The organism is Tahibacter sp. (assembly GCF_035481375.1).
Classification (GTDB): domain Bacteria; phylum Pseudomonadota; class Gammaproteobacteria; order Xanthomonadales; family Rhodanobacteraceae; genus Tahibacter.
Map to the genome: position 1 here is coordinate 1 of NZ_DATIGT010000206.1, position 57117 is coordinate 57117.

Below are 57117 nucleotides of genomic sequence, written 5' to 3' on the forward strand. Positions count from 1 at the left end.
GGTCAGATGCGCGAGCCAGTCGATCGTCCGCGGCACGAAGCCGAGCACCAGTGTCGCCGCGGCAACGACGAGCCACCACAGCGCGTAGGGGCCATGCAGGTGATCGCGACGCACGAGATAGAGAATGCTGCCGGCCAGCGCGAGTCCGAGCAGCGCAGCCGTGATCTGCGCGGTCATGGTGTTGCCGCCTCGGACCGCGTACGACGTTCGCGTGCACCGATGCGTGCGATGCCGAGCACGGTCGTGGCGATCATGTAGCGCGCGACGGTGAACCAGGACGAGAAGATCCGCGACGCACCGCTGCGGCGGGCCGACATGATCGTCGGCGTTTCGGCGATGCGCAGCGCCTTGCGCCGCAACAGCATCAATACGCCAATGTCCTGGTAGTCGATAAGGCTGGCCTCGCGCGAAGCCAGTGCCCGGATAGCGCGGTGCCCGTAGACGCGAAGTCCTGACGTGAAGTCGGTGACCTGGAGCCCGGTGATCAGGCGGAAGTACGCCCAGGCGACGCGCTTGGCGGCGCTCAGACGTTGCGGGCAGGTTCCAATCGTGACATCGGCGCCGCCGGCCATGTGTGCCTGCAGCAGTTGCGGCAGCTGGTCCGGGTGATGCTGGCCGTCCGCATCGAGCGTGACCACGCGTTCATAGTGATTGCGCAGCGCATAGCGCATGCCGGCCTGCGCCGCGCCCCAGGCGCCGAGCTGGAACGGCAGGGTGACGACGGTGGCCCCGGCGGCCGCCGCGGCGGCTGCCGTGTCGTCGGTACTGGCGTCGTTGATGACGAGCACCGCGCAGTTCAGGGCGTCCATGACGCCGCGCACGACCTCGCCGACGGTGTCCTGCTCGTTGCGGGCAGGAATCGCGGCCAGACAACTGCGTGAGCCAATCTGTTGATTTGACACGGGACTCCGGCACGCGCGAAAAGCCGATTGTCCCAACCGGACTCGATCGACGTCAACGCGAAAAAAAATCGTCCGGAGTGTCCGGTGTCGCGACCCGGCTGCGTTACTAGCTTCCGAGTACCCGTGGCGGGTGCCGAATCGGTTCGCCGGAACGGGTGGAATCGCACACAATTTCCGTCGCTAAAGCGTTGACGGCATTGGATTGTGCTGATTACACTCCTTTTCTGTCGGGCCCCATGAACTTATGCATGGGCAGGGAGCGCGCTTCCGCCCGATCCAACTTGGGAGAAATCTATGAAAGCCAATGTCATGACGAAGACGCTGTCGCTGGCGGTGTTGGGTCTGGCGGGTATGTCGTTTGCTGGCGGTGCGATGGCGCAGGGTTGCACGGCGACCTGGGGTGCCAACCAGACGCCGCCGGGCGTGTGGTCGACCGCGCTGCAGACGCAGGCCGCCGCTAGCATCGTCACGCCGGGTCTTGCCGGCACGAACTGCGCGATTCAGGTTGCACTGAATCAGAATTCGTCGGCGTCCGCCAAGGCCGGCGCCGTCGATCAGACGCCGAACGCCGAACAGCGCTACCGCGCGCGGTTTGTCCTCAGCACCGCGATCGCGCTGACCCAGCTGAATCGCTCGGCGCTGATCTTCAACGTCGTCGGTCCGACCGCTGCCCCGGGTGGCACGCAGAACGCGCTGCAGATCTTCATGATCGGCACGGGTTCGGCTCGCGGTCTCCGTTTCCTCGTCGGTGACACGGCTGCGGCCGGTCAGTATCGCCAGGTCGACGTCGCTCTGCCGAACCAGGCTGGCGAAAACCGCGTCGAAATCGATCTGACTTTCGGCGCCAGCAACGGTCAGCTTCGCTACTGGGTGAGCAATCAGTCCACCGCAACGACCGACGGCGCGCCGACCGGCACCGTGACCGGCCTTGCGAACAATGCATGGGGCGGTGTCGATCAGGCCGTTCTCGGTCTGGCGGGTGCGAACAATCAGTGGCGCACGAACTTCACGGCGACCGACTTCATCAAGTTCGATGAATTCGATTCGCGTCGTCAGTCGTTCATCGGCCAATAATCACAGCAAAAAACGGAGTGACCCTGAACATGAACTTCAAGAAGACGATGATTGCGCTCGCCGCCCAGATGCTTATGGTTGGCGGCGCATATGCGCAGACCTGTTCTCCAAACGCGGGTACCCTCATCGATTCGCCGCCGTCGACCATCACGGTCGACACCTGCGCGTCGTCGAACCAGCTGCTGTCGGCGTGTAATGGCCTGGACGCGATCGGCGCTTCGCCGGACACGATCTACTCGGTGCAGATCGGCGCCACCGCAACGGGCGGCATCGCTGCCACCCCGACCGGCTACGATCTGAAACTGGCGCTGCTGCAGGGTGCGTGCGCGGCCGGTTCGACCTGTATCCGCGACGCCGACAACGGCGGTGCCGGCCAGGCTGAGAACTTCAGCGTTGCGGGTCTTGCTGCAGGTACGTACTTCGTCCTGCTGACGTCGTTCGGCGGTTCGCCGGACTGCGGCTCGACCAACATCGTCGTGACGCCGACCCTGCCGGTCACGCTGCAGAACTTCTCGGTCAACTGATCGTCCAAAGTTTTGGGTTTCATGAAGCCCGTCCCGAAAGGGGCGGGCTTTTTTTCTTTGGAGAACTGCTGTGATCCGTCGATTGTTTTTTGCCGCTTGTGGGATCTTCTCCTGCGCTGGCGTTGCGCAGGCGCTGACGGTAGAGCCTGGAGATGCCGGGCCGGTCTATCAGTTTCAGAAAGTGCGCTCATCGTTCACGATCGTCAATGACGCCAACGTCGAAATTCGGGGGCTTGTCGTCAAACCGCTGCGTCCCACAGACTCGGTTTTGTCGGCGCCACAAACCGTGGCAGCCGGCGGCAACGTGGTCATCGATGTGGAGGTCGACAGTCAGAACGACTTTGGCTCAAGAGGCCACACCTTCAAGATCGACTATGAGGGCGCGAAGTCGCCGATACTTGGGCGAGTATCGCTCTTTGCACTCAGCGTCCTGAGCGACCCGACACGTGTGCTGGATTTTGAATCGGTCAAGGCCGGTGAATCTCCCAAAATCAACTACACGCTCTCGACCGACGATCCTGCTGTGCGCGTCGTGTCGGTCAAGGAAGCGCCAGACTTCGTCGATGTGAAAATCAACAAGGACGGTCGCGGCATAGTCGTACACCATCGCGCCAAGACGACTTGGGGCAAGTTGACCGGCCTCGTCAAAATCCAGTTGGACTCGGGCTCGCAAAAGGAAGCCTGGATTCCCGTCCATACTGAAGTGCGCGGTGAAGTACTTCCGGCGACGACGAATTTCAGCCTTGGCGTTGCCCGCATCGGGCAATTGAACGAATACATCCTGCAGTATCGCAGCGAAGGAAAGTCATTCACGCTGGACAAGGTCGCGCTTGAAGGACTGACCGGGAAGGTAACCGTGCAAGATTGCGTCGGCGGGGAGAAGTTCTGTCAACAGGTTCGCATGGTTGTCGATGATCATCAGCCGAGTGGGCAGCTCAACGGAATTCTGCGTGCCCACGTTGCGGAATTCGACCGCGATATCGTCGTGATGACGGGGGGCTTGCTGATCTCGAAGGACGTCAAGATCAAGAGTCTCGACGAGGCCTTCGCAGAGCAGGCAAAAAAAGGCGATGAAACGAAGCCTGTACCTTCGCTCAATGAAGCGCTGAAATCGATGAGCGTGGCCGAAAAGCCGATCGAGGCAGCAATTCCGCCGGGTGACGGACCCCTGTTGCGCTGGTCCGTCAACAATGAGGAGCTAATATACGGCTACGCCATCTATCGTGCCGATAGCGAGCAAGGGACATTCTCGCTGCAAGGGGATCTCGTCCGGAAATCCGCACTGGCCAAGACGGGCGTTATGTCGAACTATGCGGTGCGCGACAAAGGTGCCGCGGCAGGCAAAGAGTACTGGTATCGAATCGCGACCTTCTACAACGACGGCAAACGCGAGTTTCTGTCGGCGCCTCAGCGTGTCAAGGTGCGCGCCGCGGATGGCGCTGCGCCGCGCTGAGTCTGACGCGTGATCCGGAAGACGGGTTTCCGGCGGAAAGACTTCGGTCGGAAATCCGTACTGCTGATACTGGTATCTCGACAAGTCATTGACGAACTGTCGGAGCAGATCGTAAAAATCCATGCAGTAGTACGAGCTGTTTAGGCGTCGATATCCGCGTGAGCCATTTCTGCATCGAACATTCGGAGACTCGCGATGAACGATGGAAAACTTGCCGCGTTGTGGACATTTGCTTCGTTGGTCAGCGGAGCGGCGTATGCTCAGTCTTGTTCGCCCACAGCCGGAGCTCTGATCGACGGACCACCGATTTCAGTCGACACTTGCGCATCGTCCAATCAGTTGCTGTCTGCGTGCAACGGTCTTGATGCAATTGGAACGTCGCCAGACACGATCTATTCGCTGACCTTGCCGGCCGGCGCGACACCCACGGGCGGTATTCATGCAACCCCTACAGGTTACGATCTGAAGCTCTCGCTGCTGCAGGCTCCGTGTTCCGGCGGCTCGACCTGCATTCGCGATGCGGATAGTGGCGGTGTCGGAGCGCAGGAAAATTTTAGCGTAGCGGGCCTCGTCGGACCGCAATCGTTCTTTCTGTTGCTGACGTCGTTTGGCGGGTCACCGGATTGCGGCGTGACTACAATCACCGTTACGCCGCCAGTGCCCATCACGCTGCAGAAATTCTCGATAGACTGATTGCCCTGGCTAATCAGCGGACTTTTGTATAGGTGGATTTCAATAGTGCAGGAGAGTCGACCGATGGGCTATCTCGGAAAAAAAGCAGTTCTTGCGGCTGGGGCAAGTTTTGTGTTCGTTGCAGTGTCGACGACGCTTCTTCCCGGAACGGCCAACGCACAAAACTGCACGGCCCAGGCCGGCCAAATCGATGGCGGCACGGGAGCCGCCACCGTCGACACCTGCGGTTCTACGAATCAGTTGCTTTCTGCGTGCAATGGTCTTGATGCGATTGGTGCTTCGCCAGACACCATCTATTCGTTGCAGTGGGCTGCTGGTGCCCAAACGATGTCGATTGCCGCGACGCCGACCGGTTACGACCTCAAGTTGGCGTTATTGCAGACTACCTGTTCGGCGGGAGCGACCTGTATTCGCGACTCCGACAACGGCGGTATCGGACAAGCAGAGTCGTTTTCCATGGGTGGATTGCCCGCTGGCGGCTACTACGTGCTTCTGACGTCGTTCGGCGGTTCTCCCGATTGCGGCTCCACCGCGATCACCGTCATGGGATTGCCCGTTACATTGCAGCAATTTTCCGTCGAGTGACAACGTCGAATCGACGTCGTCCAAAGAAAAGCCCGCCAGTGCAGCGGGCTTTTTGTTGCGAAGTCCGACGGCTTACTGCGCCATCTCGGCCTTGTCGATCGTGATCGCAACCTTCGGCACATCGCCCGGCAGCGGGCCTTGCGCAGACGTTTCGACGGCCTTGATCTTGTCGACGACATCCATGCCCGAAACGACTTTGCCGAACACGGCGTAGCCGTAGGTCATGCCGCTCTGGTCGCTGACGTAGTCGAGGCGCTTGTTGTCGACGACGTTGATGAAGAACTGCGCGGTCGCGGAATGCGGGTCGTTGGTGCGCGCCATGGCGACCGTGCCCTTGACGTTCGACAGGCCGTTGTTGGCTTCATTCTGAATCGCCGGACGCGTGCGTTTCTGCGTGAGATCCTTGGTGAAACCGCCGCCCTGGACCATGAATCCGTTGATGACGCGGTGGAACACCGTGCCGTTGTAGAAGCCGTCCTTGACGTATTGCTGGAAGTTCTCGACCGACTTCGGTGCCTTGTCCGGATACAGTTCGATCGTGATGTCGCCCATCGAGGTATGCAGCACGACTTGCGGGTGCGCGGCCTTGGTGGCGTCGGCCGGTGCTTCGGCGACCTTGGCGGCGGCGGCCGGCTTGGCGTCGGTCTTCGCGGCGGGCTTGGGCTGGTTCTGAGCCCCGGCGGCCAGGGGCAGCATCAGGGCGAAGGCGAGCAGGCAGTGCTTCAGCACGGGGGATCTCCTTGAAGACAGTGGAATCGCAATGATACGCGGCAGCAACGCGGGCCGCAGCCACTGTCGCTAGACCCGCTCCGCCGCGCGTAGTTGCAGCTTGAGGCCGAGATCCTTGAGGTGGTCGCGTTCCTGGTCGAGGTCGGCGACGGTCAGCGGATGCTGTTCCAGCCAATTGCGTCCGAGTTTGAGTTCGAGCATGCGGTCGTCGCCGCGCACAGTCAGTGCAGGCAGCCGATCGGCGCTGCGTGCGCGATGCAGCAGCGCCGCGACGCGCAGTAGCGCCGTCACGCGCACGGCCGTGCGACGCACGCGTTCGGGCAACGCGGCCAGCGCTTCGAGATCGGGTTTGCGGCGGTGGCAGCGCAGGATCGTCGCGAGGAATTCCTGCTCCTGCCGTGTGAAACCGGCGAGATCGGAATGGCGAACGAGATACGCGCCGTGCAGATGGTGCTGGCTGTGCGCGATCGCGAGGCCGATCTCGTGGATGCGCGCGGCCCAGCGCAGCCAGTCGAGTGCATCGCCGTCGAGCTGCCAGGGGTCGGCGAGCTGATCGAACAGCAGGTGCGCCGTGGCTTCGACGCGGCGCGCATGCGTGCGATCGACGTCATAGCGCCGTACCAGCGCTTCGATGCTCTCCGTGCGCGGGTCGCGCTGCTCGGCGCGACCGATGAGGTCGTGGAGCAGGCCTTCGCGCATCGCCGTCTCGCAGACATGCATGCGTTGCAGATCGAGCGCGTCGAATGCGGCCTGAAGAATGGCGACACCGCCGGTGATGACGCTCTGGCGTTCTTCGGAAAGCCCCAGCAGACGCAGCTTGTCGATGCTGCCGGCGGTCAGCAGCGCTTCGCGCAACCGTTCGAGGCTCGTGTTCGTGATGCCGGAATCCGACCAGCCGTTGGCCTGTACGATGTTTCCGATCGCGCGGATCGTGCCCGACGAGCCGATGGTTTCGGCCCAGCCGCGCGCTCGGTAGTCGGCGGCAAACTGCTGAAGTTCGACGCCGATTTCAGTCTGCGCCTGGCGCCAGCGCTTGGCCGTGAGCTTGCCGTCTTCGAAGAAGCGCAGCGTGCTGGCGACGCAGCCCATTTGCAGGCTTTCGGTTTCGAGCGCGTCCATCCCCATGCCGATGATGAATTCGGTACTGCCGCCGCCGATGTCGATGCAGAGCCGCCGCTCGCGCGACTCCGGCAGGCTGTGGGCGACGCCGAGATAGATGAGGCGGGCTTCTTCGCGGCCCGACACGATCTCGATTGGGTGGCCCAGCGCGGTTTCGGCCGGAAGCAGGAACGCATGCGGCGCGCTCATGCGCCGCACGGTGTTCGTCGCGACGGCGCGCACGCGGCCGGGCGGCAGTGCGCGCAGGCGCTGGCCGAAGCGTGCGAGACACGCCAACGCGCGATCGCGCCGCTGGCTGTCGAGCGTACCGTCGCGATGGAGGCCGGCCGCCATGCGCACGCTGTCGCGCAGCCGGTCGATGACGCGCAGTTCGCCGTGCTGGTAGCGCGCGACGACCATGTGGAAGCTGTTGGATCCCAGGTCGACGGCCGCGAGCAGTTCGCCGTCCTGGATGGGCTTGTGGCCGTTGGGCACGCGCTGACCTCGGGGCTGGTAGGCCGACGGATTCTGCCACGACGCCGCACGCGGGTGCGGCCGTCGGGACTTACCTCGGGATCACATGCAGAGCCGTGCGATCAGGGCGAGCTGAGCCGAATGCGGCATGTCGTCGCCGGGTTCCGTGCGCACGTAGCTGCCGTCCGCATGCAGCATCCACGCTTGCGTGTTGTCGGCGAGGAAGTTCGCGAGGGACTCGTCGTAGACGCGCTGCGCAAGCGCTGTATCGACGATCGGAAAGCAAGTCTCGATGCGGCGCAACAGGTTGCGCTCCATCCAGTCGGCACTCGCGCAATAGATTTCCGGCTCGCCGTCGTTGGCGAACCAGTAGACGCGGCTGTGTTCGAGGAAACGGCCGATCACCGAGCGCACGCGGATATTGTCGGAAACGCCCGGAATGCCGGGGCGCAGCGCGCAGGCGCCGCGCACGATCAGGTCGATCTGCACGCCGGCGATCGAGGCGGCGTAGAGCTGCTGGATCACGCCGCCCTCGTTGAGCGCATTCATCTTCGCGATGATGCGTGCGGGCCGCCCGGCCTGCGCGTGAGCGATTTCGCGCTCGATCTTCTCGATCAGGCCCTTGTGCAGCGTGAATGGCGACTGCAGCAGCCGCTTGAGCTTGACCGCCGTGCCGAGGCCCGACAGCTGCTGGAACATCTTGTGGACGTCCTCGCCGATGTCGGCGTCGGACGTCATCAGGCCGAAGTCGGTGTATACGCGCGACGTGATCTGATGATAGTTGCCGGTGGACAAGTGCACATAACGGCGCAGCCGCCCCTGTTCGCGGCGCACGATCAGAAGCATCTTCGCGTGCGTCTTGTAGCCGACGACGCCGTAGACGACCTGCACGCCGGCCTCCTGCAGACGGTTCGCGAGGCGGATGTTCGCTTCCTCGTCGAAGCGCGCACGGAGTTCGACGACGACGGTGACGTCCTTGCCGTTGCGCGCCGCGTCGATCAGATGATTGACGAGCGGCGAGTGGTCGCCGACGCGGTACAGCGTCTGCTTGATCGCGAGCACTTCCGGATCCTGGCTAGCCTGACGGACCAGATCCATGACCGCGACGAACGACTCGAACGGGTGGTGCAGCAGCACGTCCTGTTCGCGGATCACGTCGAGCACGTTCTGGCCGCCGGCCAGCGCCGGCGCGATGCGCGGCGTGAATTTCGGAAACTTGAGATCGGGACGCTCGACCTGGTCGTAGATCGCATTGATGCGGTTGATGTTGACCGGACCGGCGCAGCGATACACATCCTGCTCGGTGAGTTCGAAATTCGCCATCAGCATTTCAGTGATGGGCTTCGGGCAGGTCTCGGCGATCTCCAGCCGCACCGGATGCGCGTAGCCGCGTCCGACGAGTTCGTCCGACAGCGCCGTCGCGAGATTCTCGACTTCGTCTTCGTCGACGACGAGCTCCGAGTTGCGCGTGACGCGGAACTGGTACGAGCCTTCGACGCGCATGCCGGGAAACATCTCGTCGATGAACTGCTGCAGCAGGCCGGCGAGGAACACGAAGTCGTAGGGCGATTCGGACACTTCGGCCGGCAGCCGGATGATGCGCGGAAGCGAGCGCGGTGCGCGCACGAGCGCCATGTGGCCTTCGCGCCCGAATGCATCCTTGCCCTTGAGCACGACGGCGAGGTTCAGGCTCTTGTTGAGGATGCGCGGGAACGGGTGCGCCGGATCGAGTCCGAGCGGAGACAGCACAGGAAGGATCTCGTTCTGGAAATAGCCCTGCAGCCAGCGCTTCTGCTTGACCGTCCATTTGTCGCGCGTGACGAAGCGGATGCCTTCGTCGCCCAGCGCAGGCAGCAGCACGTCGTTCCAGAAATCGTATTGCGCGCGCACGAGTTCGAGCGCGCGCGCGCGGATCCGCGTCAGCGTTTCGAGCGGCGACAGGCCGTCGGGACCCGGCATCGGCGTGTTCAGTGCGATCTGCTGCTTCAGCACGGCGACGCGGACTTCGAAGAACTCGTCGAGGTTGCTGTTGGAGATGCACAGATAGCGCAGTCGCTCCATCAGCGGCACGCGCGAGTCCTGGGCCTGGGCCAGCACGCGGAAATTGAACTCGAGCTGGGCCAGCTCGCGATTGAGATACAGCGAAGGGTCGGTGAGGTCGCGTTGCATGGCGCTGTTGAGCAAGGTCATTGCAGTTGCTCCGATTCCAGCGATACGTCGGCCGCCGGCAGTGCGACGAACCCGCGGGCCGCGGCGATTTCCTGTGCTTTCGCGCCGAGCGCGAAGCGGAGGAAGCCGGCGGTCGCCGGGTCCGGCCGACCGTCGTCGGCGCGATTGAAGTACAGGTACAGCGGACGCGTCAGAGGATAGCGCCCGGAGATGACACTTGCCGAATCGGGCATCACCGGCGCTTCGCCGTCGCGCTGCAGCGGCAGCACGCGGACCAGTCCGTTGACGTGGCCGAGCCCGGCATAGCCGATCGCGTCGGGCATCTCCGCAACGGCGGCCACGATCGCCCCCGCGCCCGGAAACTGCACCACATCGGCGCGATAGCTGCCGTTGCATAGTGCGGCGTCATGGAAAAATTCAAAAGTTCCTGATGCGGTATTGCGGCCCAGGCGCAGCAGAGGGCGCTGCGCGAGCGCGACCGCATCGATGCCGAGATCGCTCCAGCGCCGGGCCGGCACGCCGGCGCAGTCCGAACCCTCGGTCCAGATCCGCGCGATATCGGCCAGACGCAGCGAGGGCAGGGCATTGTCCGGATGCACGAACACGGCGACCGCGTCGTAGGCGACGCGGATACGTCCGGGTTCGCGGCCGCGCCGCGCGCGGTATTCGGCGAGCTCTCCCGGATTCATGGCGCGGCTCATCGGGCCGAGATCGGCGGCGCCGGTGGCGAGTGCGGCGGGTGCCGCGGCCGATCCCGGCGTGCGGATCTGAAGCCGTGTGCCGGGATCGACGATGGCATAGGCCTGAGCCCAGGACTGCATGAGCTCACCGAGCGTGTCCGAGCCCACGCTCGTCAGCGAGGACTCGGCTGCCGCCGTGCCGGGGAGAGCGACGAGCAGCAGCGTGATCACGCATCGCAGGGCGTGCCTCATCCGATTTCCTCATGCGCCGGTGCCGCGCAGACACGCTCGGCACCGAAATGACAGGCGAACGTGCTGCCGACGCCGACCTCGCTGTCGATGGTCAGACGCGCCTGATGCAGCTGCAGCACGTGCTTGACGATGGACAGGCCGAGACCGGTTCCGCCGGTGTCGCGCGACCGGCTGCTCGAAACGCGATAGAAGCGCTCGGTGATGCGCGGCAGGTGAGTCGGCGCGATGCCCTGGCCGGTGTCGCTGACGCTGAACACGGCATGGCCGTCACGCAGTTCCCAGGCAATCTCGATGCGTCCGCCGGCGGGGGTGTAGCGCACGGCGTTGCTGACCAGATTGGAAAAAGCGCTGTGCAGTTCCTTCGGCGATCCCTTGAGGTCGGCGTCGGTGCGCACGGCGAGACCGATCGTGTGACGTCCGAGGCTTAACGCTTCGGCTTCGCGCTTGAGCGTCTGCATCATGCCCGGCATCGGCACGCGCTCTTCGGGCAGGCTGTCCTGCGCTTCCAGGCGCGACAGCGTCAACAGGTCTTCGACGATCTGCGTCATACGCCGCGACTGCGTGCGGAGCTCGGCGAGGATCGGTTCGAGCTCGGGCGCCTGTTCGGGTTCGATGAGGTCGAGGTAGCCGTGCACGACGGTCAGCGGCGTGCGCAGTTCGTGCGAGACGTTCGCGACGAAATCGCGTCTCACCTGTTCCAGTTGCATGAGCTTGGACATGTCGCGTGCGACCAGCAGGCGACGGCCCTGCGCGTACGGGATGATGCGCAGGCCGAGCCGCAATGCGTCGTCGGCCGGTGCCGGCACGTCCATCAGCGCTTCGCTCCAGTCGCCGCTTTCGAGCCAGCGCGTCACGCGCGGCGTGCGCACGAGGTTCGAGAAATGTCCGCCGAGGTCCTGCGGATAGCTCAGGCCGAGCAGGCGCGTGGCGGCAGCGTTGAACCAGAGGATTGCGCCGCTGTCGTCGAGGACGACGGTTGCATCGGGCAGGGCTGCTGCGGTCGTGCGGAACGTGCGCAGCAGTTGCACGAGCCGGCGCCGGCGCGCGAGTTCGCGTCGCTGGCGCAGCACGGGGATGCGATACAGCGCGCCCCAGATGCCGGCATCGTCGACATCGACGCGGTACGAGCCGCCTTGCAGCCAGTTCGCATAGCGCTGCAGCCGCCACAGCAGGTAAACGAGCGAGATCGTCGTTCCGGCCAGCAGCCACCAGGCGAGCCCGCCGGCGAGCAGGCCGATGAGGAGCGCCGCCGCCAGCAGGCCGATCGTGCGCCAGAGGCTCGCCGCGAATGCGCGTTCTACGCGTCCGTTCATGCGTGGCGGCCGCGGGCGACGCGCGCGCTCAGGGTGTTACCGAGAAGCGATAGCCGGCTCCGCGTACGGTCTGGACAAGATTTTCCAATTTGTACGGTTCCAGCGTCTTGCGCAGGCGTCGGATGTGCACGTCGACCGTGCGTTCCTCGACATAGACGCTGCCGCCCCAGACCTGGTCGAGCAACTGGCTGCGCGAATAGACGCGTTCGGCATGCGTCATGAAGAAGTGCAGCAGACGATATTCGGTCGGGCCGATCTGCACGGTCTGATCGCCTGCATAGACGCGGTGCGCGGCACCGTCGATGCGCAGGCCGCCGAGTTCGACGACACCATCGCCTTCATCGCCGTGGGTGCGCCGCATGACGGCCTTGATCCGGGCGATGAGTTCGCGTGCGGAGAAGGGTTTTACCACGTAGTCGTCGACGCCGGCGTCGAGTCCGTTGACGCGGTCGGTTTCCTCGCCGCGCGCGGTCAGCATGATGATCGGCACTTCGCGCGTCAGGTCTTCCTTGCGCAGGCGGCGCGCGTATTCGAGACCGCTCATGCCCGGCAGCATCCAGTCGAGCAGGATCATGTCGGGCACGCGCTCGGCGATCGCGGATTGGGCGATGCGCGCGTCGGCTGCATGGACAGGATCCATGCCCGCCTTGCGCAGCGCAAAAGCGACCATGTCACGGATCGCGGTTTCGTCTTCAACAATGAGAATGCGTTTTTGCACGGTTGCACGCGGGTTGCGCCGCGGCGCGACGCTTTCGTGACAGCGGCGTTATTGCAATGCAGGATTGTTACGCCTCAATGACATAGATGCACAAGAGTTTGAATCCTGGCAGGAAAAAGCCGGCGCGAGACGGCCCTGGTCCTGCGGTTTGACGCCGCGGCGCCGGAGTTCGAGCACATACGGCGTCACTTCGGCAATGCGCGCTTCGATGCGCGCGCGCTGGTAATAGTCGAGATCGCGACGGTCGGTCAGCGCGCGCAGCTGGTTCATGGCGTCCTCAAGACGGCCGCTCAGCAGCGCCACGTCGGCGTAGGCCTCCGCGGCGCGGATCTTGTCGCCGCCGAGTTCCGACGCGCGCGCGAACACGCGATAGATTTCGGGGTCGTCGATTTCCTCGGCCATCAGCGGACGCAGCAGGTCCTGCGCGCGGCGTCCGCTGCCGGCCTTGCCGTCTTCGATCAGGGTCTGCGCGTAGGCCAACGCGATCGCGCGGTTCGACGGCGAATTGGCGATGAGGCGTTCGTAGCGGTTCAGCGCGTCGGTACGGCGTCCGGCCTGGGCTTCGGCTTGGGCGAGCGCCAGTTGATAGGGCAGCAGACCCGGCGCCTCGTCTGCAAGCGGCTGCAGCAGGGCGCGCGCCTTTTCGCCCTGGCCCGATCGCCACAGCGCGAGCGCCTGACCGTAATTCGCCGCGGCGGCCGCGACGCTGCCGGGTTCCCGGCGATTTTCCGCGTAGTACGCGATCAACGTACCAGGCTGGTCGGCGCCGAGCACCCGTGCGCGTTCGCGCATCAGCGCGAAATACAGATTCTGGCCGTCGGCCTTGACCACGGTCGTGTCGAGCCTTGGCAGCGGCGAGAGATCGTCCTCGCGTGGCGGGGTCAGCCGGTAGCCGGCGGGGATCGGCGGCAGGCTGCCCGAACGTGCGCGCGCCGCTTTCTGCTCTTCGGTCAGCGCGTCGGCGCGCGCTTTCGCGTCGCTGATGCGGTCGGTGTTGACCGGATGCGTGCGCAACAGGTCGGGAATGCCGCGGTCGCCGGCGCCCGGACGCAGCGCGCGCTCCATGCGCGCAAAGAAGCTGGCCATGTACTGCGGCGCGAAGTCGGCGCGCGCGAGCGTCTGGATGCCGACGCGGTCGGCCTCGATCTCGTCCTTGCGCGTGAAGTTGATCTGCCGCTGCTGGATCAGAGAGGTGCCGGCGACGAGGGCCGCCTCGGCACCGTCGCCGCTGGATCCCTGCGAGGCGAGCATCGCGCCGAGCATGGCCAGCGCGATCGGCAGCGACGCCTTCTGCGAATCCTCGAACGCGCGCAGCAGGTGATCCTGGCTGATGTGCGCGATTTCGTGCGCGAGCACGGCAGCGACTTCGCCCTCGTCGACGGCCGTCGTGATGAGCCCGCTGTTCATGCCGATGTAGCCGCCGGGCGCGGCGAACGCATTGATCGCAGCGTCGCGTACGACGAAGAAGGTATACGACTGCTCGGGCTTGTCGCTGTGCGAAACGAGGCGATAGCCCAGTGCGTTGAGATAGTCGACGAGCAGCGGATCGTCGAGCACGAGGCCATAGGAACGCAGCTCGTGCAACATGCTGGCGCCGTAGGCGCGCTGCTCGGATGGCGACAGGATGGCGGCGGCCGAGCTGCCGATGTCGGGCAGCCGCACGCCGGTTTCGCGCGCGCCGGCAAGGCCGGTCGCGCAGAGACTCAATAAGGCGATGAACCAGGTTCGCATGGCCGGACCGCACGGCATTCGGGAAAGCTGCGACACCTTAACTCACGGGAGGTTCCCGCGGCCAATCGCGTACCCGGCGCATTCATCGGCGGTTTCGTCCGTCGTTGCGTCCGGAAGGCGGCGGTTTTGCTCTTGCCGTCGGCGTTTCCGGCCCCACAATGGCGGCGACGGCGGCGGCGGAATCCCCGGCGCGCCGCTTACGGAGACCTGCGTTGGCCACGATAGAAATGTATACAACGGCGATCTGCCCCTACTGTGTCGCCGCGAAGAACGTGCTGAAGTCCAAAGGGCTCGAATACAGCGAGATCCGCATCGATACCGATGCCGCGCGGCGCGACGAAATGCTGACGCGCAGCGGCGGCCGTCGCACCGTGCCGCAGATCTTCATCAATGGTCATCACGTCGGCGGGCATGACGATCTCGTCGCGGCCGACCGCAGCGGCCGCCTTGCGGAACTGCTCGGGAGCCCGGCATGAGCGAGGATCGCGTGCGGCAGTTCACCGAGTTCCGCAAGCGCATGAACGAGCGCATCCTCGCCGAGGACAATCAGGTCGTACGGCGGTTCTTCGCGCTCGACACGCAGACCTACAAGAGCGGCGCGCTGGACGTGAAGACCAAGGAGATGCTCGGTCTCGTCGCCTCGATGGTGCTGCGCTGCGACGACTGCATCGCCTACCACGTCGCGCAATGCCGCGACGCCGGCGTCAATCGCGACGAGTTCTTCGAAATCTTCAGCGTCGGTCTCGTCGTCGGCGGTTCCATCGTGATTCCGCACCTGCGCCGCGCGGTCGATTTTCTCGACCAGCTCGAAGACGCGCAGACCGACGCGCCGCCGCCACACGATCACGCGGCCGGTTGAGCCTCAGCGCCGGTCGGCGCGGATCAGCTGTACCGGCGTGCGGTCGGGCGCGAAGCCGTCGAGGCGGTTGATGTCGATCGCGTCGAAATCGGCGATGACCGCGCCTTTCGCGTCGGCCAGGCGGCAACGCTGCGGCGGCGCGGCTTTCGGCGCTCCCGGCTCGCGCTCGCAACTGAGCACCGAGCCGTCGTCGCCGTTGAGTCGATAGTTTGCGACGGCGATGAATCCCGTCGCGCTGAGCCTGAGCTGCCGCGCGCTGCGCGGCTGTCCGGGCGTGGCGCCGAGCAGCACCCAGTCGCCCTGCCAGGCCGTGCCGTCGGTGCGTTCCGCGAAGGGCAGATGCGCGAGCGCGATGACCTGCTGGCGCAGCACGGGCTGGTTGTCGCCCTGTTCGTAGCGGCCGAGCCAGGCCGTCGCGCGGCCGTTGCCGTCGAAGTCGAGCGCAAGCACCGCGTTGTCGCCGGCGCGCCGCGCGCCGTCGACGCCGTCGCGCGTCGCGGCGACGAGGTCGATCTCGGTCGTGCGGCCGCGCAGGCGACCGGTTCCGAAATACCAGATCGCGTCGCCGCTGCCGGTGCGGCCGAGTACGGCAGCGGCAATCGTGTCGCCCTGGATCTCAAAACTGAAACCCGTTCCGGCCATCGGATTCGTCGCGTCGCTCTCCGGCAGCGGCCACCAGAGCCCCGAAGCGGGAACGGCGCGAGGTCCCGGTTGCGGCGCGATCAACGCGAAGCCGCGCAGCTGGGAAGGGCCGGTCGCAGTGTTCGCCGTGAGCACGCTGACGCGCAGCGGCGTCGTCGGCCAGCGGCGTCCGAGCTGCGGCGCGAGATCGACATCGATGTCGAACGGCACGCTCGCTCGGGCGCACAGCGGTTTTTTCGAACGCAGCTCGATACGCAGCTCGCTGCCGTCGAGACTGATCGCGTCAACGCTCGGCAGGCATGGGGTCGGCCAGTTGCCCTGCAGACGCAGGCGAGGCCGTGTCGCGGGCGTACCGGCGACCGGTTCGATCACGAGTTCGGGACTGTCGCTGTACGGCGCGAGCAAGGGTTCCGATGCCGGCACCGCAGCCGCGACAGCCATGCCGCCTGCGACGACGACGGCGCGCAGCCCGCGCGCAAAGACGGACGAAGGTCGCATACGGCGAAGGTTGTCCAGGGGAAGGGCATCTCCGATAATGCGGGGTTTTCTTTGTCTCAGACAAGCCGGCACTGGAGTATCCCCATGAGCAAGACTATCGCCGTAATCCGCGGCGACGGCATAGGACCGGAAATCATGAACGCGACGCTGCGCGTTCTCGATGAACTGAAAACCGGATTGAGCTACGAATTCGTCGACGCCGGCATGGCCGCACAGGAACGCTGCGGCGAACTGCTGCCGCAGGCCACGATGGAATCGATCGCGCGCCATCGCGTCGCACTCAAGGGTCCTCTGACCACGCCGATCGGCGGCGGGTTCTCGTCGCTCAACGTCGAGCTGCGCAAGCGCTTCGACCTCTACGCCAACGTTCGTCCGGCGATCACGATTCCGGGCACGAAGGCGCGCTACGAAGGCATCGATCTCATCACCGTTCGTGAGAACACCGAAGGCGCCTACGGTTCGGAAGGCCAGACCTTGTCCGAGGACGGCGACACCGCGCATTCGCAGATCAAGGTCACGCGCCGCGGTTCCGAGCGCATCGTGCGCTACGCGTTCGAGCTGGCGCGCCGCCAGGGACGCAAGAAAGTTACCATCGTGCACAAAGCCAACATCATGAAGACGACCTCGGGGCTGTTCCTCAAGGTCGCGCGCGAGGTGGCCGGCGACTATCCCGAGATCCAGTGCAACGAAATGATCGTCGACAACTGCTGCATGCAGCTCGTCATGAATCCGCAGCAGTTCGACGTCATCGTGACGACGAACCTGTTCGGCGACATCATTTCCGATCTCTGCGCCGGTCTCGTCGGCGGCCTCGGTCTCGCGCCGGGCGCGAACATCGGCACCGAAGCGGCGATCTTCGAGGCCGTGCATGGTTCGGCGCCGGACATCGCCGGCAAGGGTGTCGCCAATCCCTGCGCGCTGCTGCTCGCCGCATGCCAGATGCTCGGCCATCTCGGCCTTGAAGATCAGGCGCAGCGCGTGCGCGCGGCGATTCGCGACGTCGTCGGGCGCAAGGATCGCGTCACGCCGGACCTCGGCGGCAGCGGTACGACCGACACGTTTGCCGATGCACTGATCGAGAGCGTGCGCAACAACTGAGCATCGCCTCGACGGCAGTAAAAAAGGCGTGCCGCAGGGCACGCCTTTTTTTGTCTGCGCGGGGCGCGCTACTGGCCGGGCGGTGCCGACAGCAGCGTGAGAGGCACGTCGTCGCGGCGGAAATCCGCGACGCCCGGAATCAGGATCGCGATGCTGACGCGGTTGACGCCGTCGGCCGGTTCGACGCGCGTGGGCTGCGTGAGCTTCAGCTGTATCGTGCCGACGGCCCGGACCTGCGCCGGTCCCGGCGGCGCCGCGCAGGTGCGGCAGTAGCCCGACGCCACTTCGTTGAGCGTGAGCAGCGGCGTGTTCGCGAGATTCACGTCGCTGAGCGCGGTGATCGCCCAGCGCGAACGTCCCTGCAGGTCCGGGTAGTAGACGACGGCGACGAGCTGGTTCTGGCCGCCGGCGCCCTTGATGCTCAGCAGCTCCATGCCCCAGCCGAGATCGTTCCCGTTGCCGCTGTACCAGTGGCCGGAAAAATCGGGCGCCGTATGCGAACTCGCGAGCACGGCCGGTTCGATGCACCAGGTCGCGTTTTCGTTGCGGATGCTCCACTTCATGACGGCGAGCGCGCCGGCGCCGCTGCGATCGACCACGCGGCAGGCCGGCGACTGGGCCGCCTGATTGAAATCGATGAACAGCTGGCCGGCGGACGTGCGATCGATTTCCGTACGGCGCGTCGCCGCGTTGTAGCGCAGCTTCATCAGCGCGATGCCGTTGCCCTGCTTGGCGCCGATGAACTTGCCGTCGACGAGCCTGCCGAGCGCCAGGTAGTATTCGGGCAGGTTGTCGTTTTCAAATGTGTAGAAAATAACAAAGTACAAATCTCCGGCGACGGCATCGCGGGCGTAGAGCTGGAAATCGAGGCCGTGACCGCCGCGCGTGCGGTCGTACCAGTTGCCCGCGACGGGTATCGAATAGGTCGGTGCCGGCGTGTCGTCGTTGGACCACCCGAGTGCGTTCAGCATCGGCAGCGCGAGACCGAGGCTCCGGTTCGAGAGCCCCGTGTCGTAGGCGTTCATGAGGTCGCCCGGCTGCACCGTGTGCGACAGCGTCGATCCGGGCAGCGTGGTGCACGGGTCGCCGGGTGCCTCGCGTTCGCACGGCGTGAACAGCGACGGGAAATTGCCGGGCACCGCTTCATTGCGCCTGTCGTTGAGCGGCGATGCGGCTGCTTCCATGCCGGCCCAGCGCACGGAGTCGACCGTGATCAGCCCGGTCGCGCGTTCCGCGTCGCTCGTATCGACACCGAGGAACGGCTTGTAGGTTCGCGTCTGCTGATTTACGAGTACGAGCTGGCGGCTGAACGCGTCGTCGTACGCGAGTCCGTTCGACGCGCGTACCCGGGACCCGAGCGGCTGGCTGTCTTCCGGATCGACGTTGACGAGGCTCAGGAAGCCGAGGCCGTGAGTCAGCTCGTGCATCGTCGTGGTCACGAAGTCGATCGAATTCGCCGGTTTGTTCGCACCGGTGAGGCCGTAGTAGAACGGCGCGCCGATGACGTTGGCCGGCGGATCGATGTCGCTGTTGAACGTCGCCGTGATGTCGAACGCGCTCGCGCAGTCGTTGCTGAACGTCGCGCATTGGCTCGCGCCGCTGCGGCGGACCATTTCCGTCACCGCGTACCAGGTGTATTTGTCCGGCAGCCACGGCACGCTGAAATCCGCGCTGTCGTAGACGTAGGCGGTCGGCCCGGCGAATGCGATGCGCGCGCCGTCCGTGCGGTTGCCGCCGAGCGGTTCCCAGCAGGCTTTCACCTTGAGCGCGACCGGCAGCTTCAATTGCGACGCGAGCAGTTGCCCGGCATGTTCGAGGGCGTTGCGGCGCTGCTCGCCGAGCGTCGTCCCGGCATTGCCGTCGACCGGCGTTGCCGGCGTCGTGTCGAACCAGGCGGCCTGCGAGCATCCGTCGCTGCTCGAATAGCCGAAGCCGATGGTTGCCTGAGGCACGGTGCCGCGCAGCGTCGCGGTCAACGAGAGGTTCTGCTGCGCGGCGGTCTGGTTCAGCACTGCGATATACCAGCGGCCGGCGCGCAGCGGGATCGTGCTCGACTTCTGCACGATCACGCGCTCGTCGCCGCTCGGGCTCAGTCCCCAGTAGTGCGCATAGTCGAGAAACAGATCGCCGTCGGGCGCGGCGCCTTCGTTCGCGGTCTGATCGGCGAACGGCGTGCCATAGCGCAGGACGACATCGACGTCGTCCTGGCCGAGGTTGTCGAGATCGATCTGAAGCTGCGCATCGCTCGCGCCGACATCGACGTAGTACGAGGTCGAGAAGCTCGACCCGGGCATCAGGAAGCTGACGGGCTGGCCGTTCTGCAGTCCGATCGTCGGCGCCGCGGCGGCGGCTCCGGTGAAACCCGCGAGCAGCGCGGCGGCAAGTCGGCGCGCCGTCATTGCCGCGGCCCCGCCTGATCGCGCGCGTCGGTATCGCGCAGCCGGGGATTCGGCACTTCGCTGCACTTGATCTGGATGCCGCCGTCCGCCGTCGGGACGGCCTGGGCCTGGCTGACGATCGGTGCCGGAATGGTCTGCGCCAGCGGCGAACGCATGACGGGGCCGTTCTTCGCGTGTGCCGCGTCCTTGGCGCCTGCCAGCGGCAGGAATTCGGGTTGCGTCGCGGCAGTGGCGGGCAGTGCTGTCAGCAGCGCCAACCCGAGGAAAGCGGTGGTTTTCATGGCATGGCTCCTTTGCTCATCGACCGGCGCGACGGCGCCGCCGTGCGGGCACGGCGACGCCGTGGTCGAGTACGTCGATGGTACTGCGGCCGGGGCGATAGGCTGCGTCCAGCGCGGCATGGACGTAGTCGGTCGCCCTCGCGCAGGCGTCGATGAGATCGAAACCCAGCGCGAGATTGGCCGTGATCGCGGCCGCGAGCGTGCAACCCGTGCCATGGCCGTTTCGCGCGAGACGCCGATGAACGAATTCGTGGCGCTTCCCGTCGCAGTAGAGCCGGTCGACGACGTCGGCGCCACGCTGGTGCCCGCCCTTGACGAGGACCGCACCCGCGCCCGCGCCGATCAGGTCGGCCGCGACGCGGTCGATGTCGCCGGAGCGGCGTATCGGCCGGCCCGACAGCGCGGCGGCTTCTGGAAGATTCGGCGTGACGAGCCGTGCGCGCGGGAGAAGCTCTGCGCGCAGCGCGGACACGGCGCTGTCTTCGAGCAGGGAAGCCCCGCTCGTCGCGATCATGACGGGATCCATGACATAGACCGAGCCGGCGTCGCGCATTCCCCGCGCGATCGCGCGGATCGTGCGTGCGTCGGCCAGCATGCCGGTCTTCCAGGCGGCGATCGCGAAATCGTCGCGGACCGCGTCGATCTGGGCGCGGATCATCCGCGGTGGCAACGCGAGCACGGCGGTGACGGCGCGCGTGTTCTGGGCGGTCACGGCGGTCAGCACGCTCGCGCCGTGGACGCCGTGGGCGTGAAAGGTCTTGAGGTCGGCCTGGATGCCGGCGCCGCCGCCGGAGTCGGACCCGGCAACAGTGAGCACGCAGGGGCGGTACGTCGATGTGGGCATCTGTTGTAATCCTGCAACATGAAACACTTGGCGTTGGTCGTTTTCTGCGCAAATGACCGCCAGAACTCGCAAATCGGTAGTGTTGCGTACTTGACGCGGTGTTGCGTTATCGCCAAACTCCGCTCCGACAGTCACCACAAGCCATGGACCAAGCGGCAGGGTCATGCACCGGGCAAACGCAACAGCAGCGTTGAGGAAGTCGATGGGAGCGATCAGTTTTGGCCTGACGCTCCCTTTCTATTTTCTCGCCCCGGCAGCTCTGGCTCAGGTCGGCAGTGACTCGGTCATGCAGCGCTGGCAGGAGTATGCCCGCCAGAGCATCCAGCCCGACTTCGCCTGGGCCGAATCCGATTCCCCGGCTGTCGCGCCGCAATTGCTCGAGCTTGCGACGGCCCGCAATACCCGTTCCACCTACGCCGCGATCGGCAGCAATGCGCTGATCGGCGTTTCCGTCCGCAGCGGCATCGTCGACGACGTGCCGAACAGCCGCCTCGGCGACGACGGCATCGTTCCGCGCCTCATTCCCGAATCGCGTCCCGGCCTGCATCGCTATATCGTCGCGCCGTCGTACGTGCGCGGCTGGGGCGACAGCGGTCGCTGGTCGGTCGCCGCCTTGTTTGCGTACCAGCGTTTCGCGAACGCCACGTTCGGCGCAACGGCGGAAGAGAGCGGCAGCGAGGTCGGATTCACGCAGGGGCCGTCGACGGCTGCCTACGGCCGCGGCGTCCGTGTCGAACTCAGCGAAATGACGGGTCAGCGCCTGCGGTGGACGGCGAGCTATCAGTCGCGCGTCAACATGGATGCGTTCAACAGCTATCGCGGCGTCTACGCCGATCCGGGCGACTTCGACATTCCTGCGAGCGCCGGCCTGAATCTTGGCATCGGTGTCGCGCCGTGGCTCAGCTTCGAACTCGGCCTCGAGCGCGTCATGTACAGCGAAGTGCGTGCGTTCACGAGCCCGACCTTGCCGCGCCGCTTCCTCGCGGCGCTCGGCAGCGGCGCCAGCCCCGTATTCGAGTGGAGCGATCTCGACGTCTACAGCGTGTCGTCGGTCTGGCACGGCGGCGACAACGGCGACGTGGCGCTGCGTTACAGCACGCGTACGCAGCCGGCACCGACCTCGCCGCTGCTCGACCGGCTGCTCGGCGACGTGTCGAACTACAGCCTCGATCTCAGCTACTCGCGCTGGATCGGTCCGAACGGCCAGTTGCGCTTCATCGCGAACTACGCGCCCGCGCAGTATCTGTTCGGCCTGCCGACCAACTACGCCGCGCGCAACGCACTCGCCGGCAACCAGCTCGAATTCGAAGCCGTCTGGGCGACGCGCTTCTGACCTGTTTCACACTCCATGGGCTTTGAAGGGGGCGCAAGCCCCCTTTTTTTCTATGCGTGAGCGGAGAATTGGGAATCGCCGAGCGGGGAGGGCCCTTGCGATTCCCGACTCTCCGTTCCCGATTCCCGGCAGTTACAGCTTCTCCGACGCGTAGTCCGCAAGGCGCGAGCGCTCGCCGCGACGCAGCGTGATGTGCGCGCTGTGCTGCCATTCCTTGAAGCGGTCGACGGCGTAGGTGAGGCCGGACGTCGTTTCGGTCAGGTACGGCGTGTCGATCTGCTCGACGTTGCCGAGGCAGATCATCTTCGTGCCGGGGCCGGCACGAGTCAGCAGCGTTTTCATCTGCTTGGGCGTGAGGTTCTGCGCCTCATCGATGATGACGTAGCGGCTGAGGAAAGTGCGGCCGCGCATGAAGTTCAGCGAACGGATCTTGATGCGCGAGGCGAGCAGGTCGTTCGTGGCCGCGCGCCCCCAGGCGCCGCCTTCGCTCGGGCTCGTCAGCACTTCGAGATTGTCCGTCAGCGCGCCCATCCACGGCGTCATTTTTTCTTCCTCGGTGCCGGGCAGGAAACCGATGTCCTCGCCGACCGAGACCGTCGCGCGCGTCATGATGATTTCGCGATAGCGCTGCTGATCCATGACCTGGGCGAGTCCTGCGGCGAGCGCGAGCAGCGTCTTGCCGGTGCCGGCGGTACCGAGCAGCGTGACGAAATCCACGTCGGGGTCCATCAGCAGGTTCAGTGCAAAATTCTGCTCGCGATTGCGCGCGGTAATGCCCCAGACGTTGTGCGATCCGGTGTAGTCGTCCATGAGCCGCAGACGTGCGCGGCCGTCGCGCACTTCGATCACGCGCAGCTCGAGCATGTCATCGCCGTCGGGAATGTAGAGGCACTGATGCGGAAACCAGTTCTCGTCCTTGCGCAGCTTGATTTCGTAGAACGTGTGATTGCGTTCCTGCCAGGATTTCAGGTCTTTCTGGTGCAGCGTCCAGAAGCCCTCGGCGAGTTCGGTGTGGCCGGAATAGAGCAGGCTGAAATCGTCGAGCGCACGGTCGTTTTCGTAGTCCTCGGCCGTGATGCCGTAGATCGACGCCTTGATCCGCAGGTTGATGTCCTTGGTCACCAGCACGACCGGCACGCGCTGGTAGAGCTCGCGCAGCATCAGTACCGCGGCAAGGATCTGGTTGTCCGCCTTGACCTTGGTTGCGCTCGCTTCCGGCGCGCGCGTCTGGAAATACAGGCGACCGACGGCCTTGCCGCGCTTGAGATTGACTCCCTGCGGCGAGACCAGGTCCAGGCCTTCCTCGATCTTCCGGTCGCCGCCATGCTCGATCAGTTCGTTGATGAAGCGGCTGACCTGGCGCGCGTTGCGCGATACTTCGGATGTTCCTTTTTTTGCATTGTCCAGTTCTTCGAGCACCGTCATCGGAATGAAGACGTCGTGCTCCTCGAAGCGGAACAGCGAGGTCGGGTCGTGCATCAGCACGTTCGTGTCGAGCACGTAGATGCGCTTGCCTCGGGTCATGCGTCAGCCTCGGGCGGGGAGAAGAAGAGGGCACCGGCCGCGGCCGGCATTGCGGAACTGCATTCGTGCGCGGAAGCGTTCACGCGCCCGGGATGCTCCCGAGCACGTCGGCGGCATGGCCTGGCACCTTGACAGGACTCCACCGCTGGCGGATGCGGCCGGTCGGATCGATCAGGAACGTGCTGCGTACGATGCCGAGATAGCGGCGGCCGTACAGCACTTTCTCGTGGATGACGTCGAAGGCTTTGCACCAGGCTTCGTCGGTGTCGGCGATCAGCGCGAAACCGAGCTTCTGTTTCGCGGCGAAATTCGTGTGGATGCGGGCAGTGTCGCGCGACACGCCGACGATGACCGCGTTGCGCCGCCCGAAGTCGGCCTGCAGGTCGCGGAAATCCTGCGCCTCGCTGGTGCAGGCCGGCGTGTTGTCTTTTGGATAGAAATATACGGCCACCCATTTGCCGCGCAGCGAAGCGAGCTTCAGCGGCGTTCCATCGGCGGTCGTACCGGTCAGCGCGGGAGCCTTGTCGCCGGGTTCGAGCATGTTCAGAACTTCATCGGGTCCATGATGGCATCGAGGTTCAGCCCGTCGCAGAACTCGAGGAAGTCGTCGCGCAGTGCGGCGATATGCGTCGTCGACGGAATTCCGATCGTGACCTGCGCCGAGAACATGTCGGCGCCGGTCTGCATCGCTCGGTAGCGCGAGGAGTGCAGCTGTTCGATCGTGATGCCGCGGCGGCCGAAGAACTCGGCGAGCTGGTGCAGTATTCCGGAGCGGTCGGCGGCGATGACTTCGACGACGTAGGGCAGCAGCGTGTTCTGCATGGGCTTGGGGCCCGTGCGGAAATGCGTGATGCGCAGGTTTTCGCCGCGTTCGAGCTTGTTCAGCGCGTTCTCGAGTTTCGCGATCGCGTCCCAGGGACCGACCGCGAGCGCGAGTACCGAGATGTCGGAGCCGAGTGCGGCGACGCGCGCGTCGACGAGGTTGCATCCGCATTCGGAGATACGGCGCGTGACCGCGACGAGCGGTGATTCCGGCTGCGGCGCGAACGCGTTGATGAGCAGGTAGTTCTCGTTCGCCGGCGGGCGTGGCGCGGTTTCGGTCAAGGCGGATTTACCTGCTTGCTTCACAGTCCGTGCGTCGCCTGAAGGTGGTGCCGAATCGCGCCGGCAGTGACCGCAGAATACTTGCCACACCTGGGGGCCGCAAGTAACATGCGCCGCTCTTTGTCCCGAGCCGGGAACCCGCGCTTTGAACCTTTCCGGAAGCATCTGTGCGCTGGCGACTCCGTTTGGTTCCGACGGCACGCTGGATCTCGATGCCTTCGCGCGATTGATCGAACGCCAGATCGCGGGCGGCACGCAGGCCGTCGTCATTGCGGGCTCTACCGGCGAAGCGCACGCGCTCACCGACGGCGAATTCGAAGAACTCGTCAGCTTCGGTGTGCGTCGGATCGCCGGCCGGATTCCTGTTCTCGTCGGAACCGGCGGCGCGAATACCGCGAAAACGATTGCCGTCACGCGCCAGGCGAAAGACCTCGGCGCCGACGCGGCGCTCGTCGTCACGCCTTACTATGTGCGTCCGACGCAGGACGGGCTCTGCGCGCATTACGTTGAAGTCGCCGACGCCGGTCTTCCTGTCGTTCTGTACAACGTCCCCGGGCGCACGGGCTGCGATCTGCTGCCGGTCACCGTGGCGCGGCTCGCAGCGCATCCGAACGTCGTCGGCATCAAGGAAGCCGTTGCCGATGCGCAGCGCATCGAAGATCTCCTCGCGCTGCGCAGCGATACGTTCCGCGTTCTTTCGGGCGACGATTCGACCGCGCTGCGCAGCCTGTTTGCGGGTGCCGACGGCGTGATTTCCGTCGCGAACAATCTCGTGCCGGTACCGTTTCGTGCGCTCTGCGATGCGGCACGCGGCGGCCGGCGCGACGCAGCGGCGGCGCTCGACGCGCAGCTTCAGCCTCTGTTCGACGCGCTTGGGGTGGAATCCAACCCGATTCCGCTGAAATGGGGACTGGCACTGCAGGGAATCGGCAGTTCGCGACCGCGCCTGCCGCTGACCGAGTTGTCCCCGAACCACCAGGATCGCTTGCGCGATCTGCTGATGAACCTGCAAGATGCGGCGGCTTGACGCTGCCGGTCGGCCCTACGTCCAAGACTTATCCAAGGTTTTCCTGTGAACTCGAAGTCCGCGATACGTATTGCGCTGCTCGTTGCGCTGATTCCCCTGGCCGGGGGCTGCAGCCTGTTTAAATCGAAGTCCGAATGGGACAAGGCCGCCGAGGCCCGCCCGCTCGAAATTCCGCCGGACCTCGATGCGCCGCCGAGCCGCGGCGAACTCGTCGTCCCGGCCGCTGGTACACCGCGGGCTTCGGCACGCGCCGCCGGCCCGACCGGCATCGACGGCCTCAACGTTGCTGATACGGTCGACAGCACCTGGCAGCGCGTCGGTACTGCGATCGAGCGCGCCGGCGATCTCGGCAGCATCAGTGCCCGCGACGAGAGTGCGCATACTTATTCGCTGACGGTGACGACGAAGCGCACGCGCGACGAGGGCGGTTTCTTCAAGCGCCTGTTCACGCGCAAGAAGGTCGACACCATTACGGAGACGGTGAATATCGGCGTCAGTGCCGACGGCGGCGGCAGCCGCGTCAGCGTCAGCGGCGGTGCTTCGGCGGTACAGCGCGTCGTTGCGGTGTTGCGAGAGCGGTTGGGCTGAGCCTCTCTGGGCTCAGCGCTCCAGCAGATTCAACTTGCCCGGCTTGCCGTCCCATTCCTTGGCGTCGGCAGGCGGGTCTTTGCGTTCGGTCAGCACCGGCCAGGCCTTGGCCAGTTCCGCATTGAGCGCGATGAAATGTTCTTGGCCCGCGGGAACGTCGTCTTCGGGGTAGATCGCGTTGGCCGGGCACTCGGGCTCGCACAGTGTGCAGTCGATGCACTCGTCGGGATCGATCACGAGAAAGTTCGGGCCGGCATGAAAGCAGTCCACCGGGCATACTTCGACGCAATCGGTGTACTTGCACTTGATGCAGTTTTCGGTGACAACGAAAGGCATGTGGCTACCGAGCCTGCTGAGTAGGAACAAGGGGAGTAAAGTGGCGCTCCCTAGGGGGTTCGAACCCCTGTTCTCGCCGTGAGAGGGCGATGTCCTAGGCCACTAGACGAAGGGAGCGCGTCGAGGATCAAGCGTGCGAAGTATAACGGAATTCATTCGACGGGCAATTCCTCGCGGGTTGCGTCGAAGCGGGGAAAAACCCGCGCAAACCGCTGCTGCAGAGCAGCCGCAGCGTCCGCAGTTGCGCATCATTTCGCGCGATCAGCATGGCATTTCGCGGCGCAATATCAGCAACGGCGCGCTGCGCGTGCTGTATCGGCTGAACGAGGCCGGCTATGAGGCGTTTCTCGTCGGCGGCGCCGTGCGCGACCTGCTGCTCGGCGGACACCCTAAAGATTTTGACATTGCGACAAATGCAACGCCCGAGCAGGTGCGCGGACTGTTCCGCAATTGCCGCCTGATCGGCCGCCGCTTCCGCCTCGCGCACGTCGTGTTCGGCCAGGAGATCGTCGAGGTTGCCACGTTCCGGGGCATCGGCGAGGAAGGCAATGCCGACCGGCATGTCGTGGACGGCCGCATCGTGCGCGACAACGTCTATGGCTCGATCGAGGAAGACGCGATCCGGCGCGATTTCCGCGTCAATGCGCTGTACTACAACATCGCCGACTTCAGCGTGCGCGACTATGTCGGCGGCATGGCCGATCTCGAAAAGAAAGAGCTTCATCTGATCGGCGAGCCCGAGCAGCGGTATCGCGAGGATCCGGTCCGCATGCTGCGCGCCGTGCGCCTCGCGGCGAAACTCGGCTTTCGGATCGACGAGAGCGCGGAGCAGCCTTTCGCGCGGCTCGGTCAGCTGCTCTGCGATGCGGCGCCGGCACGCCTGTTCGACGAGTCGCTGAAACTGTTCCTGTCCGGTCATGGGCTCGCGAGCTTTCGCGAACTCGACCGCAGCGGTCTGCTGCAGTTCGTGTTCCCGTCGGCTGCTGCGGCGCTGCGGCGGCCGCACGGCGACGAGTTCCGCCGCCTCGTCGAACACGGACTCGCCAACACGGATCAGCGCGTGCAGGCCGGCAAATCGGTGACGCCGGCATTCCTGTTTGCACTGCTGCTCTGGGGCGGCGTGCGCGAGCGCGCCGAGCGCGCGATCGCTTCGGGCGCCGACCCGCAGCACGCCTGGGGCAATGCGGCCGACGCCGTCGTCCAGGAGCAGACGGCGCGCGTCGCGATTCCGCGCCGCTTCTCGCTTGTCATGGAAGAGATCTGGGCGCTGCAGCCGCGCTTCGAGCAGCGCGTGAAGAAACGGGTCGTGCGTCTGCTGACGCATCCGCGCTTCCGTGCCGCGTTCGATTTCCTCGCCGTGCGCGGCGAAGCCGATCCGGCGCTTGCGGAACTCGCCCAGTGGTGGGAGCAGGCGCAGTTGACGGATCCGGCCGCGCTCGGCGACATGCTCGCGCAACCGGCTTCGGCCGTGTCCGACACGTCGGCTCCACGGCCCGCCGCCCGCAAGCGCCGCCGCCGGCGTCGGCGCAAGCCGTCGGGCGGCAGCGCGGACGGCGCACCTCCGACCGATTCGTGACGCGCGCATTCATCGGCCTCGGCAGCAACCTCGGCGACTCGCGGCTGGCTGTTGCGCAGGCAGCGCGCCGAATCGGCGCGCTGCCGAACACGCGTCTCGTGCGCAGTTCGAGTCACTACCTCACGCCGCCGTGGGGCCTGCACGAGCAGCCCGCGTTTATTAATTCCGTTGTGGAAATTGATACATCACTCGATCCGCGGGCGCTGCTCGACGAGCTGCTGCGAATCGAGCGCGACGCCGGCCGGGTGCGCGACGGCGCGCGCTGGGGGCCTCGCGCGCTCGATCTCGATATCTTGCTCTATGGCGAGGACATAATCTGCGCCGCCGCCTTGCGTGTGCCTCATCCGTATCTGGCGCAGCGTGCGTTCGTACTCGCGCCGCTCGCGGAAATCGCCTCGGAATGCGTCGTGCCGGGGCAGGGCCGTGTCGCGGACCTGCTTGCGCGCATCGACGCCGGTGAATGCCGCCGGCTCGAATCGCTGCCGGAGACGGAGCCGTCGGCCTAGCGCTCGCGGAGCACGTCCGTCCGGATTCGCATCTTTTCGATGTCGAGCCGATGGGTTGATAATCGACATTTCCCGTGCAGGAGTTCCGCGTGTACGCCAATCCCGCGACCGCGCCATCACGCAACGCCGTCACCGTGCCGCAGCTTCACGCGCGCAAGCGGACCGGCGAGAAAATCGTCATGGTGACGGCCTACGACGCGAGTTTCGCGGCGGCGGTGGATGCGGCGGGCATCGACGTGGTACTCGTCGGCGATTCGCTCGGCATGGTCGTCCAGGGCGAATCGAGCACGCTTCCCGTCACGCTCGATCACATGGTCTATCACAGCGCGGCCGTCGCGCGTGGACTGCACACCGCGCTGCTGATCGCCGACCTGCCGTTCATGAGCTATGCGACGCGCGAGCAGGCGTATGCGAGTTCCGCCAGACTCATCGGCGAAGGCCGCGCGGCGATGGTGAAGCTCGAGGGCGCCGGGTGGGCCTCCGACGTGATTCATGCACTGAGCGAGCGCGACATTCCGGTCTGCGCGCATCTCGGTCTGACGCCGCAGTCGGTGCACAAGCTCGGCGGCTATCGCGTGCAGGGGCGTGACGAAGATCGCGCCGAGCGTCTGCTCGACGACGCGCGCAGCGTCGCCCAGGCCGGTGCCGACCTGCTCGTGCTCGAATGCGTGCCGTCGGCGCTTGCGCAGCGCATCACGGCTGCGATTTCGATTCCGACGATAGGCATCGGTGCCGGCCCACATTGCGACGGCCAGGTGCTCGTGATGTACGACCTGCTCGGACTCACGCCGGGCAAGCGCCCGCGTTTCAGCAAGAATTTTCTCGCCGGCCACGACTCCGTCCAGGCCGCGCTGCATGCCTATGCCGACGCGGTGCGCAGCGGCGCATTTCCGGCTTCCGAACACAGTTACTGATATGGATCGCATTCATTCCGCCGCAGAGCTGCGCGCGACGACGGCTCGCTGGCGCAGCGAAGGCCTGCGCGTCGCGCTCGTCCCGACAATGGGCAACCTGCATGCCGGCCACTATTCGCTGATCCGCGCCGCACGCGAGCGATCCGATCGCGTCGTCGCGAGCGTATTCGTGAATCCGACGCAATTCGGTCCGAACGAGGACTTCGCGCGCTATCCGCGCACGCTCGACGACGACGCGCGCGGGTTGCAAGCCGAAGGCTGCGATCTGCTGTTCGCGCCCGCCGTCGAGACGATGTATCCATTCGGTCTCGAAGTCGCGACGCGCGTCGACGTGAAAGGCGTGACCGAAACGCTGGAGGGGGCTTTCCGGCCCGGCCACTTCGCCGGCGTCGCGACGGTCGTGCTGCGTCTGCTGAATCTCGTGCAGCCGGATGTCGCGCTGTTCGGCCGCAAGGACTATCAGCAGCTGCTGACGATACGACGCCTCGTCGCTGACCTGTGCCTGCCCATCGAGATCGCCGATGTCGCAACGATGCGCGAACCGGACGGCCTCGCGATGAGCTCGCGCAACCAGTACCTGAGTGCACAGGAGCGTCCGCAGGCGGCACAGGTTTATGCGACGTTGTGCCGGATGCGCGACGCGGTACTGGGCGGCGACGCGGCTTCGGCGATCGAGCGCGATGCACGCGACGCGCTGGAATCCGCAGGCTTCCGCGTCGATTACGCCGCGATCCGCCGTGCCGTCGACCTGACCGACCCTGTTCCCGGCGAGCGCTCGGGTCTGGTCGCGCTCATTGCCGCGCGCCTCGGAGCGACACGGCTCATCGACAACCTCGCGATCGGCGGCTGAGGCCGGTTAGTGTGGCGTACTTCACGAAGTGGTAGCGTTTGCGCAAAACCTGTGGTAGTGTCGCCACAGCCACTGGGGTTTTCGCAACGTTATCGTTGTCCTGGTGGCCGCAGGGCGCATTGTTCAGGTAATCGTCACTCCGATTCACCCCTCGCCGGTTTCGGCGGGGGTTTTTTTTGCGTCCGATTCGGCTGTGTCTTCGGCCGTCATTCCCAACTCAATCAGCTAGTTGCATCATCTGTCGTGCGACGGATCGAGCGCGCTGCGCGCCACGGCGCCGGCGCATCGCCCTGTATGGTGTTTTCGCAACGGCCGTCCGGCTGATCCCGCGGGTTTCATTGCCGGGGCGTCGCGGGGGCGTTGCTATACTTCTGTGCTTGTTGTTTTTCGGCAACGGCCAGGTCGTCGCGACGTCGAACGCCATCTCCGATGACAGCCAGGCCGGTCGCGTCGATTCGCGCGTTTCGCGCTTTCCATCGGACTCGCCATGCGCCTGCGGATGCTCAGGGCCAAGTTTTGCCGCGTGGCCGTCACTCACGCCGAACCGCACTACGAAGGTTCCTGCGCGATCGACGGCGACCTTCTCGACGCGTCGGGAATCCGCGAGTACGAACAGGTCCACATCCGCGACGTCGACAATGGCACCGTTTCGCCACCTTTGCCATTCGCGCCGGCGAAGGTTCCGGCGTCATCTCGGTGAACGGCGCGGACGCGCCTTTCCCGAATCCGGGTGATCTCGTCATCCTCTGCGCGTAGGCGCAACCCGGCGAAGCGGAACTCGCCCGGTTCAAGCCAACCTGCGTCTACGTCGATGCAAACAACCGCATGACGCACACGAACCATTCGATTCCGAAACAGGCCGCCTGAAGCCGACGGCGGCGGCGATGTCCGTCGACGCGGCCGTGCTTCGCGTCCCCTGCCGCATCGCGGCGGCGAGCCCGCTGTCCGGACATTGGCTTTTTTTGCTGGGTTTTTCGCGTTTCCGACGGTCGACCGGGTGCGGCTGCGCTGTTTAAGATCGACGCAGCCGATGCCCGCGTGCATCGAAAAGCCCAAGGAACGACATGCTGGCCGGACAGCTCGACATTCTGGCGCGGGAAGCCGCGCGCCTCGCCCCCGTGCATCTGCGCGAATTGCTCGCGGCACCGCAACGGTTCGAACGATTCTCGCGCCGCGCCGGGCCTCTGCTGCTCGACTTTTCGCGACAGAAGCTCGACGACACGGCGCTGCAGGCGCTCGGTACGATTGCGCAGGAATGCGGCTGGCAACAGCGTCGCGACGCGATGTTCCGCGGCGACGTGCTCAATCGTTCCGAACAGCGGCCGGTGTTGCACACGGCGCTGCGCGCCTGCGAGTCGCAGTTGCCGTCGACGGCGCCGCAAGCCGTCGCCGACGAAATCGCGACGACGCTCAAGCGCATGAGCGAACTCGTCGACGCGCTGGAGCGTGACGACACCGGCGCGTTCGGCATTCCGGCGGGCATCACGGACATCGTCAATCTCGGCATCGGCGGTTCGGATCTCGGTCCGCGCCTCGCCGTCGAAGCGTTGAGCGGCTACGCGACGGGCCGCTTCGCCTGCCACTTCCTGCCGAACGTCGACGGCCACGAAACCGCAGCGCTGATGCGCCGGCTCGATCCGCGGCGCACGCTCGTGCTGCTCGTGTCCAAGAGCTTCACGACGCAGGAGACGCTGCTCAACGGCGCTGTCCTGCGCCGCTGGATCGCGCAGGCGTACGGCGGCGACGAATCGCGCGCGGCGGCTCACTTCGTCGCGGTCAGCGCGAATGTCGAAGCGGCGCGCGCGCTCGGCATTCCCGCGGAACGCGTACTGCCGATGTGGGACTTCGTCGGCGGACGCTATTCGGTCTGGTCGGCGGTCGGGCTCGTGCTCGCGATCGCGATCGGCATGCCGAACTTCCGCGCATTCCTGCGCGGCGCGGCGCTCATGGACGATCACTTCCGCACGGCGGAGTGGCACGACAATCTTCCCGTGCTGCTGGCGCTGATCGGCGTCTGGAACCGCAACGGTCTCGGTCATGCCGCGCATGGCGTGATTCCGTATCTCGACGGTCTCGCGGAGCTGCCGGCGTTCCTGCAGCAGCTCGAAATGGAAAGCCTCGGCAAGCGCGTCGGCCAGAACGGCGAGCCGCTGCGTCAGGCGACTGTGCCCGTCGTCTGGGGCAGCGTCGGTACGAATGCGCAGCACGCCTTCTTCCAGGCGCTGCATCAGGGCAGCGACGTCGTGCCGCTCGACCTCATCGGCGCCGTGCGCGCGGCGCATCCGCTCGCGGACAACCACGACGCGCTGCTCGCGAATCTCCTGGCGCAGGGTGCCGCATTCGCGCTCGGCAAGACCACCGAAACCGCGCTCTCCGAAGCCACGTCGGGAACTACGGCGGAACGCGAGGCGCTCGCGGCGCAGCGCACGTTCCCGGGCGACCGTCCGAGTTCGACGCTGCTGCTCGATGCGCTGACGCCCGAGAGCCTCGGCGCGCTGATCGCGCTGTACGAGCACAAGGTGCTCGTACAGGCGCTGCTCTGGGACATCAACGCATTCGATCAGTGGGGCGTCGAACTCGGCAAGGTGCTCGCGAAATCCATCCTGCCGGCGCTGACCGGCGCGCCGGTTCCGGAGTCGTTCGACGCGTCGACGCGCGGTCTCATCGAAACCATCCGTTCGTTACGCTGAGGCCGTATCCGCGGCGTGCTGTTCAAGCGCCCAGCGCACGTGCTCGCGCACGAGTTCCGACGGATGCTGCTCGCGGCTGCGCAGCGCGGCGACGACGCCGGACAAGCCGTGCGCGTTGCCGAGCGCGACGGCGATGTTGCGCAGCCAGCGTTCGTGGCCGATGCGGCGTATCGCCGAGCCCTCGGTGCGCCGAAGGAACTCATCCTCGCTCCAGGCGAACAGGCCGATCAGCGCTGCGCCGTCGAGCCGGTGCCGCGGTGCGAAATCCGCTTCGCCCGTGGGCTGCGCGAATTTGTTCCAGGGGCAGATCAGCTGACAGTCGTCGCAGCCGTAGATGCGGTTGCCGATCGCCGTGCGGAATTCGAGCGGGATGCTGCCGTGCAGTTCGATCGTCAGATACGAAATGCAGCGGCGCGCGTCGACCTGATACGGTGCGACGATGGCCTGGGTAGGGCAGATGTCGATGCAGCGCGTACACGTGCCGCAATGCGCGCTCGCTGCCTCGTCCGGCGGCAGCGGCAGGTCGGTATACAGTTCGCCGAGAAAGAACCACGAACCGGCGTGGCGGTTGATCAGGCAGGTGTGTTTGCCGATCCAGCCGAGGCCGGCATCGCGCGCGAGTGCGCGTTCGAGCACCGGCGCCGAGTCGACGAAGGCGCGATAGCCGAACGGTCCGGTCTCGGCTGCGATGTGGTCGGCGAGCTGCTGCAGCCGGTTGCGCATGAGCTTGTGATAGTCGCGGCCGAGCGCATAGCGCGACACGTAGCCGAGCGATGCGTCGCCGATCACGTCCCAGCCGTGCGCGATGCCGGGCGGCGCATAGTCCATGCGTGCGGAAATCACGCGGATCGTGCCCGGCTGCAGTTCCTGCGGGCGGCTGCGTTTCGTGCCGTGGCGCTGCATGTAGTCCATCTCGCCGTGGCGGCCGGCGTCGAGCCAGTTCAGCAGATGCGTCTCGTCGGCGGCGAGTTCGGTGCCGGCGATGCCGATCTGCTGAAAGCCGAGTTCGGCGCCCCAGCGGCGGATACGATTGGCGAGGTCGATGTAGTTCATGGCGCGCGGCGTGGCGGCGCATTGTAGGCGACTGCGATGCGCGCCGGCGCGTTGCGGCGTTCGGACGCGGTTTCGCGCCTGTCGATTACAACCGCGCCGCCACCAGTCAATAATCCCGCCATGACGATCCCTTCCCGTAGTCTCTACACCGCTGCGCAGATGCGTCGCATCGATGCCGCGGCCGGCGCCACGCAAGGACTCGACGGTCCGGCCCTGATGCAGCGTGCCGCGCGCGCGGCATTCGATGCGCTGTGCCGGCGCTGGCCGCAGGCGCTGCGCATCGCGGTCTGCTGCGGCGCCGGCAAGAACGGCGGCGACGGCTATCTGCTCGCGACGCTCGCGCGCCAGGCGGGCCGCGACGTCAGCGTGATCGCGCTCGCGCCGCCGGCCGATTCGCACGCCGAGGCCGCCGCGGAGTCGTGGCGCGCGGCCGGGGGCTTCGTCCACCCGTTCGCCGGCGAGCACTCGCTGCCGCTGGCCGATGTCTACGTCGACGCGCTGTTCGGTATCGGCCTCAACCGTCCGCTGCAGGGCGCCGCCGTGCAGATTGTCGACGCGCTGAACGCGACTGGCGTTCCGGTGCTCGCGCTCGACATTGCCTCAGGCATATCCGCCGATACCGGCGCGAGTCTCGGCAGCTGCGTGCAGGCCGCGGCAACCGTGAGCTTCATCGGCTGGAAGCGCGGCCAGCACACCGGCGCGGGACTCGACGCCTGCGGCGACTGCGAACTTGCGCCGCTCGATCTGCCGGAAACGATCTTCGAGGAAGAACGCGCCGGCGCTCATCTGCTCGACTGGGATGTCGTGCGGCGCCGCCTGCCGCCGCGCGCACGCAATGTGCACAAAGGTGAATTTGGCCACGTGCTCGCGATCGGCGGCGACCACGGCATGGGTGGTGCGATACGCCTCGCAGGCGAAGCCGCGTTGCGCTGCGGCGCCGGTCTCGTCAGCGTCGCGACGCAGCCGGAACATCTCTCGCCACTGCTCGCGGCACGCCCGGAACTCATGGTCGCGGCCGTTGCGGGGCCGCAGGACCTCGACAGCGTTCTCGCGCGCGCGACGACGCTGGCCCTCGGTCCCGGTCTGGGCCAGCGCTCCTGGGGGCACGCGGTGTGGCATCGCGCGCTCGGCAGCGACAAGCCCGTCGTGCTCGATGCCGACGCATTGAACCTGCTCGCGCGCCATCCGCGCCGCTTTGCCGTGCCGGCCGTGCTGACGCCGCATCCGGCCGAAGCCGCGCGTCTGCTCGCGAGCGACACGGCCAGCGTGCAGGCCAACCGCTACGCCGCGGCGCAGGCCATCGCCGAGCGCTATCACGCCGTGGTCGTGCTCAAGGGCGCCGGCAGCGTGATCGCGGCGCCGGGCAACGGCGTCGCCGTCTGTCCCTGGGGCAACGCGGGCATGGCCAGCGGCGGCATGGGCGACGTGCTGACCGGCGTCGTCGCGGCGCTGCTCGCGCAGGGTCTCGATGCCTGGGACGCGGCCTGTCTCGGCACCGCGGCGCACGCGCGTGCCGGCGACATCGCCGCGCGCGACGGCGCGGGGCTGCTCGCGTCGGATCTGTTCGTGCCGCTGCGGCGCGTGCTCGGGGGTGGTCCGCGTGGCTGAGCCGCTGCACCTCGCCGACGAGGATGCCGTCGCCGGACTTGCCGCGGCGCTCGCGCCGCAGCTGCGCGGCGGCGGCACGATCCACCTGCACGGCGACCTCGGCGCCGGCAAGACCACGTTCGCGCGCGCGCTGCTCGGCGCGCTCGGCGTGACCGGGCGCGTCAAGAGCCCGACCTACAGCCTGGTCGAGTCCTATCGCGTCGATAGCCTGGCTATCCACCATCTCGACCTCTATCGCATCGCCGATGCGGGCGAACTCGAATGGCTCGGGCTCGCGGAATTGCAGGACGGACCGAGCCTTATCCTGATCGAGTGGCCCGAGCGCGGCGGCGACGCCCTGCCGGCACCGGATCTCGTGCTCGAACTCGCCCATGCGCCTTCCGGCCGGCTGCTTTCGGCACGGCCCGTGAGCAGGCGCGGCAGTGCCTGGCTCGCCGCCACAAGCGCCTTTCATTCCGCCGCTTGAAGCGAGTTTCTGACCATCCCCCAAAGAAACTCGGCCAGCTCAGTGTTTTGCAACGAAAAAATGCTTGAAATGCGCAGCCGGCTGGGTTTGAATCCGCAGCCATGTGGGGATCTGCCGTGACATTGCTGCGCGCCGCCGCCGTCCTGGCCGTTTCGGGACTCGCCGCCGCTTCCGCCGGGCAGGCCGCCGAAGTGAAGGCGTTGCGCGTCTGGGCCAGTCCCGACTCCACGCGCGCCGTGTTCGACGTGTCCGGTCCGCTCGAGTACAAGCTGTTCGAACTCGCGAATCCCGACCGCATCGTCCTCGACATCAAGAACTCCACGCTCGCCGAAGGCGTATCCGCGCCGGCGGCCAAGGGGCTGCTCGGCACCGTGCGGCTCGGCAAGCAGGGCAAGGCGGACCTGCGTGTCGTGTTCGACCTGCCGCAGGGCGTGCGGCCGAAGAGCTTCCTGCTGCCGCCCGCGGACAAGTTCGGCCACCGTCTCGTCATCGATCTGTTTCCGAAGACCAAGGCCAGGCGTGAAGTCGTCAAGAGCGTCGACGACGTCGTGCCCGGCGACGGCCGCAAGGTCGTCGTCGCGATCGACGCGGGTCACGGCGGCGACGATCCGGGCGCGATCGGCGCCTCGGGCACGCACGAAAAGTCGATCACGCTGAACGTCGCGCGCGAAGTCGCGAAACTCGTCGACGCGCAGCCCGGCATGAAGGCGCACCTCGTGCGCGACGGCGACTACTTCATTCCGCTGAAAGACCGCTACAAGAAAGCGCGCGAAGCGAAGGCCGACCTGTTCGTCTCGATCCATGCCGACGCCTGTCCCGGCGCCTGCGGCGCGCGCGGCGCGTCGGTCTGGGTGCTGTCGCCGCGCGGCGCGACGAGCGAAGCGGCGCGCTGGCTCGCGGCGAAGGAAAACGGCGCCGACCTCGTCGGCGGCGTCTCGCTCGACGACAAGGACGACACGCTCGCGGCGGTGCTGCTGGATCTCTCGCAGGGCGCGACGATGGAAGCCAGCGCGGCGATCGCGCAGATCGTGCTCAAGGCGCTCGGCCGCATCGGCCCCACGCATCGCGGCTATGTGGAAAAGGCCAACTTTGTCGTGCTGCGCTCGCCGGACGTGCCGTCGATCCTCGTCGAGACCGCGTTCATCACGAATCCGGCCGAGGAAAAGCGGCTGACCGATCCGGAGCATCGCGGCAAGCTCGCGGCCGCCGTCGTCGAAGGCATCAAGACCTATTTCACGCAGACGCCGCCGCCGGGCACCTGGTTCGCGGCCAACAGCACCGGCCGCCGCGGACCGTCCGAACACGTGGTCGCGCGCGGCGAAACGCTGTCGGGCATCGCCGCGCGGCATCGCGTGAGCATCGGCGCGCTGCGCGAGGCGAACCGCATCGCCGCCGACGGCAGCGTGCGCGCCGGCGACGTGCTCGACATTCCGCCGCAGGGTTGATCACGGCAGCGGCGGCGCACCCGTCGGCCACGAAAATCCGTCCGCGAAGATCCGCTCCGGATCGAACTCGAACGCCCCGAGATCGGGACCCGTGCCGACGTAGCCGTCGTTGATGCCCGGCAGTACCGCACCGCGATCGCGTGCTGCGCTGTCGCTGCGCAGGCGGAAGTCGCCGGCGGCCGGCGCGACGAGACTCGGCGCTGCAGCGATGCCGTCGATTTCCTGATTCGTCGCCGCGCTGAACGCCGCGAGCGTGGCGTAGTTCGTGCCCATCCAGTGCGCGAATCGCGTGGTCGACGTCGTGTGCAGCAGATCGTGGTTCCAGTCGAGCGCAACGGCATTCACCTTGGTCAGCACCGTGCGCGTCGCGGCATAGATGTTGTTTCGCGAGCGGATGAACGTCGAGTTGCCCGGCGTCAACAGATAGACCGCATCGGTTTCCGGCGCCGTCGTCTGCACGGTGTTGTGCAGCAGCAGCACCGGGCCGACGGCTTCGGGGTAGCCGCTGTTGATCTTGAGGAGGCTCGACACGTAGTCGTCGACCTGGCTGGTGCGCGTATTGCCGATGTCGTAGGCGACGTTGCGCACGATCCAGGTCGGTCCCGGCGCGGCCGGCGCGACCGCGAACGCCATGTGCGAATCGCGGATCGTGTTCTCGAACAGGCGCACGTTCGCGCAATAGCCTTCGGGCTCGAGCGCGTCGTCGTTGTGACGGCGGAAACGGTTGCGATAGACGTCGACCTCGGTCGTGACCGCGCCGGCCGGCGCACTGCTGCCGCAGGGGCCGATGCCGTTGAACCAGCCTTCGAAGCGGTTGCGCCGGACCACATGGCCGCGGCCGATGTCGTCGGTGAACGCGACGCCGTTGTTCTCGGCGCTGCTGCCCTTGGTCTGGTCCCAGGGCCAGTCGGGTATCGACGTGTCGTAGAGCTCGTTGTCCTCGATGCGATGCCGCGCACCTCCCTTGACCCAGATGCCGGCCGAGCCGATGTCGTGGATCCGGTTCGCGCGCACGATCACGTCGTTCGACTGCCGCAGATAGATGCCCTTGCCGTATTCGGTCGAACCGTAGTGGCGGATCTCCATTCCTTCGATGCGCAGATGGCTGCGGCCGTCGGCGACGAACCCGCTTTCGCGCCGCGCGACATCGATCGCGTGCGCGGCCGGCGAACTGCCGTCGGCCAGTTTCAGATAGAGAAATCCGCCGCTGTAGCAATAGCCGCCGGGTGCGCCTGCGGCGAGTGCCTGGAGTTCGGCGATCGAGTCGTAGCGGAACAGCCGCTTCGCGTCGGCGAGCACCTGCCAGCTCGGCGACGCGTCGGCGCGGCGGAACAGTCCCTGGCTCGCTTCCCAGCTGCTGCCCGCGGCGATGCGTTCGGCGCCGTCGAGGACCGCGCCGGGCTGGCCGCGAAACACGATCGGCTGCGCTGCCGTGCCCGATCGCGGCAGCGACACCTGTTCGCGATAGATGCCCGGCGCGATCGAGACGACATCGCCGGCCTGCGCGATGTTCGCGCCGCGCTGCACGCTCGCGACGGCCTGGCCCGGACTCAGTCCGTCGTTGCCGTCATTGCCGCCGGTCGCGGCCACGTAGACCGTGCGCAAGGTCGGTTCGACGAGCGTGTCCGCTCGCGTCGCGAAGGCTGCAGTCGCACTGGCTGTACCGCCGACGCCGTCGGGGTCGGACACGGTCAGGCGCAGTTCGTAGTTCGTGCCCGGCGCAAGCCCGAACAGGCTGCCGGCGAAGTGCGTCGCGTCGACGCGCAGCAGATCCTGCGCCGCGCGGAACGTCGGCTCGCCGCTGCGGCGCCACTGCAGTGCGACGTTCGCGTTGCGATTCGTGTCGCCGGCGATCGTCGCGACCGCGCCGGCGGTTTCGAGATTGCCGTAGCCCTCGATCGCGCCGAGCGTGACGCTGGTCTGTGCGAATGCCGGCGCTGCCGCGACGCCGAACAGCAGCCCAAATCCGAGCGGTCGCGCGCACGACATGCGTCAATCCCCGTCGCCGCCGACGCGCTGCTCGACCTGCTGCAGCCGCTGCTGCAACGCGTCGACGAGACTCTCGAGCTGTTCGATCCGCGATTCCAGCGCCTGCGCGCTCGAACCCGCTCCGTCGGCGGCGGCGGCTGCGGCGAGCGCGGAGACGTCGACCTCGCCGCAGAGCAGATGCATGTAGCGGTCTTCGCGCTGACCGCCGCTGCGCGGAATGCGCACGACGAGCGCCGGATCACGCTGGCTCAGCCGGTCGAGCGTCGAGCGCACGTCGTCCAGGCTCGGGAAATCGGCGAGCCGGTCGCTGCGCGCGAGCAGCTCCGGCGCGGTCTGCGGCCCGCGCAGCATCAGCAATGCCAGCAGAGCGCGCTGGCGCGGCGTCACGTTGAGCGCCTGATCGAGCCGATGCTCGTAGCGCGACGCGCGCGCCGACATCGAGCCTGCGACGAAGCGCTTGCCTTCGAGCTGGCGCAGCGCGTGGCCGACCGCGCCGGGTTCGAGTTCGAGCACCGGGTCGCGGTTGGACTTCTGGTTGCAGGCCGACACGACCGCGTTCAGCGTCAGCGGATAGACTTCGGGCGTCGTCGCGGCCTTTTCCACGAGACAGCCCAATACGCGCGCTTCGATCGGTTCGAGCAGGACGGCAGCGTTATCGCTCATGCAGGGACTCCGGGAATTCAGGCGAGGATGCGGAAAACCGCGCGGCGATACTGACGAAATGTTCACGCCTGTGCGCGTCGGCTGCGCCATTATTCCGTCAGGAGGTCACGACCATGAAACGGTTTTTCTTCCTCGTGCTGGGCCTGACCGTCAGTCCGACCGCCGCCGCCCTGTCGCTCGACTGCATCATGCTCGACAGTTTCCAGAACGCCGTGCCGGTTCCGGCGAACTGGGCGCCGCTGCTGACCCGGCACAATTGCGCCCGCCGCTCGGTCACGCCCGCCGCCTCGCCGCGGCTGAACCTGCTGTCCTGGGACACGACGATCGCCGCCTCGGCGCAGGCCTACGCGAACAACTGCCAGTACGTGCACAACGCCGCGACACCCTACGGCGAGAACCTTTACGCAGGCGCGGTCTCGCCGGGATTTCCGACCAACGTAGAGGCCGCCGCGGCGACCGACTGGGCCAACGAGCACGCCAGCTACAACTACGCGGCGAATTCCTGCTCGGGCATCTGCGGTCACTACACGCAGATGGTCTGGCGCTCGACGACGCGCGTGGGCTGCGGCATCCGCCAGTGCACCGTCAATTCGCCGTTCCCGCCGCCGTTCACGAACTGGACACTCGTCGTCTGCAATTACGACCCGGCGGGGAATGTGATCGGGCAGAGGCCGTATTGACGAGGAAAGCGTGAGAGGAGCGGGAAACGAGTGAATGCGGAGCGAGGCACCGCGCGTCCATTCGTTTCCCGCTCCTCTCACGCTTTCCTGATGCGAAGGATCACGTATACCGGCACGCTCGCCGCGAGCAACGCCGCGCCCCACTGCAGCGCCTGCGTGCCGGTGCCGACCAGCGCGTAGGCGGCGAACGCCGCGGCCAGCAGCGCGACGATGCCGTAGACCCCGCGCGCGCGTTCGACGCGCAGCAGCGCGAGCGCGCAGACGAGGAACGGCAGCAGCGATGCCGCGGTCGACAGCAGGATCGACCAGGTGAACAGGCTGACGAGGCTCGCGTTGTAGTTTGCGATCACGAGCAGGCTCGACAGCGTCGCGCCGATCAGCAGGCCGGCGCGCGGCGTGCCGTCGGCATCGGTGCGCGCGAACACCGCCGGGAACAGGCCGTCGCGCGCGGTCGCGAGCGGCAGCTGTCCGAGCATCAGCACCCAGCCGTTCAGCGCGCCGAGGCAGGTCACGGCGGCGATCGCCGCGACGACATAGCCCGCGGCGTCGCCGAGCAGCCGGCGCGTCGCGTCGACGAACGGCGCGGCCGAGGTTGCGAGGGAGTCGGCCGGCACGAGATGCAGCACCGCGCTGCAGGCGGCGATCGTCACGGCGATCGCAACGGCCGTGCCGAGCAGCGTCGCGCGCGGCACGGTGCGCTGCGGGTCGCGCACCGCGCCCGCCGGCACGGTCGCGCTCTCGAGCCCGAGGAAAGCCCACAGGGTCAGCGCAGACGTCGTCAGCGCGACGCCGAGCAGGCTCTTGTCGCTCGGATTGAACGGTGCCGCTGCGGCGACCGGCGCCGGTTCGACGAGAAGAAACGCCGCCGCGGCAAACAGCACGAGCGCGCCGACCTTGAGCGCGGTCGTCGCCAGCTGCACGCCCCCGGCCGTGCGCAGTCCTGCAATGTTGAAAAGCGTACAAAGCCACAGAAAGGCGATCGCGCAGATCGCCGCGCGCCCCGGCGTCGCCGTCAGCGGCGGCGCGCAGGCGCCGGCATAGCCGGTCAGCGCGATCGCGATCGCCGGAACGGCGCTCCAGATCGAGATCCAGTAGCACCAGCCGACGACGAAGCCGACTGCATCGCCGAACGCGGCGCGCGCGAACGCATAAGGGCCGCCCGACGCCGCCGGCAGCACGCGGCCGAGACGCGCGAACGTCGCCGCGAGCAGCAGCGCGCCGGCCGTGCTGATGGCCCAGCCCAGCGCGCTCGCCGCGCCGTAGGGCGCCAGTGAGCTCGGCAGCAGGAACAGGCCCGAACCGATCATGTTGCCGACGACGAGCGCGACCGCGGTCCACGGACCGATCGTCGCGGGCGTCGCGCCGGCCCGCCGCGCGTCAGGCGTCACGCCAGGCGCGCCGCATCAGTTCGTGAAAGTGGTGCACGCCGCTCTCGCGCCTCGGGCAGAGGCGTCCGGCGAGGTAGGAACCCGAGGCGAGCCGTTTCTGCACGGCGAGGCAGATGTCGACGTCTTCCTGCTGCACGGCGTCGCTGAAGGTCTGGTCCTGCCGGCGGCGTTCGCGCTCGGCCTCGTCGGGCTGCGCCGGGTAGTAGTAGTCGAAGTCGACGCGGCAGCGATCCGGCGCGAGCGGCACGACGCGGTTGGTCTGCAGCCGGCCCGGCAGGATGTTGAGCATCGTGTTCGGCCAGACGAAGTAATACAGCGCGTCGCCGCTGCCGTAGAAATTGCCGGCGTTCTCCAGCGGGCTCCATTGCAGCGAATGCCAGTCGGCGACTTCGGTGCGATAGCTGCGGTAGTCGAGCAGCCGGTTGAGCGCGGGATGGATGTGCGGGACGTGATAACCCTCGAGATAGTTGTCGACGTAGACCTTCCAGTTGCAGGCGATCTCGTAGCTGTCGCGATGGCTGTACGCGAGCGCGGGCAGATCGTGGCCGGCGATGCGCGCCTCGATGCCGGCGAGCAGCGCGTCGAGTCCGGCGGCCGGTTCCAGCGAGGCGAACACGAGCCCCTGCCAGACCGCGACCGCGACCGGCGGCAGGCGCACGTCGGCGACATCGAAACCGTCCGCCGAATCCATTTCGGCGGCGCTGCGCAGGCGCCCGTCCAGCGTGTAGGTCCAGCCGTGATAGCGGCAGCGCAGCGCGCGCGCGCCGCGGCCGCTGCACCAGGCCAGCGGTCCGGCGCGATGCCGGCAGACGTTGTGGAAGCCGCGCAGCTCGCCGTCGTCGCCGCGCACGAGCACGACCGGCACGCCGGCGATCTCGTCGACGACATGGTCGCCGGGCTCGGCCAGCGCGGCGACCGACGTCACGAGCTGCCAGCTCGGCGCGAACACGCGCCGCGCTTCCTGCGCGGCGGCGTCGGCGTCGGTGTAGAACGGTGCGGGCAGCGCGCTGGCGCTCGCGAGCGGCTGCGGCGACAGCCAGGCGGAATCGGGTCGGAAGGCCATGGAGCACGGCGGAGTCGGCGATGCGCGACTGTAGCGCGTTCGCTCCGGTGCGGCTTGCCGCGATGTTCCTTTCCTTCCATCGCGACACGCGGCACACTCGGACCGGATCGACAGGCGAGGCTCCCAGCAGCGTCACGTCAGGAGCCTCTCGCAGCCAGCAGTGCGGCGAGGAGGGTGAAGGTGCGTTCCACCGATATCCGTGTTCCCGATTACTTCCACAAAGTCGTCGATTGCCAGTGGGCCTGCCCGGCCCACACACCGGTCCCCGAATACATCCGACTGATCGCGGCAGGACGCTACGCCGACGCGTATCTCGTCAACTGGAAATCCAACGTGTTTCCCGGCGTGCTCGGCCGCACCTGCGACCGGCCCTGCGAGCCCGCGTGCCGGCGCGGCCGCGTCGAGGAAAACAACGGCGCCTCGCCGGAACCCGTCGCGATCTGCCGCCTCAAACGCGTCGCCGCCGACAACAAGGGCGACATCGCCGCGCGCCTGCCGCGTGCCGGAAAGCCCAACGGCAAGCGCATCGCCTGCGTCGGCGCCGGGCCGGCCTCGCTGACCGTCGCGCGCGACCTCGCGCCGCTGGGCTATCAGGTCACGGTGTTCGACGGCGAAGCCAAGGCCGGCGGCTTCATCCGCACGCAGATTCCGCGCTTCCGCCTGCCCGAATCCGTCGTCGACGAGGAAACCGGCTACATCCTCGGGCTCGGCGTCGAATTCCGCGGCGGCGAGCGCATAGCGTCTCTGAAGAATCTGCTCGCGCAGGGCTATGACGCAGTGTTCATCGGCTGCGGCGCGCCGCGCGGACGCGATCTCGATCTGCCCGGGCGCAGCGAAGCCGCGGCGAACATCCATATCGGCATCGACTGGCTGGCCTCGGTCTCGTTCGGTCATATCGACGCGATCGGGCGCCGCGTCATCGTGCTCGGCGGCGGCAACACCGCGATGGACTGCTGCCGCTCGGCGCGCCGCCTCGGCGGCAGCGACGTCAAGGTGCTCGTGCGCTCGGGCTACGACGAGATGAAGGCGTCGCCCTGGGAGAAAGAAGACGCCGAGCACGAAGGCATTCCGATCCTCGACTACCATGTGCCCAAGGCGTTCCTGCACGACGACGGCCGGCTCACCGGCATGCAGTTCGAGCGCGTGCGCGCCGAGCGCGACGAGAAAGGCCGGCGCCGCCTCGTGCCGAGCGGCGAGCCCGACGTGATCGTGCCCTGCGACGACGTGCTGATCGCGGTCGGCCAGGAAAATGCGTTTCCGTGGATCGAGCGCGACGCCGGCATCGCGTTCGACGAATGGAACATGCCCGTCGTCGACAAGACCACGTTCCAGTCGAGCCTGCCGCACGTGTTCTTCGGCGGCGACGCGGCGTTCGGTCCGAAGAACATCATCTGGGCCGTCGCGCACGGCCACGACGCCGCCGTGTCGATCGACAAGCTGCTCAACGGCGAGGACGTGCACGAGCGGCCCGCGCCGACGGTCCATCTGCTGTCGCAGAAGATGGGCATCCACGAATGGAGCTACGACAACGACGTTTCGCCGGACGAACGCTACAAGGTGCCCTGGGCGCCGAGCGAACGCACGCTGACCAACATCGCGGTCGAAGTCGAACTCGGTTTCGACCGAGAGACGGCGCTCAAGGAAACGCAGCGCTGCCTCAACTGCGACGTGCAGACGGTGTTCACCGACAAGGTCTGCATCGAATGCGACGCCTGCGTCGACATCTGTCCGATGGACTGCATCAGCTTCACCGTCAACGATGAGGAACCGGCACTGCGCGCGAAACTCACCGCGCCGGCGCTGAACACCGATCAGTCGCTCTACGTGTCGGGCGAACTCAAGACCGGCCGCGTCATGGTCAAGGACGAGGACGTCTGCCTGCATTGCGGCCTCTGTGCGGAACGCTGCCCGACCGGCGCCTGGGACATGCACAAGTACCTCATCGAAATGACGCATGCGGGGCCGGGTTGCCGCAGCAAGGGCGCATGCCGGGAGGCGGCGTAATGGCCTCCGTGCAAGCCGAGAGCTCGAGCAACGCCGCGTCGCCGCTGTCCGCCGTCAATGATTTCGTCATCAAGTTCGCGAACGTCAACGGCTCGGGCTCGGCCTCGGCCAATGAACTTTTCGCGAAATCCATATTGCGCATGGGCGTGCCGGTAAGCCCGCGCAACATCTTTCCGTCGAACATCCAGGGGCTGCCGACCTGGTACGAGGTCCGCGTGAACGAGCGCGGCTGGCTCGGCCGGCGCGGCGGCGTCGATTTCATGGTCGCGATGAATCCGCAGACCTGGGACGGCGACCTCAAGGAGATCGAGCCCGGCGGCTATCTGCTGTACGACTCGACCAAGCCGTTGCCGCGCTCGAAATTCCGCGACGACATCCATGTGATCGGCGTGCCGCTGACGCAGATCTGCAGCGAGCACTACACGGTCGCGCGCGAACGCCAGCTGTTCAAGAACATCATGTACATCGGCGCGCTGTCGGTGCTGCTCGATATCGATCCGGCCGTCATCGAAGCCCTGCTCGGCGAGCAGTATCGCGGCAAGGAAAAGCTGCTCGACGCGAACAGGCAGGCGTTCCATCTGGGCCGCCGCCACGTGCTCGACAACCTGCCGCATCCGATCGGCCTGCGCGTGCGCCGCGCCGACAACGTCGGCGAGCGCATCTTCGTCGACGGCAACACGGCCGCAGCGCTCGGCTGCGTCTACGGCGGCGCGACGGTCTGCGCGTGGTATCCGATCACGCCGTCCTCGTCGCTGGCCGAGGCATTCCAGAAATACTGCATGAAGTACCGTGTCGATGCCGCGACCGGCGCGAACAAGTTCGCGATCGTGCAGGCCGAGGACGAGATCGCATCGATCGGCATGGTCGTCGGCGCCGGCTGGAACGGCGCTCGCGCGTTCACGACGACATCGGGTCCGGGCATCTCGCTGATGAACGAATTCATCGGGCTCGCGTATTTCGCCGAGATTCCGGTGACCATCATCGACGTGCAGCGCGGCGGTCCGTCGACCGGCATGCCGACGCGGACGCAGCAGTCGGATCTCCTGGCCTGCGCCTATGCCTCGCACGGCGACACCAAGCACGTACTGCTGCTGCCCGAGGACCCGGCCGAATGCTTCGATTTCAGCGCCGCGGCGCTGGATCTCGCCGACCGCCTGCAGACGCCGATCTTCGTACTGACCGACCTCGACATCGGCATGAACCAGCGCCTCTGCGCGCCGTTCGCCTGGGACGACACGCGCGTCTACGACCGCGGCAAGGTTATGACCGCCGAAGAGCTCGAAGCGGGCAGGGACTTCGGCCGCTACAAGGACGTCGACGGCGACGGCATTCCGTATCGCACCTACCCGGGCACGCATCCGACCAAGGGTTCCTATTTCACGCGCGGCACTTCGCGCGATCCGTATGCGCGCTATTCCGAGCGCGGCCCGGACTACGTCTACAACATGGAGCGTCTGCTGCATAAGTTCGACACGGCACGCAGCCTCGTGCCGCAGCCGATCGTGCGCAACGCCGCGCGCCGCACGCGCTTCGGCGCGATCTACTACGGCTCGACGAGTCCGGCGATGACCGAGGCGATCGCGCTGCTCGAGCAGGACGGCCTCCTCATCGACACCCTGCGCGCGCGCGCGTTTCCGTTTCCCGATTCGGTGCGCGACTTCATCGATGCGCACGACGCGGTCTATATCGTCGAACAGAACCGCGACGCGCAGCTGCGCAGCCTCGTCGTCAACGAGTTCGGCATCGATCCGGCGCGCGTGCCGGCCGTGCTGCACTACGACGGCACGCCGATCACGGCGCGCTACATCGCACGCGCGATCGGCGAGCGCATGCGCACGGCCGGCGCGCCGCTCGTCGCAGACCTCGGAGCCAACCGCTGATGGAAACCACGATCGTCACGCAGGCGCTGTCGTACGTGATGCCGCTGCTCGTGCTCGCCGCGCTCGCCGTGCTGCTGGCCAAGACCGGCTCGCCGTGGCTGATTGCGGCGCTCGCGTTCGAAGCGCTGTCGCTGCTCTGCCGCATCGCGCTGAATTTCGGCGCGTCGGAACTCCTCCGCTCGGCCCTGTTCATGAACGTCTGGCAGCTGTTCGGCCTGCTGTTCGCCGTCTGCCTGCTCGGCTTCGCCGTGACCTGGCCGTCGCACACACCTGCACGCAAGGCATCGTCATGACCTTCGTCGCCAAACCGAAACTGCATCATCCGACGCTGCCGCAGAACGCGCTGTGCTACACGCGGCGCGACTACGAAGGCAAGATCAGCACGCTCTGCGCCGGCTGCGGCCACGATTCGATTTCCGCGGCGATCATCCAGGCCTGCTGGGAACTGAGCCTCGAACCGCACCGGCTCGCGAAGCTGTCGGGCATCGGCTGCAGCTCGAAGACGCCGGACTATTTCCTCGGCCAGTCGCACGGCTTCAACACGGTACACGGGCGCATGCCGTCCGTGCTGACCGGCGCGAATCTCGCGAACCGCGAGCTGATCTATCTCGGCGTGTCCGGCGACGGCGACTCGGCCTCGATCGGCATCGGCCAGTTCGTGCATGCGATACGCCGCGGCGTGAACATGACCTACATCGTCGAGAACAACGGCGTCTACGGCCTGACCAAGGGCCAGTTCTCGGCGACCGCCGACCAGGGGTCCACGTCCAAGCGCGGCGTCGTCAATGCCGACAGCCCGATCGATCTGATCGGTCTCGCGCTGCAGCTCGGCGCGACCTATGTCGGCCGCAGCTTCAGCGGCGACAAGGCGCAGCTCGTGCCGCTGATCAAGGGCGCGCTCGCGCACGGCGGTGCCGCGTTCCTCGACGTCATCAGTCCCTGCGTCGCGTTCAACAACCACGCCGGCAGCACGAAGAGCTACGAATACGTGCGCGCGCACAACGATGCGGTCAATCGTCTCGACGTGATTCCGCAGCGCGAGGAAATCGCCGTCGACTACGCGGCCGGCGAGACCATCGACGTCGAGCAGCACGACGGCTCGCGCCTGCGCCTGCACAAGCTCGATGCCGACTACGATCCGCGCGACCGCATCGCCGCGATGAACTACATCCAGCAGCACCAGGCGCGCGGCGAAGTCGTGACCGGACTGCTCTACGTCGACGCGGGTGCCGAAGACCTGCACACGCATCTGAATACCGTCGCGACGCCGTTCAACCGGCTCGAGGCGGCGGACCTGTCGCCGGGCGCGGCCGTGCTCGCGAAGATCAACGCGGGCCTGCGCTGAGCGATGCGCGACGACGAACGCGCGATCCGCGCGCTGATCCTCGCCTGGCATGCCGCAACCGCGCGCGGCGACATCGAAGCCGTGCTCGATCTCATGACCGACGACGTCGTGTTCCTCGTGGCCGGTCAGCCGCCGATGCGCGGACGCGAGGCGTTCGCACGCGGCCTGCGTCAGGTGCTGGACACTCACCGCATCGCGTCCGGCGGCGACATTCAGGAAATTGCCGTGAGCGGCGACCTCGTACTGCTGGAACGCACTCGAGGTGACGATCGCACCGCTCGCCGGCGGCGAACCGATGCATCGCAGCGGCAACTGCTGTCGGTGTTCCGCCGCGGCGACGACGGCCGCTGGCGTCTCGCGCGCTATGCGAACGCGCGATGCGAATCTGTTCGGCTCTGCGGAATCCTGAGTGCTGCGATCGCTCCTGCGTCGTCGGCGTTCCGTTTCCGATGCGAAGCGAGGCCATGCGCGCATCCGTGAAGATCAGGTTATTCGGTGTCGAAACGGATCTGCGGGCAGAACTCCACGCTATGCTTGCGAACGTGTCCTGGTCTTAGGGGAGCTTTCGATGCGACACAGGGTATTCAGGTCGGGCGTCTCTCGCCGTGTTGCTGCCGTCATCGCCGCCATGGCGGCGATGGGATTCGGCACGCAGGGCCAGGCCAACCGCGCGGACCTCGATCTCGCGTTCGGTGTCGACGGGGTCGTCGAGCTGCAATTGCCGGGCGGCAGCAGTTTCCTCGACGTCGACGTGCAGCCCGACGGGCGTATCGTCGGCGTCGGTTATGCGGGCAGCGGCGCTTCACGGCAGTGGGCCGTCGTGCGTTTCACCAGCGACGGCAGCCTGGATGCGACGTTCGGCGCCGGCGGTATCGTATTGCTGACGCCGCCGGGAGCGCTGGCACCGACACCTCCCGGCGGCGTATCGGAACCCACGGTCGCCTCGTCGCTGGCGTTCGATGCGGCGGGCAACGTGCTCGTCGTGGGCGGCAATGCGGTCGTGCGCCTGACGCCGAACGGCGCTCTCGACGCGGCGTACGGCAGCGGCGGCGTCTACATTCCGCCGTCGCCGCCGCAGCCTCAGCCCTACGGACTTCCCGGTCCTTTCTTCCGCGACATCGCGCCCGATGGGGCCGGCGGATTTCTTCTGTCCGGCGCCTTCTATCATCTGGAAGGCGCGTACTACTACGCCGGTCATGCCTCGGTGACGCGACTGACCTCCGCAGGCGTTGCCGATACTGGCTTCGGAACCAGTGGCACCGCGCACTTGCCGGGCAACTACGCGCCGCGAACGTTCAGCGCGGCCTTCAAGGCCGTGTCGTTCGGCGGCGGCGTCTATTTCGCCGATTACGAATCGGACCGCACGGATCGCTTCCAGGTCCCCGGCGTCCGCAAGCTCGCGGCCGACGGGTCCTTCGATACCGCGTTCGGCAGCAGCGGTCATGCGATTCCGTTTCGATCCGACGTCGGGGGACCTGCCTATGCGAGCTCGATCGGCCTGCAGTCCGGCTCACGGTTCGTCGTTGCGGGCGTGAGAACCCAGATCCTGCCGCCCCATGTGATTCTGGCGCTCGCGCGCATCACGACAACCGGGCAGATCGACGGGACGTTCGTGCCGTTCACGGTTCAGAACCCGGTGGGCCAGTACGACAGCACGCCTACGCTGCTGATCGACACCGACGACCGCATCGTCGTCGGCGGCTGGCGAGATTCTTCGGGGGCTGCCATCGCGGGGCTGCTGCCCGACGGCGCGCCGGATCCGGACTTCGGCGCGGGCGGCGTCGCCTCGCTCGCGATTCCGCTGGACGGCGCGCCCGGCGTCGCGCTCGCGCGTCAATCCGACGGCAAGTATCTGGTCGCTTCCGGCGGCGATCAGGAGACGGCCGCCGCACGCATGTACGTTGTCCGCCTGCGCGGCTCGGCGTTCATCCCGCCGGAAGTCGCGACGACGCCTCCGGACGGCGCTCTGCTGTCGGCCGGGGGCGGTTTGCCCGGCACTACGCAGTCGCTCGGCGCGATCCGGTTCACCAATCGCGGCAGCGACGCCCTGATCGTCAGCAACTGCGTCGCGAGCAGCGGTTTCAGCGCTGCCGCCGCCTTCCCGCTCTCGATAACGCAGTCGACACCGCAGAGCGTCGCAGTCTCGTGCCGGTTGCCAGCGACGCCATCGACGTCGATCTCCGGCAGTCTCGTCTGCGAGACGAACGACGGCGACGAACCGCAGCTGAGCTTCCCGCTGCAATGCACCTCGGGCCTCGGCGTGCCGGGTGCGAATTCGATCCCGACGCTGGGGCAAGGCATGCAATGGCTGCTCGGCGCGTTGGTGGCGCTGGCCGCTCTGTCGACGATGCGCGGCGCGCGCCGGTACGTGCGCTAGTCTGCGGAACGTCGATACGACGCTCCACGATCAACGCCGCAGCCAGGGCTGTCCGCGCTGCCGCGGCAGTGTCTGTGGGTCTTCGGCCACGCTTGCAGTGAGCAGCGCGGATCGCAGTGTCGACAGTACCTCGAGATGCGGCGTGCGGTAATGCGCGCGCTGGTCTGCGAGGAGCGCGAGCTCCACGTCGTACATGGCCGCGATCTGCGGATGCTGCAGCAATGCGAACACCTGACGCTCGACGCGAAAGCGCGCGAGCGCGGTGTCGTTGAGCAGGTCGCGGCGCGCGATCGTCACGGCGACCTGCCGTTCGATGCCGTCGACGCGCTGCGCGCGATGGACGCTGCCCATGCCGCCTTCGCCGAGCTCGGTGTCGATCCGATAAGGGCCGACGCGCGTGCCGCGGCGCAGAAGCGCGCAACGCCATCAGCGCCGGTGATGCGGTCAGATCTGTCGACGCGGCATCGATCTGCAGCAGATCGCGCAAGTGCCTGCGCGCCGCGTCGTCGAGGTCATTGCGTGCCTCGATTTCGGCGAGGCGTTGTTCGGGCGTGAGATCAACGAGCAAGTCGAATACGCGGCGCAAATAATGAAAAGTGGATGTTTTAATATTGCAGATTGGCGACGCGTGGCTTGGTCCGCGTCAGAGGGCGGAGCACGGCAATCCGCGTGACGACCCGTCACGCACGCAGGCCGCTGCGGCGTCGAACCGTGCGCGTGTCGCGCGATCCGTTGCGTTGCGATCGGCGCGCGCCGGCGACGTCCTTGCGGCAGGGGAATTCGGTTCCGCATCCATCGCTGTCCGTCTTCATGACTTCGTCGGAGAAATGCAAGCTGCGGCATCGGTCGCCGCGACCGCACGGTCCGGAGTCTGGCCGGCATCTGCGCCGGGGCGCCTCTTCTGACGGTCGTTCAGATGGTGCATCGACACGATCGCTGCCCGATCCGCATGGCGTTCTCATCGTCAGGTCGACGACTTCCGCATTCGCCTCTGCATTGATCGGAGCGAGCAGGCGACGGCACGCGAGTTCATCCGGACCGTCGCGCTGCGCGCTGGTCGGGCGTCGACGCGACGAACTGGTCGAACAGGTATCGCAGGCGAAAGTGATGTTCGGTCATACGTGTGATTCGTTGGCGGGGCCGGAGCATGGTTCGGCAAGGAGATCAGCGTCGCGCTCCCTCGTCTGCCGTCGATGGCGCTTGCGCCGAAGCGGCGTGCGCAGCGGCGAAGCCTTCGCAGCTCGACGCGAGCGGCGACGATTCCGTCGCCGCTGACGCAAGATCTGAGATCTCGGTTCTTATCCTGGTTCCGGGTCATTGCCGTGCTTGCGGCGTCCGCGGGAAGGCTCCGGTCTACCCTGCGGGCGCTTTTTTCATTCGGCGTGTTCGCGGAGCGTCGCGCAACACTTGCCCGCATGCCGCCGCAACGGCACGCTTGCACGATTCGCCTGCGGAGCGTCGCGCGTGTCCGATCCGATTCCTCCCGTCATGACCACGGCACAGCGCCTGCGCTCGATCTTCAGCGGGTCGGTCGGCAATCTCGTGGAGTGGTACGACTGGTACGTCTATACCGCGTTCGCGCTGTATTTCGCGCCGGCGTTCTTTCCGGCCGGCGACCAGACCGCACAGTTGCTCAACACCGCGGCGATCTTCGCGGTCGGGTTTCTGATGCGGCCGCTCGGCGGCTGGCTGCTCGGCCAGTATGCCGACCGGCACGGGCGCAAGGCCGCGCTCGTGCTGTCGGTGCTGTTGATGTGCGGCGGTTCGCTGCTGATCGCGCTGACGCCGGGCTATGCGCAGATCGGCGTCGCCGCGCCGGTTCTGTTGTTGTGCGCGCGTCTGCTGCAGGGTCTCAGCGTCGGCGGCGAGTACGGCGCCTCGGCGACCTATCTCAGCGAAATGGCGAGCCGCGAGCACCGCGGTTTCTGGTCGAGCTTCCAGTACGTCACGCTGATCATGGGCCAGTTGCTCGCGCTGGCCGTGCTGATCCTGTTGCAGCGCGTGCTGCTGACCGAGCAGCAACTGCACGACTGGGGCTGGCGCATTCCGTTCGCGATCGGCGCGCTGGCTGCGCTGGTGTCGCTGTATCTGCGGCGCAGCATGCTGGAAACCGAATCGTTCCGAATGCAGGCGAGGGCGTCGTCGCGGCATCGCCTGCGCGAACTGCTGCGTCATCCGCGCGAACTCGCGACCGTGGTCGGCCTCACGCTCGGCGGCACGCTCGCGTTCTATACGTTTACTACGTATATGCAGAAATACCTCGTCGTCAGCGGCGGCATGAGCAAGGACGATGCGACGGCAGTGTCGGCGGCGACGCTGTTCGTGTTCATGCTGCTGCAGCCGCTCGTCGGTGCCCTGTCGGACCGGATCGGCCGGCGCCCGCTGCTGATCGCCTTCGGTGTGCTGGGCACGCTGGGGACGGTGCCGCTGTTCGGCGCGCTCGCAAACGGCGTGACGCCTCTCGAAGCGTTCGGGCTCATCCTGCTCGCGCTGACCGCGATCAGCGGCTACACCGCGATCAACGCCGTGGTCAAGGCCGAGCTGTTTCCGGTCGAAGTGCGTGCGCTCGGCGTCGGGCTGCCGTATGCGCTGACCGTGTCGATATTCGGCGGTACCGCGGAGATGGTCGCGCTCGCGCTGAAGCAGCGCGGCATCGAGGCGGGCTTCTATTGGTACGTGACGGCCTGTATCGCGGTCTCGCTGCTGGTCTACGTGGTCACGGCCGACACGCGGCGCACGTCCCGCATCGATCGCGACCCCGGAGTGGGCCCGGGACCGTGACGGGGACCGCGTTCGGCTTCGTCCGCCTTAGGCGTTCTTGCGGCCATCACGGTAAGCTAACGAAGTTTGAACAATCGGAGGAGTGGGGAGATGGGCAAGTCACGTTTGTGGAAGGCGCTCTGGGCAGCCGGCGCGTTCGGCTGTGTCGCTGCACTGGCGCCGGTCGGCGCGTTCGCGGAGGAAACCACCGAGGCGGCGCAGGACGGCGCGGCCGCCGGCGAGGCGCAGGAACTCGAGGCGATCTCGGTCGTCGGCTCGCGCCGCTACGGCCGCTCGTCCGAAACCGTCACGCCGGTGCCGGTCGACGTCGTGCCGATGGCCGACATCGCCGCCAAGAGCCCGCAGTTCGACGTCGCGCAGGCGCTGCAGTACATCGCGCCGTCGTTCAACTCGACGCGCCAGACCGGCGCGGACAACGCCGATCTCGTCGACTCGGCCATGCTGCGCGGTCTCGGCTCCGATCAGACCCTGGTGCTGCTCAACAACAAGCGCCAGCATCAAGCCGCCATCGTCAATATCTTCGGTGCGCGTAACCGCGGCAACACCGGCACCGACTTCAACACCATTCCCCAGCTCGCGATCGAACGCATCGAGATCCTGCGCGACGGCGCCGCCGCGCAGTACGGCTCGGACGCGATCGCCGGCGTCGTCAACGTCGTGCTGAAGAAGACGCCGGGCTGCGAAGCCGTCGCGGGCTTCGGCCAATATTCCCGCGGCGACGGCGAGAACACGCTCGCTTCCGCCTACTGCGGCTTCGAACTCAACAACGGCGGCGTCATCGCGCTGACCGGCGAATGGCTCAAGCGCGGCCGTTCCGATCGTTCCGAACCGCGCGGCAGCCCGCGCACGATCGGCGACACCAAGATGGACAACCGCACCTTGTTCCTCAATGGCGAAGTGCCGCTCGGCGACGTGGCGCATTTCTACTTCAGCGGCGGCTATCAGGACCGCTATGCCTCGTCCGCCGCATTCGCGCGCGGCGGCATCGGCAGCGACGACATCCCGTCGCGCAACTCCGCGGCGATGTACCCGAACGGCTTCGTGCCGTACATCAACGGCGACATCGAAGACCGCACGCTGATCGCCGGCGTCTGGGGCAATATCGGCGAATGGCGCGCCGACGTGTCGCAGACCTACGGCTACAACGAGCTGCTGAACGACATCAGCAACACGCTCAATGCCTCGATCGCGAACGAAGACCTGCTCGGCGGCGGCCCGGGCCTGAGCCCGAGCAAGTTCGACGCGGGCGGCTACGCGTTCACGCAGTACACGACCAACGTCGACTTCTCGCGCTACCTCGACAACGTGCTCGCCGGCACGAACGTCGCGTTCGGCCTGGAGCGCCGCCGCGAGAACTACGAGATCTTCGCGGGCGAGCAGGGTTCCTGGGACGACTTCGACGGTCCCGGCGGCGGCAACGCCGGCAGTCAGGGCTATCCGGGCTTCCAGCCGGCCGACGAAACCGATTCGAGCCGCACGAGCTGGGCCGCCTACGCCGACTTCGAGTTCAACTGGACCGATCGCTTCATGACCGGCGTCGCGGGCCGCTTCGAGGACTACGACGACTTCGGCAAGACCACGACCGGCAAGCTGACCTCGTCGTTCAAGGCGACCGACACGTTCCTGCTGCGCGGCTCGGCCAGCACCGGCTTCCGCGCGCCGTCGCTGCAGCAGCGCGACTTCCAGTCGACCTATACCGAGTTCGTCGGCGGCGACCCGATCGACATCCTGCTCGCGCGCAACGGCAGCGCCGTCGCGAATGCCGCCGGCATCGAGGCGCTGCGCGAGGAGAAGGCGAAAAGCTTCACGCTCGGCTTCGCCTGGAGTCCGCTCGACAACCTGACCGTGACGCTCGACGGCTACCGCATCGACATCGACGACCGCGTCGTGCTCTCCGGCCAGTTCCCGGCCGACAGCGACGCGATCAGCGACGAACTGCGCGCCTACCTCGAAGCCGAAGGCGTCGGCGCCGCCGCGTTCTTCGTCAACGCGGTCGACACGCGCACGACCGGCATCGACCTGACGATCGCGCACAGCACGGAAGTCGGCGACGGCGAACTGACGACGTATTTCGCGGTGAATCACGGCAAGACCGAGATCACCAAGGTCAACGTGCCGGCCGCGCTCGCCGGCGGCGACGGCGCCGAGATCTTCCTGTCGGACCGCGAACGCCGCTTCATCGAAGACGGCGCGCCGAGCACCAAGGCCACGCTGAGCTTCGACTACGCGATCGGCCAGTGGGACACGATGTTCAAGATCATCCACTTCGGCTCGCAGACGCTCGGCTCGTTCTCGGGTCCGCCGGTGTTCCTGGACTACGGTCCGAAGACCTCGGCCGACGTCGCCGTCAGCTATGCGTTCAACGACAACATCAAGCTGACCGTCGGCGCCGCGAACATCTTCGACGAGTTCCCGGACCGCCAGAACCCCGACGAGACCGACAACGGCCACGTGTTCGACAGCGTGCAGTTCGGTCTCAACGGCACGTCGTACTTCACGCGTCTTGCCGTGAAGTTCTGATCGGCTGAAAGCGTCGTGTGATCGAAAGCCCGCACCGTGAGGTGCGGGTTTTTTTCGTTGCGAACCCGGTCGATACGCGCGGACTGTCTTCCGCTCCCGATTCCCAATTCCCGTTGCGTGCTCCCCGCGCTACGCTTGCCCGCCGGTCCTGCCCACGGAGCCTCCCATGCATCGTCGTTCCCTCGGTGCCGCTGTCGCGGCCTGCCTGCTGTCCGTTACATTCGCGAGTCCGGCCGCCGAGGCGCCGCCGAAGAAGGGCAGGACCATGACCGAGGTGCTCGCCGCGAGCCAGCCGTCGGACTGGCGCCGGCTCGATCCGGACGACACGGTGTATCTCGATTTTTCCGCCGGCCGTGTCGTCATCGAACTTGCGCCTGCATACGCGCCGGCG

The 57117-nt window shown here is 66.6% G+C and carries 52 protein-coding genes, 1 tRNA gene and 1 pseudogene (1 of these 54 only partly in view); 30 read left to right on the forward strand and 24 right to left on the reverse strand.

The features are described from left to right. On the reverse strand, positions 1 to 177 hold a 177-nt coding region (locus VLF18_RS13350), incomplete at its 3' end, for a DUF2304 domain-containing protein (protein ID WP_325280199.1). Then, positions 174 to 902, reverse strand: a complete 729-nt coding sequence (locus VLF18_RS13355; RefSeq protein WP_325280121.1) for a glycosyltransferase family 2 protein — start codon at positions 900 to 902, stop codon at positions 174 to 176. The genes VLF18_RS13355 and VLF18_RS13350, both read right to left, overlap by 4 nt. A 294-nt stretch (positions 903 to 1196) precedes the next feature. On the opposite strand from VLF18_RS13355, the gene VLF18_RS13360 reads away from it, so the two are divergent. From VLF18_RS13360 to VLF18_RS13380, 5 genes are all read left to right on the forward strand, one after another. Next, the gene (locus tag VLF18_RS13360) at positions 1197 to 1976 is read left to right on the forward strand and encodes an Ig-like domain-containing protein (RefSeq protein WP_325280122.1); all 780 of its coding nucleotides are present in this window, start codon (positions 1197 to 1199) and stop codon (positions 1974 to 1976) included. Positions 1977 to 2023: 47 nt separating this feature from the next. Further along, the gene (locus VLF18_RS13365) at positions 2024 to 2500 is read left to right on the forward strand and encodes a hypothetical protein (protein WP_325280123.1); all 477 of its coding nucleotides are present in this window, start codon (positions 2024 to 2026) and stop codon (positions 2498 to 2500) included. 70 nt (positions 2501 to 2570) lie between these two features. After that, a complete protein-coding gene (locus VLF18_RS13370) occupies positions 2571 to 3953 on the forward strand; it encodes a hypothetical protein (protein ID WP_325280124.1) in 1383 nt (460 codons plus the stop codon). 195 nt (positions 3954 to 4148) lie between these two features. Then, entirely contained in the window at positions 4149 to 4646 is a 498-nt protein-coding gene (locus tag VLF18_RS13375; protein ID WP_325280125.1) for a hypothetical protein, read from the forward strand. Positions 4647 to 4709: 63 nt separating this feature from the next. Further along, the gene (locus VLF18_RS13380) at positions 4710 to 5231 is read left to right on the forward strand and encodes a hypothetical protein (RefSeq protein WP_325280126.1); all 522 of its coding nucleotides are present in this window, start codon (positions 4710 to 4712) and stop codon (positions 5229 to 5231) included. A gap of 72 nt (positions 5232 to 5303) precedes the next feature. Here the strand turns inward: VLF18_RS13380 and VLF18_RS13385 are convergent, their stop codons facing one another. The 7 genes from VLF18_RS13385 to VLF18_RS13415 form a co-directional block, all read right to left on the reverse strand. Next, on the reverse strand, positions 5304 to 5798 hold the full coding sequence (locus VLF18_RS13385) for a peptidylprolyl isomerase (RefSeq protein WP_325280200.1): 495 nt from the start codon (positions 5796 to 5798) through the stop codon (positions 5304 to 5306). 231 nt (positions 5799 to 6029) lie between these two features. Beyond that, positions 6030 to 7553 carry an exopolyphosphatase gene (gene ppx / locus VLF18_RS13390; protein ID WP_325280127.1) on the reverse strand — a complete coding sequence of 508 codons (1524 nt, stop codon included), beginning with the start codon at positions 7551 to 7553 and terminating at the stop codon, positions 6030 to 6032. 81 nt (positions 7554 to 7634) lie between these two features. Continuing rightward, positions 7635 to 9722, reverse strand: coding sequence for a polyphosphate kinase 1 (gene ppk1 / locus VLF18_RS13395; protein ID WP_325280128.1), 2088 nt, complete (start codon positions 9720 to 9722; stop codon positions 7635 to 7637). Next, positions 9719 to 10633, reverse strand: a complete 915-nt coding sequence (locus VLF18_RS13400; RefSeq protein WP_325280129.1) for a PstS family phosphate ABC transporter substrate-binding protein — start codon at positions 10631 to 10633, stop codon at positions 9719 to 9721. The genes ppk1 and VLF18_RS13400 overlap by 4 nt, the downstream gene beginning before the upstream one ends. Then, positions 10630 to 11946 carry a phosphate regulon sensor histidine kinase PhoR gene (gene phoR / locus VLF18_RS13405; RefSeq protein WP_325280130.1) on the reverse strand — a complete coding sequence of 439 codons (1317 nt, stop codon included), beginning with the start codon at positions 11944 to 11946 and terminating at the stop codon, positions 10630 to 10632. Before phoR ends, VLF18_RS13400 begins: the two co-directional genes overlap by 4 nt. Positions 11947 to 11974: 28 nt before the next feature. Continuing rightward, the gene (gene phoB / locus VLF18_RS13410) at positions 11975 to 12664 is read right to left on the reverse strand and encodes a phosphate regulon transcriptional regulator PhoB (RefSeq protein ID WP_325280131.1); all 690 of its coding nucleotides are present in this window, start codon (positions 12662 to 12664) and stop codon (positions 11975 to 11977) included. Between the two features lie 48 nt (positions 12665 to 12712). Then, on the reverse strand, positions 12713 to 14395 hold the full coding sequence (locus VLF18_RS13415; protein WP_325280132.1) for a M48 family metalloprotease: 1683 nt from the start codon (positions 14393 to 14395) through the stop codon (positions 12713 to 12715). Positions 14396 to 14607: 212 nt separating this feature from the next. Between VLF18_RS13415 and grxC the strand changes: the two genes are divergently transcribed. Together grxC and VLF18_RS13425 are read left to right on the forward strand one after the other, a co-directional pair. Then, positions 14608 to 14871, forward strand: coding sequence for a glutaredoxin 3 (gene grxC, locus VLF18_RS13420; protein ID WP_325280133.1), 264 nt, complete (start codon positions 14608 to 14610; stop codon positions 14869 to 14871). Next, a complete protein-coding gene (locus VLF18_RS13425) occupies positions 14868 to 15254 on the forward strand; it encodes a carboxymuconolactone decarboxylase family protein (RefSeq protein ID WP_325280134.1) in 387 nt (128 codons plus the stop codon). Before grxC ends, VLF18_RS13425 begins: the two co-directional genes overlap by 4 nt. A 3-nt stretch (positions 15255 to 15257) precedes the next feature. Here VLF18_RS13425 and VLF18_RS13430 read toward each other — a convergent pair whose 3' ends face one another. Beyond that, positions 15258 to 16337, reverse strand: a complete 1080-nt coding sequence (locus VLF18_RS13430) for a hypothetical protein (protein WP_325280135.1) — start codon at positions 16335 to 16337, stop codon at positions 15258 to 15260. A gap of 141 nt (positions 16338 to 16478) precedes the next feature. Between VLF18_RS13430 and VLF18_RS13435 the strand changes: the two genes are divergently transcribed. Further along, positions 16479 to 17492 carry an isocitrate dehydrogenase gene (locus tag VLF18_RS13435; RefSeq protein WP_325280136.1) on the forward strand — a complete coding sequence of 338 codons (1014 nt, stop codon included), beginning with the start codon at positions 16479 to 16481 and terminating at the stop codon, positions 17490 to 17492. 68 nt (positions 17493 to 17560) lie between these two features. On the opposite strand, the gene VLF18_RS13440 is transcribed toward VLF18_RS13435, so the two are convergent. From VLF18_RS13440 to thiD, 3 genes are read right to left on the reverse strand one after another with little or no spacing between them, the layout of a single operon-like run. Further along, positions 17561 to 19891 (reverse strand): hypothetical protein, encoded by a 2331-nt coding sequence (locus VLF18_RS13440; RefSeq protein WP_325280137.1) that lies wholly within the window; start codon positions 19889 to 19891, stop codon positions 17561 to 17563. Next, positions 19888 to 20172 carry a hypothetical protein gene (locus VLF18_RS13445; RefSeq protein WP_325280138.1) on the reverse strand — a complete coding sequence of 95 codons (285 nt, stop codon included), beginning with the start codon at positions 20170 to 20172 and terminating at the stop codon, positions 19888 to 19890. The genes VLF18_RS13440 and VLF18_RS13445 overlap by 4 nt, the downstream gene beginning before the upstream one ends. A 16-nt stretch (positions 20173 to 20188) precedes the next feature. Then, positions 20189 to 21016, reverse strand: coding sequence for a bifunctional hydroxymethylpyrimidine kinase/phosphomethylpyrimidine kinase (gene thiD, locus VLF18_RS13450; protein WP_325280201.1), 828 nt, complete (start codon positions 21014 to 21016; stop codon positions 20189 to 20191). A gap of 286 nt (positions 21017 to 21302) precedes the next feature. Here thiD and VLF18_RS13455 point away from each other — a divergent pair, with 286 nt between their 5' ends. Then, positions 21303 to 22349, forward strand: coding sequence for a hypothetical protein (locus VLF18_RS13455; RefSeq protein ID WP_325280139.1), 1047 nt, complete (start codon positions 21303 to 21305; stop codon positions 22347 to 22349). A 132-nt stretch (positions 22350 to 22481) separates the two neighbouring features. Here the strand turns inward: VLF18_RS13455 and VLF18_RS13460 are convergent, their stop codons facing one another. From VLF18_RS13460 to VLF18_RS13470, 3 genes are all read right to left on the reverse strand, one after another. Next, on the reverse strand, positions 22482 to 23873 hold the full coding sequence (locus tag VLF18_RS13460) for a PhoH family protein (RefSeq protein WP_325280140.1): 1392 nt from the start codon (positions 23871 to 23873) through the stop codon (positions 22482 to 22484). A 79-nt stretch (positions 23874 to 23952) separates the two neighbouring features. Then, positions 23953 to 24414, reverse strand: a complete 462-nt coding sequence (locus tag VLF18_RS13465; RefSeq protein WP_325280141.1) for a peroxiredoxin — start codon at positions 24412 to 24414, stop codon at positions 23953 to 23955. A 2-nt stretch (positions 24415 to 24416) separates the two neighbouring features. Continuing rightward, positions 24417 to 25001: a glycine cleavage system protein R gene (locus VLF18_RS13470; protein WP_414717226.1), complete on the reverse strand. Its 585-nt coding sequence runs from the start codon at positions 24999 to 25001 to the stop codon at positions 24417 to 24419. Between the two features lie 121 nt (positions 25002 to 25122). Between VLF18_RS13470 and dapA the strand changes: the two genes are divergently transcribed. Both dapA and VLF18_RS13480 read left to right on the forward strand, forming a co-directional pair. Beyond that, the gene (gene dapA, locus VLF18_RS13475) at positions 25123 to 26004 is read left to right on the forward strand and encodes a 4-hydroxy-tetrahydrodipicolinate synthase (RefSeq protein WP_325280143.1); all 882 of its coding nucleotides are present in this window, start codon (positions 25123 to 25125) and stop codon (positions 26002 to 26004) included. A gap of 45 nt (positions 26005 to 26049) precedes the next feature. Next, on the forward strand, positions 26050 to 26592 hold the full coding sequence (locus VLF18_RS13480; protein WP_325280144.1) for a hypothetical protein: 543 nt from the start codon (positions 26050 to 26052) through the stop codon (positions 26590 to 26592). A 12-nt stretch (positions 26593 to 26604) separates the two neighbouring features. Here VLF18_RS13480 and fdxA read toward each other — a convergent pair whose 3' ends face one another. Both fdxA and VLF18_RS13490 read right to left on the reverse strand, forming a co-directional pair. Continuing rightward, entirely contained in the window at positions 26605 to 26928 is a 324-nt protein-coding gene (fdxA, locus tag VLF18_RS13485) for a ferredoxin FdxA (protein ID WP_325280145.1), read from the reverse strand. A gap of 41 nt (positions 26929 to 26969) precedes the next feature. Beyond that, a tRNA-Glu gene (locus VLF18_RS13490) sits at positions 26970 to 27045 on the reverse strand. Positions 27046 to 27169: 124 nt separating this feature from the next. Here VLF18_RS13490 and pcnB point away from each other — a divergent pair. The 6 genes and pseudogenes from pcnB to pgi all read left to right on the forward strand — a co-directional run bounded on the left by pcnB (position 27170) and on the right by pgi (position 33464). Beyond that, complete coding sequence (pcnB, locus tag VLF18_RS13495) at positions 27170 to 28504, forward strand: polynucleotide adenylyltransferase PcnB (RefSeq protein ID WP_325280146.1); 1335 nt, start codon at positions 27170 to 27172, stop codon at positions 28502 to 28504. Beyond that, the gene (gene folK, locus VLF18_RS13500; protein WP_325280147.1) at positions 28501 to 29010 is read left to right on the forward strand and encodes a 2-amino-4-hydroxy-6-hydroxymethyldihydropteridine diphosphokinase; all 510 of its coding nucleotides are present in this window, start codon (positions 28501 to 28503) and stop codon (positions 29008 to 29010) included. Before pcnB ends, folK begins: the two co-directional genes overlap by 4 nt. 89 nt (positions 29011 to 29099) lie before the next feature. Continuing rightward, entirely contained in the window at positions 29100 to 29924 is an 825-nt protein-coding gene (panB, locus tag VLF18_RS13505) for a 3-methyl-2-oxobutanoate hydroxymethyltransferase (RefSeq protein ID WP_325280148.1), read from the forward strand. 1 nt (position 29925) lies between these two features. Beyond that, positions 29926 to 30774, forward strand: a complete 849-nt coding sequence (gene panC / locus VLF18_RS13510; protein WP_325280149.1) for a pantoate--beta-alanine ligase — start codon at positions 29926 to 29928, stop codon at positions 30772 to 30774. A gap of 499 nt (positions 30775 to 31273) precedes the next feature. After that, positions 31274 to 31641 (forward strand): annotated as a pseudogene (gene panD / locus VLF18_RS13515) (aspartate 1-decarboxylase). Between the two features lie 197 nt (positions 31642 to 31838). After that, a complete protein-coding gene (pgi, locus tag VLF18_RS13520) occupies positions 31839 to 33464 on the forward strand; it encodes a glucose-6-phosphate isomerase (protein WP_325280150.1) in 1626 nt (541 codons plus the stop codon). On the opposite strand, the gene queG is transcribed toward pgi, so the two are convergent. Continuing rightward, entirely contained in the window at positions 33456 to 34517 is a 1062-nt protein-coding gene (gene queG, locus VLF18_RS13525; protein WP_325280151.1) for a tRNA epoxyqueuosine(34) reductase QueG, read from the reverse strand. The genes pgi and queG overlap by 9 nt on opposite strands. Before the next feature lie 120 nt (positions 34518 to 34637). On the opposite strand from queG, the gene VLF18_RS13530 reads away from it, so the two are divergent. From VLF18_RS13530 to VLF18_RS13540, 3 genes are all read left to right on the forward strand, one after another. Continuing rightward, positions 34638 to 36125: an NAD(P)H-hydrate dehydratase gene (locus VLF18_RS13530; RefSeq protein WP_325280152.1), complete on the forward strand. Its 1488-nt coding sequence runs from the start codon at positions 34638 to 34640 to the stop codon at positions 36123 to 36125. Beyond that, entirely contained in the window at positions 36118 to 36591 is a 474-nt protein-coding gene (gene tsaE, locus VLF18_RS13535; protein WP_325280153.1) for a tRNA (adenosine(37)-N6)-threonylcarbamoyltransferase complex ATPase subunit type 1 TsaE, read from the forward strand. Before VLF18_RS13530 ends, tsaE begins: the two co-directional genes overlap by 8 nt. Before the next feature lie 116 nt (positions 36592 to 36707). Next, positions 36708 to 38036 (forward strand): N-acetylmuramoyl-L-alanine amidase, encoded by a 1329-nt coding sequence (locus VLF18_RS13540; RefSeq protein ID WP_325280154.1) that lies wholly within the window; start codon positions 36708 to 36710, stop codon positions 38034 to 38036. Here VLF18_RS13540 and VLF18_RS13545 read toward each other — a convergent pair whose 3' ends face one another. Both VLF18_RS13545 and VLF18_RS13550 read right to left on the reverse strand, forming a co-directional pair. Beyond that, positions 38037 to 40025, reverse strand: a complete 1989-nt coding sequence (locus VLF18_RS13545) for a right-handed parallel beta-helix repeat-containing protein (protein ID WP_325280155.1) — start codon at positions 40023 to 40025, stop codon at positions 38037 to 38039. Positions 40026 to 40028: 3 nt separating this feature from the next. Beyond that, positions 40029 to 40688, reverse strand: coding sequence for a YceH family protein (locus tag VLF18_RS13550; protein WP_325280156.1), 660 nt, complete (start codon positions 40686 to 40688; stop codon positions 40029 to 40031). Positions 40689 to 40801: 113 nt separating this feature from the next. Between VLF18_RS13550 and VLF18_RS13555 the strand changes: the two genes are divergently transcribed. Further along, positions 40802 to 41368, forward strand: coding sequence for a CAP domain-containing protein (locus VLF18_RS13555; RefSeq protein ID WP_325280157.1), 567 nt, complete (start codon positions 40802 to 40804; stop codon positions 41366 to 41368). A 77-nt stretch (positions 41369 to 41445) separates the two neighbouring features. Here VLF18_RS13555 and VLF18_RS13560 read toward each other — a convergent pair whose 3' ends face one another. Next, positions 41446 to 42756 (reverse strand): amino acid permease, encoded by a 1311-nt coding sequence (locus VLF18_RS13560; RefSeq protein ID WP_325280158.1) that lies wholly within the window; start codon positions 42754 to 42756, stop codon positions 41446 to 41448. Next, positions 42746 to 43819 (reverse strand): aromatic ring-hydroxylating dioxygenase subunit alpha, encoded by a 1074-nt coding sequence (locus tag VLF18_RS13565; protein WP_325280159.1) that lies wholly within the window; start codon positions 43817 to 43819, stop codon positions 42746 to 42748. Before VLF18_RS13565 ends, VLF18_RS13560 begins: the two co-directional genes overlap by 11 nt. 180 nt (positions 43820 to 43999) lie before the next feature. Here VLF18_RS13565 and VLF18_RS13570 point away from each other — a divergent pair, with 180 nt between their 5' ends. The 6 genes from VLF18_RS13570 to VLF18_RS13595 all read left to right on the forward strand — a co-directional run bounded on the left by VLF18_RS13570 (position 44000) and on the right by VLF18_RS13595 (position 51425). Further along, the gene (locus VLF18_RS13570) at positions 44000 to 45823 is read left to right on the forward strand and encodes an FAD-dependent oxidoreductase (protein WP_325280160.1); all 1824 of its coding nucleotides are present in this window, start codon (positions 44000 to 44002) and stop codon (positions 45821 to 45823) included. Further along, positions 45823 to 47703 carry a 2-oxoacid:acceptor oxidoreductase subunit alpha gene (locus VLF18_RS13575; protein WP_325280161.1) on the forward strand — a complete coding sequence of 627 codons (1881 nt, stop codon included), beginning with the start codon at positions 45823 to 45825 and terminating at the stop codon, positions 47701 to 47703. The genes VLF18_RS13570 and VLF18_RS13575 overlap by 1 nt, the downstream gene beginning before the upstream one ends. Next, the gene (locus VLF18_RS13580; protein ID WP_325280162.1) at positions 47703 to 47996 is read left to right on the forward strand and encodes a hypothetical protein; all 294 of its coding nucleotides are present in this window, start codon (positions 47703 to 47705) and stop codon (positions 47994 to 47996) included. The genes VLF18_RS13575 and VLF18_RS13580 overlap by 1 nt, the downstream gene beginning before the upstream one ends. Beyond that, positions 47993 to 49048, forward strand: a complete 1056-nt coding sequence (locus VLF18_RS13585) for a 2-oxoacid:ferredoxin oxidoreductase subunit beta (RefSeq protein ID WP_325280163.1) — start codon at positions 47993 to 47995, stop codon at positions 49046 to 49048. The genes VLF18_RS13580 and VLF18_RS13585 overlap by 4 nt, the downstream gene beginning before the upstream one ends. 3 nt (positions 49049 to 49051) lie before the next feature. Then, a complete protein-coding gene (locus tag VLF18_RS13590; RefSeq protein ID WP_325280164.1) occupies positions 49052 to 49528 on the forward strand; it encodes an SgcJ/EcaC family oxidoreductase in 477 nt (158 codons plus the stop codon). Between the two features lie 88 nt (positions 49529 to 49616). Then, a complete protein-coding gene (locus VLF18_RS13595) occupies positions 49617 to 51425 on the forward strand; it encodes a delta-60 repeat domain-containing protein (RefSeq protein WP_325280165.1) in 1809 nt (602 codons plus the stop codon). Positions 51426 to 51455: 30 nt separating this feature from the next. Here the strand turns inward: VLF18_RS13595 and VLF18_RS13600 are convergent, their stop codons facing one another. Beyond that, complete coding sequence (locus VLF18_RS13600) at positions 51456 to 51776, reverse strand: hypothetical protein (protein WP_325280166.1); 321 nt, start codon at positions 51774 to 51776, stop codon at positions 51456 to 51458. 1137 nt (positions 51777 to 52913) lie between these two features. Between VLF18_RS13600 and VLF18_RS13605 the strand changes: the two genes are divergently transcribed. From VLF18_RS13605 to VLF18_RS13615, 3 genes are all read left to right on the forward strand, one after another. Then, positions 52914 to 54206, forward strand: coding sequence for an MFS transporter (locus tag VLF18_RS13605; RefSeq protein WP_414717228.1), 1293 nt, complete (start codon positions 52914 to 52916; stop codon positions 54204 to 54206). Positions 54207 to 54296: 90 nt separating this feature from the next. Further along, entirely contained in the window at positions 54297 to 56726 is a 2430-nt protein-coding gene (locus tag VLF18_RS13610) for a TonB-dependent receptor plug domain-containing protein (protein WP_325280168.1), read from the forward strand. Positions 56727 to 56892: 166 nt separating this feature from the next. Further along, positions 56893 to 57117: the 5' end (the start) of a peptidylprolyl isomerase gene (locus tag VLF18_RS13615; RefSeq protein WP_325280169.1), read on the forward strand. Its footprint extends 705 nt past the window's final position; only the first 225 of its 930 coding nucleotides appear in the window; its start codon is at positions 56893 to 56895; its stop codon lies off the right edge, out of view.

What these genes read in the sequence shown, in the direction of transcription:
- VLF18_RS13575 (WP_325280161.1), top strand. Translation starts at nt 45,823, where the DNA reads ATGGCCTCCGTGCAAGCCGAGAGCTCGAGCAACGCCGCGTCGCCGCTG.
- VLF18_RS13430 (WP_325280135.1), bottom strand. Translation starts at nt 16,337, where the DNA reads ATGGCTGTCGCGGCTGCGGTGCCGGCATCGGAACCCTTGCTCGCGCCG.
- ppk1 (WP_325280128.1), bottom strand. Translation starts at nt 9,722, where the DNA reads ATGACCTTGCTCAACAGCGCCATGCAACGCGACCTCACCGACCCTTCG.
- VLF18_RS13425 (WP_325280134.1), top strand. Translation starts at nt 14,868, where the DNA reads ATGAGCGAGGATCGCGTGCGGCAGTTCACCGAGTTCCGCAAGCGCATG.
- VLF18_RS13605 (WP_414717228.1), top strand. Translation starts at nt 52,914, where the DNA reads ATGACCACGGCACAGCGCCTGCGCTCGATCTTCAGCGGGTCGGTCGGC.
- VLF18_RS13555 (WP_325280157.1), top strand. Translation starts at nt 40,802, where the DNA reads ATGAAACGGTTTTTCTTCCTCGTGCTGGGCCTGACCGTCAGTCCGACC.
- panC (WP_325280149.1), top strand. Translation starts at nt 29,926, where the DNA reads ATGGATCGCATTCATTCCGCCGCAGAGCTGCGCGCGACGACGGCTCGC.
- pgi (WP_325280150.1), top strand. Translation starts at nt 31,839, where the DNA reads ATGCTGGCCGGACAGCTCGACATTCTGGCGCGGGAAGCCGCGCGCCTC.
- VLF18_RS13595 (WP_325280165.1), top strand. Translation starts at nt 49,617, where the DNA reads ATGCGACACAGGGTATTCAGGTCGGGCGTCTCTCGCCGTGTTGCTGCC.
- thiD (WP_325280201.1), bottom strand. Translation starts at nt 21,016, where the DNA reads ATGCCCACATCGACGTACCGCCCCTGCGTGCTCACTGTTGCCGGGTCC.
- VLF18_RS13590 (WP_325280164.1), top strand. Translation starts at nt 49,052, where the DNA reads ATGCGCGACGACGAACGCGCGATCCGCGCGCTGATCCTCGCCTGGCAT.
- VLF18_RS13415 (WP_325280132.1), bottom strand. Translation starts at nt 14,395, where the DNA reads ATGCGAACCTGGTTCATCGCCTTATTGAGTCTCTGCGCGACCGGCCTT.
- VLF18_RS13375 (WP_325280125.1), top strand. Translation starts at nt 4,149, where the DNA reads ATGAACGATGGAAAACTTGCCGCGTTGTGGACATTTGCTTCGTTGGTC.
- VLF18_RS13565 (WP_325280159.1), bottom strand. Translation starts at nt 43,819, where the DNA reads ATGGCCTTCCGACCCGATTCCGCCTGGCTGTCGCCGCAGCCGCTCGCG.
- VLF18_RS13445 (WP_325280138.1), bottom strand. Translation starts at nt 20,172, where the DNA reads ATGAAAACCACCGCTTTCCTCGGGTTGGCGCTGCTGACAGCACTGCCC.
- VLF18_RS13435 (WP_325280136.1), top strand. Translation starts at nt 16,479, where the DNA reads ATGAGCAAGACTATCGCCGTAATCCGCGGCGACGGCATAGGACCGGAA.
- VLF18_RS13440 (WP_325280137.1), bottom strand. Translation starts at nt 19,891, where the DNA reads ATGACGGCGCGCCGACTTGCCGCCGCGCTGCTCGCGGGTTTCACCGGA.
- VLF18_RS13545 (WP_325280155.1), bottom strand. Translation starts at nt 40,025, where the DNA reads ATGTCGTGCGCGCGACCGCTCGGATTTGGGCTGCTGTTCGGCGTCGCG.
- phoR (WP_325280130.1), bottom strand. Translation starts at nt 11,946, where the DNA reads ATGAACGGACGCGTAGAACGCGCATTCGCGGCGAGCCTCTGGCGCACG.
- VLF18_RS13380 (WP_325280126.1), top strand. Translation starts at nt 4,710, where the DNA reads ATGGGCTATCTCGGAAAAAAAGCAGTTCTTGCGGCTGGGGCAAGTTTT.
- VLF18_RS13360 (WP_325280122.1), top strand. Translation starts at nt 1,197, where the DNA reads ATGAAAGCCAATGTCATGACGAAGACGCTGTCGCTGGCGGTGTTGGGT.
- queG (WP_325280151.1), bottom strand. Translation starts at nt 34,517, where the DNA reads ATGAACTACATCGACCTCGCCAATCGTATCCGCCGCTGGGGCGCCGAA.
- VLF18_RS13600 (WP_325280166.1), bottom strand. Translation starts at nt 51,776, where the DNA reads ATGGGCAGCGTCCATCGCGCGCAGCGCGTCGACGGCATCGAACGGCAG.
- VLF18_RS13400 (WP_325280129.1), bottom strand. Translation starts at nt 10,633, where the DNA reads ATGAGGCACGCCCTGCGATGCGTGATCACGCTGCTGCTCGTCGCTCTC.
- VLF18_RS13365 (WP_325280123.1), top strand. Translation starts at nt 2,024, where the DNA reads ATGATTGCGCTCGCCGCCCAGATGCTTATGGTTGGCGGCGCATATGCG.
- VLF18_RS13550 (WP_325280156.1), bottom strand. Translation starts at nt 40,688, where the DNA reads ATGAGCGATAACGCTGCCGTCCTGCTCGAACCGATCGAAGCGCGCGTA.
- VLF18_RS13610 (WP_325280168.1), top strand. Translation starts at nt 54,297, where the DNA reads ATGGGCAAGTCACGTTTGTGGAAGGCGCTCTGGGCAGCCGGCGCGTTC.
- VLF18_RS13465 (WP_325280141.1), bottom strand. Translation starts at nt 24,414, where the DNA reads ATGCTCGAACCCGGCGACAAGGCTCCCGCGCTGACCGGTACGACCGCC.
- VLF18_RS13530 (WP_325280152.1), top strand. Translation starts at nt 34,638, where the DNA reads ATGACGATCCCTTCCCGTAGTCTCTACACCGCTGCGCAGATGCGTCGC.
- VLF18_RS13585 (WP_325280163.1), top strand. Translation starts at nt 47,993, where the DNA reads ATGACCTTCGTCGCCAAACCGAAACTGCATCATCCGACGCTGCCGCAG.
- VLF18_RS13460 (WP_325280140.1), bottom strand. Translation starts at nt 23,873, where the DNA reads ATGACCCGAGGCAAGCGCATCTACGTGCTCGACACGAACGTGCTGATG.
- VLF18_RS13580 (WP_325280162.1), top strand. Translation starts at nt 47,703, where the DNA reads ATGGAAACCACGATCGTCACGCAGGCGCTGTCGTACGTGATGCCGCTG.
- VLF18_RS13455 (WP_325280139.1), top strand. Translation starts at nt 21,303, where the DNA reads ATGCAGCGCTGGCAGGAGTATGCCCGCCAGAGCATCCAGCCCGACTTC.
- fdxA (WP_325280145.1), bottom strand. Translation starts at nt 26,928, where the DNA reads ATGCCTTTCGTTGTCACCGAAAACTGCATCAAGTGCAAGTACACCGAT.